Genomic DNA, 41,853 nt, shown 5'->3' with positions numbered 1-41,853 from the left:
CGTAACCGACAGCCAGACTGCCTTGGGTGAGTGGCACGGAAGCTGACGAAGGAACGGGAGTAAATCAGGCGGCGGAACGCATGGCGGCGCGTCTGGCTTTGGCCCAGGCTGCGGGCGTGAGGGATTTCAGGTCGGAGGTCTTCGCCTTGGGCAGGCGCTCAAAGAGGTCGCGGAGATATTCGTCAGGGTTGATCCCATGACGCCGGCAACTGCCGAGCACCGAGTAGATCACCGCGCTGCGCTGCCCGGCTTCAGGATGGCCCACGAACAAAAAGTTTTTCTTCCCGATCGCCGTGGGACGAATGGCGTTCTCACAAAGGTTGTTGTCGATCTCCAGCCGGCCGTCGTCCACGTAGCGGGTCAGCGCTTCCCACCGGGCGAGCGTGTAATCAATGGCCTGCCCCAACAGGCTCTTGGGCAGCACGCGCCGGCGCACTACTTCCATCGCCCGGCGCAGTCGCGCGAGAATGGGCCGGCTTTGCCATGCGCGCAGGGCGGCGCGGAGTTGCGGCCCGGCGCTCTGTTCGCGCAGGGGTTTCTCCACGGCGTAGAGTTTGCCGATCTGGCCCACGAGCCACGCCGCCGACCGGCCTTCGCCCAGGGCTTCATGGAAGCCCCGGCGCGCATGCGCCCAGCAGCCAACCAAAATCAACTCCTGGCCCCGCTCGCGGGACAATGATTCGTAGACTCCGTAACCATCGGTCTGGAGCTGGCCTTTGAACGCTTTGAGGAACTCACGCGGCCCTTCGCGCGAGCGGCTGATGTGCCACTCGAACACCACGTCGCCCCTCGGCTGGCTGTAAGTCCACAACCAGCCGGACTGGCTTTTGCCTTTCACGTCCGGATCCAGGTAACGGATCGGGGTTTCGTCGGCTTGCAAATAATCCTGCGCCACCAAGTGGGCTTTCATCTCCCGGTAAATGGGCGAGAGCCAGTCTGCGGCCACTTCCACCCAGCCGCAGAGCGTCTGGCGCGAGAGGTTCACGCCGTGACGTTCGCGGTAAATCTTCTCCTGCCGGTAGAGCGGCAGGTGGTCCTCATACTTGCCCACGATCACCTGCGTGAGCAGGCCCGCGCCGGGCAGACCCTTCTCGATCAAACGCGCGGGCAGCGGCGCGATGACGATGCGCTCGGCGTTCGCATACTTGGGCCGGATGTAGAGGCGCTTGATGAACTTCGCCGGCTTCCAGTCGAGTTCCTCGGTGACTTCCTCGCCCAGCCGGCGCCAGCCGGTGGGCTGTTGCTGCACTTCCGCCGGTTCGAGCACCACGCGCTCGGTTTCCAGATTGGCAGGCAGGGGCTGGCGCGCGGGACGCGGCGTGACTGCGGCGCGGGGCGCAACGGGTTTTTCCACCGCCGCAGCCGGTGCGCTCAACGCCTCAAGCCCCGCCAGCAACAGTTCGAGTTGTTTGGGATCGAGGCTTTCGTTCTTCGTGCCGCCGAAGTAGCGCGCGAGAAAGAGATCGAGCTTTTGCCGGAGCAGTTTGTTCTCGGCCTGAAGCGACTCGGTGAGTGACTTCGCCGTGTCGAGCGCGCCGCGCAACGTGGACACCAGCTCGCGCAGCGCGCTGAGTTCGTTGGTGAGCGTGGCGTCCATCGTGAGTTGCAGAAAGAGACTCACGCGCCGCGAAAATGTTCAAACACCACGAAGATTTTTTCCGCGCTCCGTCTTCAGTCCTCGCGCTGATACCACGGACGCAGTTTCGCGCCGCGCAAATCCACGCCGTCGGTCAGCAGCGCCAGCGCTTGCGGCGTCAAACTGAGCTTGGTGGTTTGCGGCTCGACGTGCCGGGGCCACGAAAAAGTTCCCTGCTCCAAGCGCTTCGTCAGCACCCACAGACCGGTGCCATCCCAGCAGAGGATTTTGAGGCGCGTGCGCCGCCGGTTGCAGAACACGAAGAGCGCGCCGCCCCTGGGATCTTCCCCGAGGCGCTCGGTCACGGCGGCATAGAGGCCGCTGAAGCCTTTGCGCAGGTCGCAGGCTTCCAGCGCGACGAATACTTTCAGGCTGCCGGAAAAGCTCAGCATGACTGCTCCAGCGCGTGAACCAAGGTCGCCGCCAGCGGGACCTGGCCGGCCTCGCGGATTTCCAGCCGCGCGCCGCCGGGCAGCAGCACCGTCAGCACCGTGGTTGGTGTAGACGGCGTCAGCACCGCTTCCAGGAGACGCACCGGAGCCTTTCGTGCCAAACGTTTCGTCCGGCGGCCACGCTGCACCCAAATGGCGAAGGTGGAATACTTGAGGCCTGTTCGGGTCCACGGTCACGGGCAACTTCGCCGCTGAAGAGGAGGCCAGCGTGGGAACGGAATCAGAACTACTCGGAGTTATCATAGCTCTGATAGCTATGACATTTACGGGAATCCTTGACCAGACGTGCTACGGCTGACGCTTACGTTCCATCGTCTACCCACCCGAAGCAACCTTCGAATAGAATTCCCCCAAACGACGAGCCATGCCGCGAGTCGTAATCGCTGAAAGATCTTGCTTGGCCGCTCTGGACTTTTCCTGAATTGCCAGCTCCAAAATTCCACGGGGGCTCTTGAGAAACTCACGCGTCACCGGGACCACCACTGGCGCGTAGCGGCGCGCAAGGAACCACTGGAACTCAAGCCCCGGAGAAATTATGACCCCCAAGCCCGCGAGCAAATAATCCATTAGGCGAGATGAACCGGCGCCGCGAAGACTATCCAGGGTGACTGAAGTGGGCGTCATTCCGAACACGAGAGGCTCGGACACCGAGAGTCCGAAATCATAACGGCTCAATTCCTCCCAATAGGCTTCTCCAAACACCGGTTTTTCGAAATGAAAATACTGCGACTGCTGGTGAAGCCGCCAGTACGCCTGTATTTCCGGGTCCGTCTTGCGTTGCATGGGATTCACGTACATGTGAACATGAATTCCGTCGGCACAAAGTGCATGAATAGTGCGCAAAATGCTGCTGTCTCCCTTCCCTACCCAACCGACGGAAACGACATGAATCTCTTCGTCTTGCCGCGCCGTGCTCAGACGCGGAGGAACTTCCGGCAATACATCCATGAAGAGCATATTGTGTCGTGGAAGCGGGTAACCGTACAATTCATGCAGGTATTTTACCCTGAGATCACGGTGCGTCATTCCGTCGGTAGCTCTAATCGCATCGCGTTCACACCGTTCCCAGACGCGTGGCAGTGTTTCAAGAGCATGCGATTTACAAGTATCATTCAGGTCCAGGATCAAAGGGCGTATCTTCGCCATGCACAGCAGATACGCTTGCGCCCCGTCGGGAGCAAAGACCTGGATCAGTGGACCTCGGAACAACCAACTGAGCATCAACAATTGCAACATGTCTCCGACTCGGGCGTGAAATTGAAAATACTTGTCCGCGTCGAAGTTCAGGTTCTCGGTGTGAATCAAAAGCGGGTCCCAACCAGCGAGCCGTGCCGCTTCTGCAAACTTTGCCTCGCGTGTATGGGGGCGTAAGGAAAGAAACAAGACGGACCTCGCGAGCCGTTGATCCGGAATCGAATTCAACGCTTCCATCACGGCGCGATATCGAAAGCTCAATGCTTGCGCGAGGCGACGCTTGGCGGAAGGCGACAGGCGCAAAGTTGCCGCAATACATCGCAATGCCCAACCCGCCAGGGCCTTCACCGGTCTTCGGCACATTTTTGGCAGGGTCCAGACTAATCTTTCGTACATAGGGATGAAACAACCACCGCAATCAACACAGGCAATTTCCGCGAGGCATTCAAAACTATCTTGTGAAAATCATATTGGTGGCCGGCAGAATCTCTTCCTTGGTGCGATCGTCGCGCGAAAGCCAGTTGCATCGTTCAGAGGCCAGTTGAAAGCCCTTGCTGGCAAGATTTTCAGGAATGGCCATATCCCGGTTCGATTTCTTGTTGAGCTCAATCAGGATGGTGCGAAGCCGCTTTTGATCCAACAGCGTCTGCCCGCCTTGAATGATCCAGGGCTCAAGCCCATCCACATCAATTTTCAGATGCGTTGGCGCTTCCAGCTTGTGGTGGATCAGGAGGTCGTCCAACGAAATTCCCCATACCATTTGTCGAAGGGATGATTTCTCCGAAGTATTTTTCATTACGGCTTTGATACTTTCCGGCAAATCTTTCTCCTTCGCCAAATCCGAATCCGGCGTGTCGAATAAATTATAGGCTCCACCCTTGGTAACGTAACGCACGCGCAAGTTTCCCAATCCGGTCTTCTCGGAAATCGCGAGACAGGCGGGCTGGCAATTCTCACCGACTTGATTCAGCGCAATGTTTTCGACCAGCAACGCAAAATTTTGTGATTCCGGCTCGAAGGCATACACGCGACATTTTCTGAACCGGGCGGCATAGACTGAGTAAAGGCCCACATTGGCGCCTACGTCCCAAAGACAATCGTCCTGGTTGATCGAGTCCAGCCAGCGAACGGTTTCCGGTTCCTCGGTGTGAAAGGTTTTTGCCCGCCACAGCAACCGTCCATGCCCGCACTTGCAAAGCAGGTCCCCATGCTGCGTCTTGATGGTGGCCACCGGCTGAATGGCTTGAATCAGCTCGGTGTTGAATGAATTAGGGTGGTTCAGCCTGAAGAGCGTCACGATCGCCTTTGATAACTTTCGGCTCCAATACTGGCGATAAGAGCGCGAGACGTCGGAACCTATCGCTCCCGAATCAACAGATGTACTCATAGTTGCGATGATTTCATGATTGACCAACGCCCGCGGGTGCGGTTGAGGAGACAACCGAAGCCGTTTGGTTCACGGAAATGGAAATTGAATATCTCGTCTCAGGATAAAACGGATTCTCGTGAAGGCGGACGCTCCAGCTTTCGGGAAGCAGAACTGCGCACGCAGTGTTATTCACATGATAAAGTCTGCTCCAGATGCTCCTCGGAAGACCATCGAGAATGCCGGCAAACACTGGCCAGTTCACCGTCATCTGATCTCCCAACGCATAATCGTGCCAGACGATCGCAGATTCCCCGGCGCAAACACTCAAGACATTCTTCGTATCGTGCTTGACCATTTCATAGGCGTGGTCGCCATCGACAAAAACCAGATTGCGCGGTGGGGGCGGGAGTTTGGAAAAGTCATATTCCCTTGAGTCCGCGTAGATCACGGAAAGATGCTCGACCTCATTTTCATATAGCAGATTCGTATCGACCACTCCTTTGGGATAGCCCCGCTTGATCATGTCGTCCTTCGAAAGGGAAAGGCTGATGGCGGATTCTACAAAGCCGTTCAGATTTGCCAAAAGCTCCCCCCGCAAGGACCCGATTTCAAGAAAATGGCACGGTTTCAAACGACGGGCCAAACCCTGGATCAGCGCGTGTTCGATCGGTGACGTGCTCCAGGGCGCAAAGGTGTAATGAGAAAGTGTGCAAGGGCCGGGTCCAAGCCATTCATCGCAACGTATGGTCGGCAGCGTATCCCGTCCATAGTCCCGGGCTAGTTGCCTCCGTCGCGAACCGACGCGGAGGTGGCGAATGAGCCGATAGCAGGCCACCCCCGTCTTGCCCGCCGCGGACCCTTGTAGCCGCGATTCGAGATAGCGGATGAATCGATAACCTGGACTGCTCTTGCTCATGATAATTTGTTAGTAAGACCTGCCGATCGAATCCAGAAAGCACTCACCGCGGTGCGGAAATCGACAGAGTTCATTAGTGTTGCGTAAAACTCGTTGCCTGTTCTATACCGGACAATCGTTCAGTGCTGCGACGCTGACGTGCCGAAATGATGTGTTGCACTCTGGAACTTTGATCGCACCACGACAATTGAATTCTCAATTCTTAAGGAACAATGATGGCACGATAAAAGTGCTGAGGCAGATTCGTGGCCGATTCATCTGTGTCCCCGCTAAATGTGGCGAGCGATGCATTGGCCCGCTTGATCCAAGCTTCGATGGTGAAGCCTTGCTGCAAATTCAAGGGATTGCCTACCTGGACCGCGTCACCGCTGCCGTCAGACACAAACCCCTGTCCCCCTCCGGCGCTGAGCGAAGCTTGTGTCGTACTGCTGCGTTTGATCCAGGCATCGATGGTAAAATTTTGAAGCTGCAAACTGGCCGGGTTACCTATTTGCACGGCATCGCCGCTGCCGTCAAAATTAAAAGCCTTCCCAACTTGACCCGGCACATAAGCGGTGTTTCCAAGCAACGTCCCATGATTGGTGCCGTTCGCGTCAAAGGCATTGCCTTCGGCCTGCCACCAACTGACCAGATTGGAAGGAACGGGATCACAGAGTTGACCTTGGATGCAAAACGGCGCGAGGAAGAATACAACACACACACAGAGTGCGCCGTGCTGACAGGTTTTGAGGAGTTTCTTCATTTGCTCATTAATTCATTTCTTGGCATAAAAACAAGCTAAAACCGCAGCTGGGACAGACGACGGCATGAAAGTCCAGTCCAACAAATCCTGCCTCGCCAAAATCGTAATCGGACAGTTTGTCCGCACCAGTCGCCCTGACAATCACTTTGTCGCAGCGCCACACCCGCTTTGTCCGCGCGGACACCTGCCTGGGCCATCTCACGGACGCGCTGCATATGTCGCCGCAAACAGCGGACGAGCTCATGAAAGTCATTCTGGCATACTTGCTCATCGGCAGCTATGCGCTTTTACAGTATCAGTGGCGGAAAGCGCAGGCGGACGTGAAATCGTTTTTACGTGTGTATGAGGCGAACAGCAGGAGGTGACGGCCATCCACGACCTGAGTTGTCAACGCGTGCGGCGATTGCGCTGCCGGCTAGTCAACATTTTCTTTGTGGAAAGTTTCAGTTTGTTGACCGACTGCGTTGGTAGATAGAGGTTGGCGTTTAGCGTTCGCCCCTTCATTCGCGAGACTCTGGCTGAATGATGAGATTTGTTTGAAAAGACAAAAGCCCAGGTTGGGCACAAGAAAGAAACAATGAAACCGCGAGTCTGTAAATCGAAGGTCGGAGCTTTTACGCTTGTTGAACTCCTCGTCGTTATTGCCATTATCGGGATTCTCGCGGCATTGATCATGCCGACCCTTAGCCGGGCGAAGAAGAAGACGAATGAGATCGTCTGTCTGAACAATCTTAAGCAGTTGGGTATTGCCATGACTATGTATCAAGGTGATAACAGCGACAAGCTCCCATACGCTGGAATCAGAATGAAGCTTCCTACGAAGGTTGACTCCCGCCACATGACCTGGGACAGCCTTCTCAACCAATACCTTGGCGGCAAACTAACGGAGGAGCAACTTTGGAATCCAGTTCGCTACATGAATGAATGGAAAGATATACCTGTGCTGAAATGCCCGTCCGACCTTTCACCTCGGCCTGAGGTTCTCCCACCCCCTCTCCCGGTGCATCGTCGGAGTTACTCTATGCCGCGGTACATGGATGCCAGGGGGAAAACCGATGAACCTGGCTCTGTGCCCTGGCCGCCATCGTCGGACAGTCAAACCGGGATTGGTTTAAACTTCTCACCGATCTCGCCGTTTTGGAATAAAGAAGATAACAGTATTGGCGACGGTTCTCCTGCCAACCCACGACCTTCTCATCAAGCGGCCATCAAGGTGAATATAATCATGGCTCCATCGGCAACTAATGAGCTGACAGAACATATCCATGTTAACAACGTGCTTGGGGGCGAAAGACATGACGTCGTAAACGCTGCGGACCAAATGGCCTCGGGGGCAGCACCGGTTTATTCACCTCCCTATTTCTACGCCCCCGGCCGAAAAATTTCATAACGGCAAGTTCAATTACCTGTTTGTCGATAGTCATGTGGAACTCCTCAAGCCCAGCAAGACCACACCCGATCTCGGCCTGCGGAGGGGCATGTGGTCTATAAAGACGGGGGATTAGGTAGCGTCGACCGACTTCGCGAGGCGTCGATGTCCAGTTGGAGTAAGTGCGGCCCGGCATTCACCTAATCCCACAAGCACTCGACTCGCGCCGCTTGTCCCGGTAAAAGAACCTCATGGTATCCGCCATCATCGTTGCCGCGGGCAAGGGCGTCCGCATGGGGTCGAGCACGGACAAACTGTTTCTGGAAGTGGCCGGGCGTCCCGTCGTGGTTCACACCTGGCTATGTTTTGCCGAAGCGAAGTGCATTGATGAAATCGTTCTGGTCGTCCGCGAGGGAATGCAATCAACATTCGCGGGTTTGGCGGCAAAATTTGGTTTGGCAAAACCATACAAGTTCGTTGTCGGAGGCGCGGAACGACAGGACTCGGTCTGGAACGGGTTGCAGGCATTGTCCGCAGCAACGGAAATCGTCGCCATTCAGGATGCGGCGCGTCCCTGTACCGACGAAGCAGTCATCGAAGCGACCATCAAGGCGGCCCGTGAAACCGGTGCCGCGGTGGCGGCCCAACCCGTGACGGACACGATCAAGGAATCCGATGATGGCCGGTCGGTGACGCGCACGCTGGATCGTGCGCGCCTCTGGGCGGTGCAGACGCCGCAGACGTTTCGCGTGGACGTAATCCGTCGGGCGTTGTCGGCCGTGAGGGAAAGAGAATTACGGGTGACAGACGACACCGCGGCGTGTGAGTTGATTGGCCAGCCGGTGAGACTTGTTACCAGTCCGCGTCCCAATCCCAAAGTGACTGTGCCGGAGGATTTGCCCTACATTGAGCTGCTGTTGAAGCGTTCCCACTGACGGCTTCCCAAATCTTCCCGCCCAGAAGCGCAGACCATCCTTGCCAATCGGGGGTTGTGGATTTATGGTCTGCCAGCGGTGAATTCTAACTGATATGAAAAGACGCATTTTATACGGGATGCTGGTCGTTGCGCTCGGCCTGAATCTTCTGGTGGGCGCGCGCATTTATTTTTATTCCGCGCAGGCGGCCGAAAAGGATGTGGCCTATCCGAGCCTGGAGCTTTTTTCCTATGTGATGGAAAAAGTGCGCAAGGACTATGTCGATGGCGGCAAGATCACGTACCAGGACCTGGTTTATGGCGCGTTGAAGGGAATGATCAACACCCTGGATCCGCACAGCGAATTCATGGATCCGGAAAAATACAAGGAGTTGCAGAACGACACGCAAGGCGCGTTCGGCGGCCTGGGCATCGTAATTTCCATGAAGGACAATTTCGTCACCGTCGTCGCGCCCATGGAGGACACGCCCGGTTACAAAGCTGGCATTCTGACCGGCGACCGCATCATCAAGATCGACGGCAAGAGCGCGGAAAAAATGAGTTTGCAGGACGCGGTTAAAACTCTGCGCGGCGAGCCGGACACCCAGGTCACTGTCACAATTCTGCGGCCCTCTTCCGGCTTGGTGAAAGAACTGAAGCTCACGCGGGCGATCATCAAGGTGGACATGGTCAAGGACATCAATGGCAAACGCGACTTCCCCATCGGCGAAAACAAGGTCGGCTATGTCCGCCTGGTCCAGTTCGGGGAAAAAACCGCGGATGATCTCGAAGTCGCCTTGAAAAAACTCCAGTCGCAAGGCATGGAATCTTTGATGCTGGATTTGCGGGGCAATCCCGGCGGCCTGCTGGACCAGGCTGTGGCCGTGTGTGAGAAATTCCTGCCGCGCGGTGAACTCGTGGTGACGACCGAAGGGCGCAATGCCGCCCAGACCTCCAAGCGCCACGCCTCCGGCAAAGGTGATGAGCTCCACAACATGCCAATGGTGATCCTGGTCAATTATGGCAGCGCCAGCGCCTCGGAAATCGTCGCCGGGTGTTTGCAGGATTTGAAACGCGCCGTGGTGCTGGGCGAAAAAACTTTCGGCAAAGGCTCGGTGCAAAGCATTCTGCCGCTGCAGGACGGTTCGGCGTTGCGCCTGACCACCGCAAAATATTACACGCCCGCCCACAAAGTCATTCACGAGCAAGGCATCACACCGGATATCATTGTGCCGATGTCTGATGACGAGGAGCGCGATGCCTCCCTCAAGCGTTCGCCAGGCGGCTTGGAATTTTTGGACGAAAAAGACCGTGAACGGGTCAAGAACGCCCGCGACATTCAGTTTGATCGCGCGATGGATTTGCTCAAGGGCATCACGCTTTACACCCACCGCGCTTCCATCGGGAATGAAGTGACGCAGAAAGCCGCGGAAAAAATCGCGGGCAAGTAGATTTCGAAATCCGGATTCTTCCAGAGCGACTGGGCATTTCCAGTTCGTCAGTCTATATTCATCATTCACTGCCGCCATGACCTTGCTTGCCGTCGAAACTTCCTGCGATGAAACCAGCGTGGCGGTTGTGCGAGATGGGCGGGCTTTGTCCAATCTGGTTTCGTCGCAAATTCAGCTTCACACGGAATACGGCGGGGTCGTGCCGGAGCTGGCCGCGCGCGAACATCTCCGCAATTTGATGCCTGTCAGCCAGGCCGCGTTGCGCGCTGCGCACCTGCTGCCGCATCAACTCGAAGCAGTCGCCGCCACGCAGGGCCCCGGTCTTCCCAGCGCGTTGTTGATTGGGTTCAAGGCGGCGCAAGCGCTGGCCTTCGCGCTGCGTAAACCGTTTCTCGGCATTCACCATCACGAGGCGCATCTGTACTCGCCCTGGATCACTGGTGATCCGCCCACGGCTGACTTTGTATCGTTTCAACCCAATGTTGCGCTCATTGTCAGTGGCGGTCACACGATGCTGGTCCACGTCGAGTCTGAGTTGCAGCATCGGTTGTTGGGTTCGACGATGGACGATGCCGCCGGGGAATGTTTTGACAAAGTTGGCAAGCTCATCGGTCTGCCTTACCCCGGCGGGCCGGAGATCGACCGGTTGGCCGGGCAGGGAAATCCCAAGGTGTTTTTCTTTCCGCGGCCAATGATGAATGACCCGAACGATGACTTCAGTTTCAGCGGATTGAAAACGTCGGTGCGCTATTTCCTGCGCGATCATCCGGAGGTCCTGAAGGACGGACAACGCCTGCGCGACCTTTGCGCCAGTGTTCAAGCCGCCATCGTGGAAGTGCTCGTCACAAAGACCATCGCCGCCGCGCGGCGGCTTGGTGTCGGTTGCGTCACTGCGTCGGGTGGTGTGACGTGCAATCGCGCATTGCGCTTGACGCGGACATTTCTCCCGGCTGGGTGCTCGCATGAAGGCTGGAAGCAGGGTTATTTTCGAAAAACTCAATCCGCAGCGGTCGCTGCCTGACACGAGCACTGTCCAGTTGAGTGTTGGAGGGCGTTCTGAGTTCGCCGTTGCGAGTGCGTTGCACGAGTGAACCAGATGGACGGACGTGGGAGTCGGTCGGCAGGTCCGAGGGGGTTCGACGCGCTCTGGTTTCAAGATCAATGTGGCACGCGTAACTTGACTCATTCCATTCCGATAGGTGAATGAATTTTCTCATGTTGTGGTGCAGAACTGTAGTTCCGCTCCATCGGTCGATGGGTTCATTGGCTGCGCGTGGTGCGGTTTTTTCAGGAGATTGTCTTGGGGTGTGTTTCCTTGGATGGCAGATATCGGAATGCGGCTGGCCGGCCGGTCATCCGGGCAAGTCGGACTTCGCGCGGCTCGGAAAGGAGATCCGCAATGGTCTGGAGTAATTTGGGCAGGTCCAGCGGCTTTTCCATCAATGCGCCGGCACCCGAGGCGAGCGCCGGGAAAAGCTGGTTAGTGCGGGCGGTGATAATTATGATGGGAATCCAGGGATTGTCCGAGGTCAACCGTTCGAATGTGTCCCAGCCGTCGCGAACCGGCATATTCAAGTCGAGCAACGCGAGATCGATCTCCGTCGCCGCCGCGATCTTCAAGGCTTCGCCTCCGTCAGCCGCAGGAAGCACCAGATAGTCCTCTGCCCTCAGAACGCGGGAAAGCATTTCCCGGACGGACGGGTCGTCATCCACCAGCAGGATCTTCTCTTTCATAACGGAGCCACGGCATCAAGTGAAACGCAGGCGACGCTTAAAACCGCGTCACCTGTGGCTGCCAGGAGCAGCAGCCACAGGCGCGGTTTCACAACCGTCCAGGTTCGGGTTGCCTGTCCGGTTTTTGTTTCGCCAGCGGGACTGTGCTTCTTCAGGCGAGTGTTCCGTCCCCCTTCCTCCATAGAAGAACTGATTCGTTCTCCTTGCTTCAGTCTCACCACCGGCAAAGGCTTGTCTGGTCGCGGCCGGCTCGACGGGTTCGCACTTCTCACGCCGGCGCAAAAGCTCCTGAACGCGGGCCACCCACCGGCTGTCGAAAAGTAAACCGACCGGAAACGCGGCGGCAAAACGCACGATTGTGAAAACATATTGGAGCATGACTCAATTTTCATGGTGTTGGCTGACGAACATCGATCAGAACTTAGCTGGACTCGTGCCATCGCTCGGCCAAACCCCCGCCGGGGTCTTTTGCAACGAGTTACGTCACTCAATGCAGTTGCAGCACAGCGTTGATGGATAACCTGCCATACAGGCCTGGCAATTGGCTTACCACTTCATGAACCGGCGCACCTATTTTCGTGTGGGGACTTTTGCGCTGGCGATCGTCCTGGTCGCGCTGCTGATGGGCTGGGCGGCCCACACGACCTGGCGGCAGGTCCAGCTCCTGCGTGAGCGGCTGACCCGGGTGCAGATTGAAAGCTTCCAGATCGCCGACCAATTCCGCGCCAGCCTGAATGAACTGGATTATCGGCTGTTGCGTTATGAAATTCACCGCGACTCGGCTGACCGCGACCAATTCCTGCAGGAATGGAAGAAACTGGACACGTGGATCGACGTCCAACGACCCAACTTGACTTCAACGAGCGAAGGAGAAATTCTCGACCAGATCAATGCCGCCTATGACTATTACTTTTCCGCGGCGACCAATTTGATGCATACCATCGAAACCAAATCCTCGCTCGCGGAGTCCCCTCTGGCGGGTTTTGAGAATGTTGAAGGCAAGTCGCAACGGCTCATCGAACTGGTTTACCAGTTGGCCAACGCGCATGGCGAATCCCTCAACCGCTTCCTCGCCGACTCCCAAAAATCTCTGGCCTACCTGCGGAGTCTGATTTTCAGCGCGTTGTTTCTGCTGCTGCTGCTCGGCGCCTGGCTGGCGACCGTGGTTTACCGGGAAATGATCACCCCGCTCCGCCTCAAGCTGGTGGAAAGCCGCACCATCATAGAGCGCCAGGAAAAGCTCGCGTCGCTGGGGATGTTGGCCGCCGGTGTGGCGCATGAAATCCGCAACCCGCTGACCGCCATCAAAGCCTGCCTCTTCATGCAGCAGAAACAGTTCAAACCCGGCACACCGCAATTTGCAGACGCCGAGCTGATCAGCAAGGAAATCGGGCGACTGGAACGCATCGTCAAAGATTTTCTCCGGTTCGCGCGGCCCTCCGATCCGCAACTGGTGACGCTCGCGGCGGACGAATTGTTGCGCGAAGTTCAGGCCCTCTTGTCGCCTGAACTGGCCAAAGCGAACATTCGCCTGGCCCTGGAGAACTCAGCGTCTGCGCAAGTCCGGGTCGATCCACAGCAAATCAAACAGGTCTTGATCAATCTGGTGCAAAACGCCGCCGACAGTGTCGGCCATAACGGCGGCGTGACCTTGCGGACGCGCTGCGACACCAAGCGACTTGGGGATCGGACGATCGACGCGGTCATCCTTGAAGTGGCTGACACCGGCAAGGGCATTCCTCCCGAAGTGGAGAAACGCCTCTTCGATCCCTTCTTCACCACCAAGGAGGGCGGCACTGGTCTGGGGCTGCCCATTGCCTCCCGCATTGTCGAAAAGCACGGGGGCGCGCTCCAATACCAGACCCAGTTGAACCGCGGAACAACCTTCGGCGTCGTCCTGCCCCGCTACCACGAGTGAACACACCCGCCAAAATCCTGCTCATCGAAGACGACCCCGGTCTTGCCGCCATGCTGCAGCGGGTGCTGGCCGACGAAGGTCATGCAGTGGTTCTGGAATCACGGGGCGACACTGGCCTGGCCGGCGCCGGCCCGGGCACTTTCGAGGTTGTGATCACCGATTTGAAACTGCCCGGACTGGATGGCTTGGAGTTGGTCCGCAAGTTGCACGAAGCGCAACCGCGACTGCCCATCATCTTGATGACGGCGCACGGCACCACCCAAACCGCCATTGAAGCCACCAAGTCCGGCGCGTACGACTACCTGCTCAAACCGTTTGAGATGACGGAATTGCTCGAGTTGGTGGAAAAAGCCGTTGCCAGCAGCCGGCTCATGTCCGCGCCGGTGGAGTTGGGCACTGGCAACCTCACTGGCGATGCCCTCGTCGGCAACAGCCGCGCCATGCAAGGTATTTACAAGGAAATCGGCCGGCTGGCGACCAAGCCCGTGAACGTAATCATTCGCGGCGAAACCGGTACCGGCAAGGAACTGATTGCCCGCGCCATTTACCAACACAGTGATCGCGCCAACGCACCCTTCATCGCCATCAATTGTGCCGCGATTCCCGAAACGCTGCTGGAGAGCGAATTGTTCGGCCACGAGCGCGGCGCCTTCACCGGTGCCGACGCCCGGCGGATCGGCCGGTTTGAACAGGCAGACCACGGCACGATCTTCCTCGATGAAATCGGTGACTTGAGTCTGAGCACCCAGGTGAAATTCCTGCGCGTGTTGCAGGAGAAATGCCTGCAACGACTCAGCGGCCGCGAAACCATTCCCGTGGATGTCCGCGTGATTGCCGCGACGCACCGCGACCTCGAAAGCGCGATCCAGCAAAAGCAATTTCGCGAAGACCTTTACTATCGACTCAATGTCGCGAGTCTCTTTCTGCCGCCGTTGCGCGAGCGCAAGGAGGATATTCCCGACCTCGTCAAATATTTTCTCCACAAGTATGGCGCCGAGCTGGGCGTGGCGTCGCCCTCGATACACCCTGACGCGCTCCAATTCCTCCAATTGCAGGCCTGGCCGGGAAACGTGCGTGAACTGGAAAATGTGGTGCGCAAGGTCCTGTTGCTGGCGCGGGACTACACGATCGATCTCAATCATGTGCGGACCGCAATATCCCGGATTGAAAGCCTGGGCCACGTGACGGAGCTGTCCCTGCGCGAGTACGCCGCCGAATTACTGGCGGCGGCTGAGCGCGGTGAATCGTCCGATGCTCACGCCGATTTATTGAAAGCCGCCGAGCACGAGATTTTCAGTCAAGCCATCCAACTGGCCCGTGGCAATCAAGCCCGGGCAGCGCGCTGGCTGGGCGTTTCCCGCCTCACCGTCCGCGAGAAGCTTATCCAATTCGGCCTTCATCCAAATCAGGAAAACCGGCAATCGTGAACCGCGTTCGCAGGCGCAATGCCGGTTCGCGAGCAACGCTGGAGCTTAAGTCGTTAAGAGGATTGCTCAAAGAATCTTCTCCAAATTTGCCGGCGATGCGTCTAGGCTTGAAAACGTGGCCGTGCGCGACTCCATCTTAAAACTGGCGGCGATCATCGGGGTGCCCATCGTGTTTCTGGGCGTCGTCCAATTCAGCCTAAGGGAAAAGCAGCCAGCCTTTCAAGCCGATGTCAAACCGGTGTTGAGCAAGTACTGCTACGAATGTCATGGCGACAAAAAGAAAAAGGGCGGCCTCTCCTTGCAGGCATTCTCGGACGAAGCCGCGGTTCTGAAAAATCCGAAAGTTTGGGAAACTGTGCTCCACCACGTCCGCACTCATGAAATGCCGCCGGAGAGAAAACCTCAGCCCACCCAGGCACAACGGGATTTAATCGCCCGGTGGATCGAGGCAAAAGTATTCCACTGCGATTGCGATCATCCCGATCCCGGACGCGTCACGCTGCGCCGCCTCAATCGCGTCGAATACAACAACACCATCCGCGACCTGGTCGGCGTCGATTTTCAACCGGCCGATGATTTCCCCGCCGATGACGTGGGTTATGGTTTCGACAATATCGGCGACGTGCTGTCGTTGCCGCCCATTCTGTTGGAGAAATACATGGCGGTGGCGGACAAGATTCTTGGCTCCGCCATCGTAATCAATCCCTCCACCAACGGGCCGGCCATCAAGTTTCCCGCCGGTAAACTGGAATCGACCGCGCCCGGTAGTGAGTATGGGAATGGCGCGCGCATTTTGACCCGCGAAGGGGAGGTGTTCACTCCGTTCCAATTTCCCAAGGACGGCGAATATACGCTGCGCGCGCGGGCCTTTGGGCAGCAAGCCGGACCGGACCCGGCGCGCATGGAGTTCCGTCTCGATGGCAAAGCGGTCAAGGTTTTTGATGTCAAGGCGGTGGAGAACGCACCGGCGATTTATGAAATTCGCGTGCCGATTCAGGCCGGCGAAAAAAAACTCGCCGCCGCTTACATCAACAACTACGTCAACCCCGACGACCCGAATCCCGACAATCGCGACCGCAACCTGATCATCGACTATCTTGAAGTGGTCGGCCCGCCCGGGCCGCCGATGTTGCCGGAAACGCACAAGCGCATTTTCATCCGCCAGCCGACACCGACGACGAAACTGGCCTGCGCCCGCGAGATCATCGGCAATTTTGCCCGACGCGCCTTTCGGCGTCCGGTTTCCACCAACGAGGTGGAGCGACTGGTCAAGTTCGTCGAACTGGCCGACCAGCAGGGCGAGAGTTTTGAAAAAGGAATCAAGCTGGCGCTGCAAGCCGTTTTGGTGTCACCGCACTTTCTGTTTCGTGGCGAACTCCAACCCGAACCGGACAATCCGAAATCCATCCACCTCGTCAATGAATATGCGCTGGCATCGCGGCTCTCTTATTTCCTTTGGAGCACCATGCCAGACGACAAAATCTTCGCACTCGCCGAGCACGGACGGTTGCGGAAGAACCTGGAGTCACAGGTCAAACGGATGTTGAACGATCCCAAGTCCGAAGCGCTGGTGGACAACTTCGCCGGCCAATGGTTGCAAATCCGCAATCTGCAAATGGTCTCGCCCGACCACGGACAATTCCCGGACTTTGACGACGATCTGCGACGCGCGATGGAGAAGGAAACCAAGTCGTTCTTCTCCTACATCATGCGCAAAGACCGCAGCGTGCTCGACTTCCTCGACGCGAATTACACTTTCCTCAACGAACGTCTGGCCCGGCATTACGGCATCGCGGGCGTCAAAGGGGATGAATTTCAGCGCGTCACGTTCGCCGGCAAACAGCGCGGCGGCGTGTTGACGCACGCCGGCATACTGACGATCACTTCGAACCCAACCCGCACCTCGCCAGTCAAACGCGGCAAATGGGTTTTGGAAAACCTGCTCGGCACGCCGCCGCCACCGCCGCCCGGCAACGTGCCGGAATTGAGTGAGGCCAAAGAAGTAGTTCTGTCCGGCACGCTGCGTCAACGCATGGAACAGCATCGCGCCGATCCAAACTGCGCCGGCTGCCACGCGCGCATGGACCCGATTGGTTTTGGCTTCGAAAATTTCGACGCTATCGGCAAGTGGCGCGAAAAGGATGGAAACTTTCCCATCGACGCGTCCGGCGAACTGGTCACCGGTGAATCCTTCAATGGCGTGGCCGAGTTTCGCGACTTGCTCGTGAAAAAGAAAAAGGAGGACTTCATCCGCTGCCTGTCAGAAAAAATGCTGACGTATGCGTTGGGGCGCGGCTTGGAACATTACGACAAGTGCGCCATCGACCAGATTTCAAAGGGACTGGCAAAAAACAATTACAAGTTTTCTGCGCTCGTGCTTGAAGTGGTCAAGAGCACGCCCTTCCAAAAACGTCGCGGCGAGGAACAGCGCACGGCGCAAGCGGGACCATGAACATTTCTGGCGCGCCAGCGTCGTGGACTGCGGCAGTCCTCTGCCGCTTTTGGAAGAAGAACGCCCGACAGAAAGCGCCAGAGGACTGGCGCAGTCCAAAACCTGGCGGCGAATGCATCGGTCCATTGGCGAAGCCGGAGCACGTTGTTGCGTCCACGCGAAAAAATAATTTATGAACAAACATTGCCTCGTTTTTTTGACCACCTTCCTTTGCGCTACCGCTTGCCGCGCCGACGGGCTGTCGGACAATCTGCCGGACAAAGTCCGCCCTGTTCCGCCGCCAGGCGTGGCCATTCCGGAAACTGACCGCGCGGAACTCACGGTAGGTGTGGCCGAACTCGGCAGGGAGATTGATTCGCTCCGCGCGGAATTGTCGAAGCCCGCACTGCTGGAGTTGCTGCCGGACGTTCAGATTTTCCACAACGCCGTCCGTTACGCGCTGGCCTATAACGAATTTTACCGAACGAACCAGACCCAAATCGCCCGCGACTTTCTGAAGCAAGGTCACGAACGCGCCCAGTCGTTGCGCGAGGGCAAGGCGCCCTGGACGACTGCCACCGGCTTGATCGTCCGCGGTTATGTTTCCAAAATCGACGGCTCGGTGCAGCCCTACGGTTTGGTTGTGCCGCCCACCTATCAAGCCGGTTCGGGCCGCGCGCATCGGCTGGATCTCTGGTTTCACGGACGCGGCGAGACGCTGACGGAATTGGATTTCATCAATGGCCGGCAAAGGTCGCCGGGCGAATTCACACCGCCCGATACGTTCGTGCTGCATCTCTATGGACGTTACTGCAACGGGAACAAGTTCGCGGGCGAAGTCGATGTGTTTGAAGCGTTGGACAACGTGCGCAAACATTATCCGATTGACGAAAACCGGCTTGTCGTGCGCGGCTTTTCTCTCGGTGGCGCGGCGTGCTGGCATATCGCCGTTCATTACGCAGGGCTGTGGGCGGCGGCGGCGCCGGGCGCCGGGTTTTCCGAGACGCCGGAGTTCCTGAAGGTCTTTCAAAAGGAAACGCTCGCGCCGACGTGGTACGAGAAAAAACTCTGGCACCTTTACGATTGCACCGATTACGCCGTCAACCTCTTCAACTGTCCCACCGTCGCCTACAGCGGCGAAATCGACAGCCAGAAGCAGGCCGCCGACATCATGGGCAAGGCGCTGGCCGCCGAAGGAATCGAGATGGTCCACATCATCGGGCCGAAAACCGCTCACAGCTATCACCGGGATTCCAAGACGGAAATCAACCGCCGCATCGACAGCATCGCGGGGCGCGGACGCAATCCCGTTCCCGATCACATTCGCTTCACGACCTGGACGCTCCGTTACAACCAGATGAACTGGGTGACGGTGGATGGCCTGGAGCAACATTGGGAACGCGCACGCGTCGATGCCGTGCTTGATGACGACAACAACAGCGTGAAGCTGACGACGAAAAATGTTTCGCCGCTGACGCTGGACTTCGCGCCGGGGCTGTGTCCGCTCGACAACACGCGCCCACCGAGAGTTGAAATTGACGGACGCAAGCTGACAGCGCCACGCGTGCTATCCGATCGCTCATGGACAGCGCATTTCCGGAAGAATGGCAAACGTTGGGAAACCGCGACCTCCTCCGACGATGGAACGTTGCGCAAGCAACACGGTCTCCAAGGCCCGATTGACGACGCGTTCATGGATTCGTTCATCATGGTGCGTCCCACCGGCAAACCGATGAACGAAAAAGTCGGCGCATGGGCGGCGGCGGAAATGGCGCACGCCATCGAACAATGGAAGTTGCAGTTTCGCGGCGAACCCCGCGTGAAGGACGACACCGAGATCACCGATGCCGACATCGCTGCGAGCAACCTGGTGCTCTGGGGCGATCCGGCGAGCAACCAACTGCTGGCCAGAGTGGCGGACAAGCTGCCGATCAAATGGAGCGCGTCGGAACTGCGCGTGGGCACCCGGACTTATGCGCCCGACCATCACGTGCCCGTGCTGATTTATCCCAATCCGCTGAATCCGAAACGTTACGTTGTGCTAAACAGCGGCTTCACGTTCCGCGAATATGATCAGTTGAACAACGCGCGGCAGGTGCCCAAGTTGCCGGACTTTGCCATCGTGGATGTGAACGTGCCGGTTTCCTCCCGCGCACCCGGCGGCATCGCCGACGCCGGTTTCTTCGGCGAACATTGGGAATTGCCGAAGCAGTCCAGGTTATTTCATTCATTTTGACAGTCCACGAAAATTTTGCTTAAACTGGTGCTCGGTTGGTCAATGAGGGAGTGAATTTATTCCGCTCTCAACTCTTATGATACTTTCCAAATCGACTCGCTCTCTTTCGCAAAACCAGTTCAACATTCGCGCGGGTTGCTCGGCGGCCCTTGTCCTTGGGACGATGATCGTTTGTTCGGCTGCATCACAGACCGCACGGGCTGAGTATGCGTTCCAATCGTTTTACGAATTTCCGTCATCGGGGACGGGTCCGAAATATCCTTTTTGTCGGTTGGTACAGGGCAACGATGGTAATTTCTACGGTACGAGCAGGTTTGGCGGATCGAATGGGCTGGGCTGCGTCTTCAAGATCAAAGCTGCTGGTGTAGTGACTCCGTTGGTTTCGTTCAATGGGACAAATGGCAATAATCCCTTTGGTGGATTGATGCTTGCAACCGACGGCATGTTATACGGCACGACGCAACAAGGGGGAACGAACAGTGGAATGTTTGGTGGCAACGGCACAGTGTTTAGGATCACAACAAACGGCGTGTTAACCACGCTGTTTTCTTTCAACGGTACAAACGGCAGCGGGCCCAATGGCCCTCTGGCGCAAGGAAGCGACGAGAGCTTATATGGTACTACGCCGGAGGGAACGAACGGCTTGGGTACAATTTTCAGGATTAGCCTTGGCGGATCGCTGATATGGTCGCTTTCTTTCAACGGAACGAACGGAAGCAACCCTCTTTTCGGCTTGGCTCAAGGAACCGATGGAGATTTCTATGGCACTACAGGATATGGAGGCAGCAATTTTGCTGGCGCATACACCGGCAATGGCACGGTGTTCAAAGTCACGACAAATGGTCTGCTGACTACGCTCGTCTGGTTCAACGGCGCAAATGGCTCAAGGCCCTATGCCGGCTTGGCACTGGGAAGTGATGGCAACTTTTACGGAACGACCCCGACAGGCGGGACGTTTAGCAATGGCACAGTGTTCAAGATGACGCCGGACGGCACCTTGAACACGCTGGCGTCTTTCGACGGAACAAACGGCAAAAGGCCTTTTTCAGGAGTGGCGCAAGGGGCTGATGGCAAATTCTATGGCGTCACTTCGCATGGCACACTAAACACAAATTCGGCTTTTGGGGAAGTTGGCACTATTTACAGCGTGACCACAAACGGCGTGCTGATCGTCGTCGCGCGATTCGATGGCACGAATGCTCAGAATCCATTCGCAGAACTCACGCTAGCGCACGATGGAAATCTTTACGCTGTCACGGGAGATGTAGCGCGTAACCCGTCGCTCGATGGAAACGTCGGCCTTTTTTTCCGATTGGCTCAAGTGCCGCAGATCACTTCCCTCACCCAGTCCAATGGCAACATTGGATTGAGCTGGTCTTCATTCACGAACGGAACGTATCGGGTGGAACATACATCCTCGCTGTCTGCCGCAAACTGGACGCCCCTCCTCCCAGATTTCACGGCGACAAACAACACCAGTTCCTACATAGACAGTCCCGTCGGCGACGCGGAACGTTATTACCGTGTGCGGTTGCTCCCTTGAATCGGGATGTACTGGGCATGGTGGTGGCATCGCTGACGCGGGATTCTGAGTGCCCATTTTCATCCTCCTCGAAATCGTCTCCCACTCCATTCAATCAATCACTGGCCAAGCCCACTGCTCTTTGCTAGGATTTTATTGCCAATGAATTTCTTCGCCAACAAGTGGATCGCGGAGTGGTTGCAAGGTCTGGGGCGCATCACCTTGCTGTGCCAGGAGGCCGTCCATTCGCTGTTTACCCGCAAAGTCATTTGGCGTGACCTGGCCTATCAGCTTCATTTCATCGGCGTGAAATCCCAATCCGTCGTGCTGATCACCGGCGCGTTCACCGGCATGGTGCTGTGCGCACAAACTTATTTTCAATTTCACAAGGTCAGGATGGACACCGCCACGCTGGCGGTCGTGAGTGTTTCGATGGCGAGCGAGCTTGGCCCGGTGCTGACGGCGCTTATGGTGGCGGGACGCGTCGGCGCGGCGATGGCCGCCGAACTGGGCACGATGAAGGTGACGGAGCAGATCGATGCGTTGCGCACGCTGGCCACGCATCCGGTCGATTATCTGGTGGTGCCGCGCTTGTTGTCGGCCATCATTGCGGTGCCGTTGTTGAACGCAGAAGCGATCGCGGTGGGCATCGGGGCGGGTTACATGCTGGGCATTTTTTTGTTGGGCATTGATCCGACCTATTTGTGGCAAAACATGCTGAAGTACACCTCGACAGGCGTGGGCCGCGCAACGACCGAAGCGGTGGTGTATTCCTCGATCACCATTCTGATCTCCAACTTCTTTCTGACGATCTCCCTGAGCGAACTGTTGAGTTACTTATGATTGAGGTCCGCGATCTGAAAAAGAGTTTCGGCCCGCAGCGCGTGCTGGATGGCGTGAGCTTTCGGATTGAAACGGGCGAATCGGTCGTCATCATCGGGCGCAGCGGCTGCGGCAAGAGCATTTTGCTGAAACATTTGATCGGGCTTTTGATTTCGGACGCAGGCGAAGTGCTGGTGGACGGTGAAAACATTGGCCGGATGAATGAACGCCAGTTGCTCCGGGTGCGTCACAAGTTCGGCATGTTGTTTCAAGGCGCGGCGTTGTTCGACTCCTTGACGGTGGCGGAAAATGTCGGGTTCGCCTTGCGCCGGCTGGGGAAATTGACGGAAACGGAGATTGCAAAAAAGGTCGGGGAAGCCCTGGAGATGGTGGAGTTGCCGGGCGTGGAAGAAAAGAAACCGTCGGAGTTGTCCGGCGGCATGCGCAAGCGCGTGGGCCTGGCGCGGGCGATTGTCTATCAACCGGAGATCGTGCTCTATGACGAGCCGACCACCGGGCTGGACCCGATCGTGGCGGACAGCATCGACCAGCTCCTCTTGCGCGTGTGGGAGCGATTGAAGGTGACGACGGTGGTGGTGACGCACGACATGCGTAGCGCGCGGCGGATCGGCCAGCGCATCATGATGTTGCACGACGGAAAAATTTATGTGACCGGGACGCCGGACGAAATTTTTCAATCGCCCGACCCGGTGGTGAACCGTTTCGTCAACGGGATTTCCGATCCGAAAGAACATTATTTTTGACATGGCCAAGTCGAACCTGGAAAAAAAAGTCGGTCTGTTTGTCGCCCTCGGACTGTTGCTGCTGGCGGGGCTGCTGTTGCAATTCAGCAAGGGGACAACCTTTTTCCGCTCGACTTACGAACTGAAACTCAAGACTGCCAATGTGGCCGGCATCAAGGCTCGGTCCAGCGTCCTGATGTCCGGCGTGCCCGTGGGCACGGTGTCGCGCATCGAGCTTTCGCCCAACGGCAAACACGTGACGATCTATCTCAAGATTTATAAAGACTTCAAAGTGCACCGCGATGCGCGGTTCGTGATCGAGCAATCCGGCTTTCTGGGCGACCAATACGTGGGGATCATTGTGGGTGATAATTCCGGGGAGCTTCTCAACGACGGTGATGAAGTGGAATCGCCCGAGCCGTTCAACATTCAGGAGGTGGCCCGTTCCGCCGCCGGCTTCATCCAGCGCATTGACGAAACGGCGAAGAAACTCGATGACGCGATCAGCCGCATTGACCGGCTGGTGCTCAACGAACAGACCTTGACGAATCTTTCTGCGACCGCCGGAAATTTCCGGTTGGTATCCGAGCGCGCGTTGAACACGGTGGACGGCATCAACACGATGATCGAGACCAACCGCGCGGCCATCGACGCCTCGGTCAGCAACGTGTACCGCTTCTCCGGTCAGCTTAATGCGGTGGGGGACGACCTCCAAGTCGTCGTGAAAACCAACAGCGCCCAGATTTCCATCGCCGTGAATAACATTGAATCCTCGACCGTGATATTGAAGAATCTGCTGGACGACTTGCAGGCCGGCCACGGACTGGCGGGCGGCCTGTTGAAAGACGAACAATTAAAAAACCACGTCTCCCTGCTGGCCAGCAACCTGGCGGTCACCAGCAGCAATTTGAACCGGCTGGGACTTTGGGGCATCTTGTGGAAATCGAAACCGCCCAGAACCGAGTCGCAAACAAATCAGGTGTTGTATCCGCCAAAAAACCCATTCAATTAACCTATGGCACTCTGGTCCATTCGCGTATTGTTTCTGGCTTTGTGCACAGTCGGTGGCTTTGCCATCACACAAGTGCGCCCGGAGATGATCGGCAATGGCTTGATCGGCATGATCATCGGATTCTGCTTCGGGATGCTGCTCATCGCCATCGACGAAATGTTGAAGGGGTTTTCGCTGCGGGCTTTTTCGGCCACGTCTTTCGGATTGCTGCTGGGCATGGTGATCGCGCTGGTGATTGACCGATCCGGCCTGTTTGAATACGTGGAGGGGAAATCCCGCTGGCTGATCCGGCTCGGGACTTTCCTCGGCTTCAGTTATATTGGCATGGTGCTGGCCATGCGCAGCAACAAGGAGGATTTCTCGCTCATCATTCCCTATGTCCGCTTCGCGCCGCAGAACAAGCCGGACAACCTTTTGCTGCTCGACACCAGCGTGATCATCGATGGACGGATCGCCGACCTGATCGAGGCCAATTTCCTCGAAGGCCTGATCGTCGTCCCGCGCTTTGTTTTGAGGGAACTGCAGCAGATCGCGGATTCCGACGACCCGATCCGGCGCGCGCGCGGGCGGCGCGGACTGGAAATGCTCAATCGCATCCAACGCAACACCAACAACGAGGTGAAGATTCACGATGGAGATTTTCCTGAAGAACCGGAGGTCGATGCCAAGCTGGTTCGGCTCGCCCGCAACTTGAAGGCCAAACTGTTCACCAACGATTTCAACCTCGGCAAAGTTGCTGAGTTGCAGTCGGTCAACTACGTCAACCTGCACGAGTTGTCCAAAGCACTCAAGTCGGTGCTGCTGCCCGGCGAAATGCTCTCGCTGCGCATTGTGCGCGAAGGCAAAGACAAAGGTCAGGGCGTCGGTTACCTCAGCGACGGCACGATGGTCGTCGTCAATCAGGCGCAAAACCTCATCGGCCAGCAGGTGCAGGTGCAGGTGCAAAGTTTGTTGCAGACTGGCGCCGGTGTCATCGTGTTCGCCGACCTCAAGACACCGCTCGCCACTTGAACTGGAGTTTTCAATGTCACTCGTAACCATTTTCAAAGCGTTCAATCCGGCCGATGCGCAACTGGTCCGCGCCCGGCTCGATGCCGCGGGCTTCCAAGCGATCGTAGCGGATGAACTCGCCGCGTTGAGCATGGATGGCTACGCGATGGCCATCGGCGGCATCCGCGTTCAAGTTCCAAGCGAGGAGGCCGAGGAGGCCAAGGCGTTTCTCGCTGCGGACGATGCGCCTCCGGCATGAAATCTTCCCGGCTTAAAGCGCTCTCCCGGCTGCAAAAACTTCTGCCCGCTGGCGAAATTCGTCTCGACCAATGCGCCTGCAGGCAATATGCCGGCGACAAATGGTTCGCCTCGCAAGACCCTGACGCTGTCGCAATCCCACGCAGCACAAAGTCCGTAGCCACGCTGCTTCGTTTTGCCAATGAACACAGAATTCCCGTGACCGCGCGCGGCGCCGGTTTCGGTTACGTCGGCGGCTGCGTGCCGACGCGCGGTGGCATCGCGCTGTCGCTGGCCCGCATGAATCGCCTCAAGGAAATTCACGCGGACGATTTCGTCGCCGTCGTCCAGCCCGGCGTCATCACTCAGGATTTGCAGGAGGAAGTTGAGAAGATTGGACTGTTTTATCCACCCGACCCGGCCAGCCGCGCCGATTGCACGCTGGGCGGGAACATTGCCACCAATGCCGGCGGGCCGCGCTGTTTGAAGTACGGCGTCACGCGCGATTACGTGCTTGGACTGGAAGTGGTGCTGGCCGACGGCTCGGCGGTCAGGCTCGGCAGCCGGACGCATAAAAACAAGACCGGCTTCGAACTACATCGCTTGTTCGTCGGTTCGGAAGGATTGCTCGGTGTGGTGACGGAGGCCACGTTGAAACTGCTGCCGCGCCCGCCGTTCCGCGCCTGTCTGGCGATTGGATTTGGCGCCATGAAAGATGCCGCGAAAACCATCCGCGCCATTTTCCGCGCCGGGCTTCTGCCCTGCGCGCTGGAGATTGCCGATGAATTCACGCTGGCGGCGGCCCGCCAGCGCACCGGCAGCCGACGACTCGACGGGTGCCAGGCGCACTTGATCGTGGAACTCGACGGCCAGGAAAATTCCGTGCGAACCGAAATCCGGGAATTGGAGAAGATCGTCCGCCGTCAACGACCGCGCTTCGTTCAACGCGGGTTCGGGAATAAAGCGTGCGAAAACCTCTGGCAGTTGCGCCGCGAATTTTCCTACGCCCTGCGCGACACCGGCCTGACCAAATTGAACGAGGACATCGTGGTGCCGCGCGGTCGCTTGGAAGACCTCTTTCACTTCACCGCCCGGTTGCAGAAGAAGCACAAACTGCCGGTCGCGTGTTTCGGTCACGCCGGCGACGGCAACATTCACGTCAACGTCATGGTGGATCTAACGCAGCCGGGTGCGCGGTCGCGTTCCGACGCCGCGCTGGATGATTTGTTCCGACAGGTGCTCGCTTGGAACGGCGTCATCACCGGCGAACACGGCATCGGCCTGGCCAAGAAACCGTGGTGGCCGCTCGCGGCTTCGCCGGAGTTGCGCTCGTTGCATCGAGTCGTTAAGATGGCCCTTGATCCGCACGGTATCCTGAATCCCGGCAAGTTCGTGTAGATCAAATTTGCGTTGAAACCGCGTATGTATTCCGGCGGCGTGATTAATCAAGTGCGACGACGCTGTCGCCTGTCTCGAGGATCACCGCAATAGAATTAAGGGTATGAAGTCAGAGACTGAGTCCGCCCTCACCCCAACCCTCTCCCCCAGGAGAGGGGGAAACTTTGTCTGTTTTCAGTCCATCTTGGCGGCTTGCTGCAATCACCGCTCGGCATGGTTCAAACGCGATCCAGCAGGAACTCCCTCTCCTGGGGGAGAGGGCCGGGGTGAGGGCGAGCGTTTGTCTCTAACCAATGGTCGATGGTTGCCAGGGAGAGTGTTCATCCTGATGCTGATTTTAGCTGGCGCATCCAATTTGCGGTCAGCCGCTCCGACACTCGGCGACGCATCCAAACTGCCGCCGCCTTCCAGCAAGGCCGTTGATTTCGTCAAAGACATCCGCCCCATCTTCGAAGCCAGTTGCTACAAGTGCCACGGCCCGGAAAAACAAAAGTCCGAATTTCGCCTCGATGTCAAAGCCGCCGCATTGAAAGGCGGCGAACATGGACAGGACATCGTGTTCGGCAAAAGCGCCGAAAGTCCTTTGATTCATTTTGTCGCCGGGCTAGTCGAAGACATGCAGATGCCGCAGAAAGGCGAGCGGCTGACGGCGGAACAAATCGGTTTGCTGCGGGCGTGGATCGATCAAGGCGCCAAGTGGCCCGAGGGCATCGACGCGAAAACGGTCAAATCAAAAAGCGATTACTGGGTCTTTCAACCTGCCAGCCGTCCGGCCATTCCAAAAGTCCAAAACAAGAGATGGGCGCGCAATCCCATCGACTTCTTCGTGCTCGCCCGGCTTGAAAAAGAAAAGTTGAAGCCGTCGCCTGAAGCAGATCGTCGGACTCTGATTCGCCGCCTCAGTTTTGATCTGACCGGATTACCGCCGACGCCAGAGGAAGTCGCCGCATTCATCGCTGACCGCCGGTCGGATGGTTACGAACGGCTGGTGGATCGCCTGCTAGCTTCAGCGCGTTACGGCGAACGTTGGGGACGCCACTGGCTCGATGTCGTTCACTACGGCGAATCGCACGGCTACGACAAGGACAAGCCGCGCCTCAACGCCTGGCCGTATCGCGATTATGTCATCCAATCCTTCAACGACGACACGCCGTACTCGCGATTCGTCCAGGAACAACTGGCGGGCGATGTGTTGTTCCCCAATCATCCGGAGAAAATTCCGGCGCTCGGTTTCATCTCCGCCGGCCCGTGGGATTTTGTCGGTCACGTCGAACTGCCGATCACCAAGACTGATGGTTTAATCGCGCGTTACAACGACCGCGACGACATGGTGATGACGACGATGTCCACATTTCAAAGCCTCACCGTGCATTGCGCGCGATGTCACGACCACAAGTTCGATCCCATCAGGCAGGAGGATTATTACAGTTTGCAGGCGGTGTTCGCCGGAGTCGATCGCGCCAACCGCCAGTTCGACATGGACAAAGAGATTTATGCGAAACGGAAAACGTTGAACGCGGAAAAGAAATCGCTCGAAGCAAAACTGAAATCGTTGAACGAAGCGGTGGCCAAGCTCACCAGCCCGGAACTTGAAAAACTTGATGCGCGGCTCAAGGAACAAAAGGACAAACTCGCTGCACTGCCCAAACCCACCAAGACCAGCCACAGCAACGGCTATCACAGCGGCATCGAATCCTCGCCCGACGTTGAGAAGTGGGTGCAGGTTGATCTGGGGAAAAGCCTGCCGCTCGACGAGGTCCGCCTGCACCCGGCGCGGCCCACGGATTTTGCGGACACGCCCGGCTTCGGTTTTCCCGTGCGCTTCCGGTTGGACATTTCGGACGAAGCGAACTTCAGCAAGCGAACCACGCTTGAAGATCACACTGCTGCTGACTTCACGAATCCGTTGGCCAAGCCGGTCGTCATTTCCGCGACCAATCGCACCGCGCGGTTCGTCCGTGTGACGGCCACCAAACTTTGGGAGCGGACGAAGGATTATGTTTTCGCGTTGAGCGAGCTTCAGATTTTTTCCGGCGGCACGAACGTCGCGCTGGGCGCGAACGTGACCGCGCTCGATTCCATTGAAAGCGGACGCTGGGCCAAGGCGTATCTGGTGGACGATTGCAACAGTCGCAACCGGCTCGGCGAAGTCAATGAATCCGAAGATCAAAAGGCCAGACGGCAGGAAGCCGAGGACGCCGTGAAGCAATCTGAGGAGCAGCGAAAAGCCTTGGTCGAATCATTGCTGGACGAGCCAACGAGGAACCAGCTTCGCGAAACGAATGACCGGTTGACGGAAGTGAAGAGTCAACTCGCCGCTTTGCCAACACCGAAAATCGTTTATGCCGCCGCCAATGATTTCTCCGCTGAAGGCAGTTTTCATCCCGCCGGAAATCCGCGACCGGTGAATCTGCTTTCGCGCGGCGACGTCAAGCGCCCCGGCAAATTGATGTCGCCGGGTGCGCTGAGCTGTCTGCCCGGCCTGGACAGCCACTTGGACATCGCTGATCCCGACGACGAAGGCAGCCGGCGCGCGGCGTTGGCGAAATGGATCACCGACCCGAAGAATCTTCTGACGCGCCGCTCCATCGTCAACCGCGTCTGGCAATATCATTTCGGGCGTGGCCTCATTGATACGCCGAACGACTTTGGTCACATGGGCGCGTTGCCGACGCATCCCGAATTGCTGGACTGGCTGGCCTGCTGGTTTCTCGACAACGGCGAATCGCTGAAACAACTCCACAAACTCCTCGTCACCAGCTCGACCTACCGCCAGTCGTCCTCGAACAATCCGCAATCCGCGCACCTTGATGGCGACAACCGTTTCCTCTGGCGCATGAACCGTCAACGCCTCGACGCCGAGGAGGTGCGCGACTCCATTCTGTTTGTCAATGGCAAGCTCGATCCGACGATGGGTGGGCCGTCCGTTCAACAGTTCTATTTCAAGGACGACCACTCCCCGGTCTATGACTACGGGCGCTTTGACGTGGACAGTGCCGGAAGCTACCGACGCAGCATTTATCGGTTCATCGTGCGCAGCGTGCCCGATCCGTTCATGGATTGCCTGGACAGCGCTGATCCTTCATTGCTCACGGCCAAACGCAACACGACCATCACCGCGCTCCAGGCGCTCGCGCTGCTGAACGATCCGTTCGTGCTCAAGCAATGCGAGCATTTCGCCGAACGCATCAACAGCATGAGTCCTGACCCGTCGAAGCAGATCGAAGCGGCTTATCAACTGGCGTTGAACCGGTCGCCGCGGCCTGACGAATCAAAACTCCTGATCGCTTACGCGAAGAAATTTGGGTTGCCCAACCTTTGCCGCGTAATTTTCAACAGCAATGAATTCTTGTTTGTGGATTGAACCATTTCTATGAGAACCAAGCATCCTGTCACCCCAGCGCTTTCCTCAAATAGTAGCCGCCGACGTGAGTCGGCGCCGACTTCTCCCAAACTGGAAATGCGCGGACTGACGTCCACGGCTACAAGATCCACCGAAAGTTTTGACGATCGCAAGTTCATGTTCCCGATTTGTGTCCGTCAACCGGCCGCGAGCAGGTTCTTCTCCCTCTCCTCCGTAAAGTGCAGGAGAGGGCCGGGGAGAGGAGGCGTTTTTTTCTGGCTGGCCCCTCTCTCCGACTCTCTCCCCGCTCGTTCCTCTCGGAGCGAGAGAGACAGACCGAGCACGTTCAACTGCCCAACTTCAGCCCAGGAGACGACCCGGTTATGAACCGTCACATTTGTGACTCAAAAGAGAATCCTATGTCATTGGGCGCAGAGGACGCGAGTCTCATCGACCGCCGCGAGTTTCTCTGGCGGTTCGGCGGCGGGTTGGGAGGGATCGCGCTCACGCATCTGCTGGCGACGGAAGGATTGTTGGCTGCGGAACCCGATTCTTCCCGTGCTCTCACGAGCGCGACTACGACCGGTGTGTTGAAGGGCCTGCACCATCCCGCCAAGGCCAAGCGCGTCGTGCAGCTTTTCATGTCCGGTGCCGCCAGCCAGTGCGACACGTTTGACTACAAGCCGGCGCTGATCAAACGCCACGGGGAGAAATTTGATCCGGGCGAAAAAGTGGAACTGTTTCAAAGCGATCCGGGCAATTGCATGAAAAGTCCGTGGGGCTGGAAGCAGTACGGTCAGTCCGGCAAATGGATCAATGACCTCGTGCCGCACATCGGCTCGTGTGCCGACGACATCGCGTTCATCCATTCCATGATCAGCAAGTCAAACGTCCACGGCCCGGCAACCTACATGCAGAACACCGGCTTCGTGCTGCCCGGTTTTCCGCACATGGGCGCGTGGATTTCCTACGGCCTCGGCAGCCTGAACAACAACCTGCCGACGTTCGTTGTGTTGCCCGATCCGCGCGGCTTTGCGCCGGGCGGCCCGGCCAACTGGAGTTCTGGTTTTCTGCCCGCCGCGCATCAAGGCACGATGATCCGCGTCGGCAAACCCAATCCGATTTTTGATCTGTTCCCGCCGGACTCGGCCAAATTCATCACGCCGGAAAGCGAGAAGGAAGGACTGGCGTTGCTGCAAAAATTGAATCAGCAACATCTCGCGACTCGCGACGGTGATTCGCGGCTCGACGCCCGCATCGCTTCCTTCGAACTCGCCGCGAAGCTGCAACTCAGCGCGCCGGAGGTGATGGACCTGTCCGGCGAGTCCGACGCCACGAAAAAACTTTACGGTCTCGATGAACAAATCACCGGAGACTTTGGACGGAGTTGTCTGATCGCCCGACGGCTGCTCGAACGCGGCGTTCGCTTTGTGCAACTTTGGAGCGGCGCGGACAACGGTTTTCCCCGCCGCAACTGGGACAGCCACGAAGACCTGGCCCGCGACCATCTCGACATGGCCACCAGCATGGACAAACCGACCGGCGCTCTCATCAAAGACCTCAAAGCGCGCGGCCTGCTCGACGACACCATCGTGCTGTGGACGACGGAGTTCGGCCGGATGCCGTGCAGCCAGGGCGCGAAAGGGCGCGACCACAATCCATTTACGTTCACCAACTGGCTGGCCGGCGGCGGCGTGAAAGGCGGCGTGAGCTACGGCGAAAGTGACGAATGGTCTTACAAGGCCGTCGTGAACCCGACCTATTGCTACGACGTTCACGCCACGATTTTGCATCTGCTCGGGATCGACCACACGAAGCTGACATTCCGCCACAACGGCATCGACCGCCGACTCACAGACGTTCACGGGCATGTGATCGGGGAATTGATCGCGACTTGAGTATGCTCCGCTCCCTCGCTCACTTCGGAAAACTGCAATGGCACCTCGGGGAATCGCTTGGGCTGAATTCGAGCTTGGATTCTCCAAGCAATTACTTAGGATACCTGCTCTATGAACATGAACGAATTACTCAGTCTGCCCGCGGCGAAGTTGAAACGCATTCTCGCCTTGAAGACAGAAATCGAGCGTCTTGAAGCAAAGCTCGCGAGCATCACCACAGCGGGGCTGCGCGGACCGGGTACCAACCCGGCTCGCAAGAGGCGGAAAATGAGCCCGGCTGCACGCAAGCGGATCTCTTTGGCGGCCAAGGCGCGTTGGGCGAAAGTCCGGGCCGCCAAAGCAAAGTAATCTTCTGATTCGGCTGGGACGACGGCGTCAGTCGTGGATCATGACGTGGGCGCGACGAGTACCACAAACTCGCCTTTGAGCGAGCGCTTTTTGACGATGGCCAACAGCTCCGGCGGAGTGCCGCGCAAGAATTCCTCAAACTTCTTGGTCAACTCACGCGCCAAAACTACCGTTCGCTCCGGAAAGATTCCCGCCAGTTCACCCAACAGCTTTTCAATCCGGTAAGGCGATTCGTAGAGCACCAGCGTTCCCGCAAACGATTTCAACGCTTCCAGTTGCTTGCGGCGTTGACCGGATTTGTGCGGGAGAAAACCGATGAAATGAAATTCATCCGTCGGCAGGCCGCTGGCCGTCAATGCCGCCACCAGCGCACACGCACCGGGCACCGCCTCGACCCGCAGACCCGCCGCCCGCGCCGCGCGCACGACCCGTTCGCCGGGATCGCTGATGCCCGGACTGCCCGCATCGGTCACCAGCGCCACCTTCTCGCCGCGCTGCAAGCGAGCGATGATTTCTTCGCTGCGCCGGGCTTCGTTGAACTGAAAGTAGCTGAGCAGCGGTTTGGAAATGCCGTAATGCTTCAGCAGTTGTCCGGTGCGCCGCGTGTCCTCGGCCGCGACGACGTCGCACTCCTTCAACGTCCGCAACGCGCGCAGCGTGATGTCTTCGAGATTTCCAATGGGCGTGGCGACGAGGTAGAGCGTGCCGGGTGTGAGCGGTGGCAGGACTTTGTCCATGGTCATCAGTAAGCCAGAAATTCCAGCGGGAAGAAATAGAGTTTTTCGACGCGTGTTCAACGTGCAGCCCGATTCGGCTCGCGAGCAAAGGGGTTGGAGGTTTGGAGTCCCGCCTTCAGGCGGTCCGATGCATCACTCTTGGCCTGGCCGCCTGAAGGCGGAACTCCAAACGGTGACTTTGTCCAGATGCTACTTTTGAACGCGCTCCAACGCTTGAAAGATTGCCAACTCGCCGCGTCTTCCTCATGCTGTGGTGGATCATCGAGCATGACATTCCTACCGATAGTGGCGCGTGAACTGCGCGTGGCGGCCCGGCGGCGTGGTACTTACTGGACGCGCGTGATCGCGGCGCTGATTTCCATCTGCGCGGCCGGTTGGATGCTGACGTTCTCGCAATTTGGCCGGCAGCCCTCCCCCTCCGAATTAAGCCGGAACATTTTCATGACGCTCTCGACGTTCGCATTCATCTACTGTCTGGTGGCCGGGGCGCGCAACACGGCGGATTGTCTCAGCGAAGAAAAACGCGAGGGCACGCTGGGGTTGTTGTTCCTCACCGACCTGAAAGGTTATGACGTGGTGCTGGGCAAACTGGCGGCCACTTCCTTAAATTCGTTTTACGGACTGTTGGGAATCTTTCCCGTGCTGGCAATTCCGTTGTTGCTGGGCGGTGTGGCCGGCGTCCAATTCTGGCGCATGGTGCTGGTGCTGGCGAACACGCTATTTCTTTCGCTCGCGGCGGGTATGTGGGTCTCCTCCCTGGTGCGCAACGAGCGGAATGCGGTTGGCAACACCGTCATCTTGATTCTGTTCATCACCGGCGGAATTCCATTGGGTGGAGCGCTCTTTGACCAGTATGTCCTGAAATGGCAGGGCGAACCGGTTTATGCCTTGTTGCCCAGCCCGGCTTACGCCTTCTACCTGGCTTCGGCTGCGTCGTTTCTCCCTTCGCTCGATCCCAATTTCTGGTGGTCGTTGCTGGCGACACATTCGTTGAGCTGGGGTTTGCTGGCGCTGGCGAGCGCGCGGCTGCCGCACGCCTGGCAGGACAATCCGGCAACTGTTGCCAGACTGCGCTGGCGGGAACGCTGGAAGCAGTGGAGTTACGGCGGACCCGCCGAACGGAAAGCGTTTCGGGAACGCTTGATGAACGTGAACCCTTTTTTCTGGCTCGCGGGTCGCGACCGTCTGAAGCCAACGTATGTATGGGCCTTTTTGGGACTGTCGGCGGTCGTCTGGTTGTGGGGACTGGCCGAACTGAAAAATGACTGGCTCGAAGAAGTGACCTATGTGATGACGGCGTTGTTCTTGCACTCGGTGTTGAAAATCTGGGTCGCCACGGAAGCCTGCCAACGCCTCAACCACGATCGTCAGAGCGGCGCGCTGGAATTGTTGTTGTCCACTCCGCTGAGCGTGTCCGAAATTCTGCGCGGACAATTGCTGGCTTTGCGAAGACAATTCCTCGGTCCGATCTTGATCGTGCTGCTGGCGGACTTTCTGTTCCTCATAAACTTGAAATATGAAAGCACCCGGACGCTGGTGTTCCTCGCTGGCATGGGAATGCTGGTGGCCGATGTTTACACGTTGAGTTGGGTGGGGATGTGGCTGGGGTTGAAGGCCAAGGACGCCAACCGCGCCACCGGCTCGGCCGTCGCGCGCATTCTGATTCTGCCCTGGGTGTTGTTTTACGTTGGCGGGATGTTTCTGGAGGCGCTCCAGTTTAGTACTCGTCGATTCAACATCCAAACTGAAACGACCATCCTTGTTTGGTTTGCCTTGGGGATTTTCATCAACTTGATATTTTTCACGCGGGCCAATCAAGGATTGCGCCGACATCTTCGCTCGCTCGCCACGGAACGATTCGAGCCGGCTCAACGGCATGTCCGCTGGTGGAAGTTCCGGTCACGCAGAAATGTTTCGCCCGCGCCGCCGGTGATAACGTCATGACAGAATCACGTCACTTGCTGATACCGCGCCCGCTGGCCCGGACAAACTGGACGAGGTGCTGCACTTCCGGCAATTGAGGCAACTCGGCTTCAATCCGCGCCAGCGCGTTGGGAATCGTCAGGCCTTCCCGAAACAAAATTTTGTAGGCCTGACGCAAGGCTGCCTGCGCTTCCTCCGAAACTCCGTTGCGTTCCAGGCCGATTTTGTTGATGGTGCGCGTCTCGGCTGGGTTGCCGTCGGCCAGCATGAAGGGCGGCACGTCCTGCACGACCTTGGAGCAGCCGCCGATGATGGCCATTTTCCCGATGCGACAAAACTGGTGAATGGCTGCGAGGCCGCCGACCACGGCGTAATCCTCCACCGTGACATGTCCCGCGAGCGTGGCCACGTTCGACATGATGACGTGACTGCCGAGCGTCACGTTGTGCGCAATGTGCGAGTACGCGAGGATGTGGTTGTGCGAACCAACGGTGGTTGCTTCGCCGTCGCCGGTGGCGCTGTTGATGGTGACGTATTCACGAAAGGTGTTGTGGTCGCCGATCTCCGTTCTGGTGATGCCGCCCTTCCATTTCAAATCCTGCGTCTGCAGACCGATGCTCGCGAACGGAAAAACTTCGTTCCCTTTTCCCAACCGCGTGTGACCATCGATCACCACGTGAGAATGCAAGCGGCAACCCTCACCAAGCTCAACAGTCTCCCCAATGACGCAATACGGCCCGATCTCGCAACTGGTGCCAATCTGCGCTTGCGGATGGATGGCGGCGGTTGGATGGGTCATACAGAGATGAATCGCAGATCGCGAAAGCAACATTACCTCAGCCGTCCATCAGCATGAACGTCACCTCGGCTTCGCTCACTTCGTCGCCATCGACGTAGCAAACGCCCTTGGCCTTGCCGATCTTGCCGCGCGATTTGGTCAGTTCGACACTGATGGTGAGCGTCTCGCCGGGCCGCACCGGTTTGCGCCACTTCACATTCTCTGCCGACATGAAATAGGCGAGCTTGCCCGCATTTTCGGCCTGCTTGAGCATGAGAATGCCCGCCGCTTGCGCGACCGCTTCCAGTTGCAAAACGCCGGGCATGATCGGGTGATTGGGGAAGTGCCCCTGAAAATACGGCTCGTTGACGCTGACGTTTTTCAACGCGGTGATCTTGTTGCCCTCGATCTTCGTCACCTTGTCAATCATCAAGAAGGGGTAACGGTGCGGCAGAATCTTCAACACTTGGGCGATGTCAAGCATGCGGCCGTCCTGGATCGGGTTGTCAATCGACGAAAGCTCTGTCGTCGCTGAATTTCTTTGCGCGACGGGCGGCGGCGCGAACGTCTGCGCGGCGACGAGCGGCTTGCGCATCTGGGCGCTGATCTGCCGCGTCAGTTCACAATTCGCGGTGTGACTCGGCTTCACCGCGATCAGATGACCGCACAGCGGACGACCCAGCAGCGAAAGATCGCCCACGATGTCGAGGATCTTGTGGCGGACAAATTCTTCGGGATACCGCAGCGGCTCGTTGGTCAGCACGGCGTCCTCGCGGATGACGACGGCGTTTTCGAGACTGCCGCCTTTGATCAAGCCGTTCTTGATCAGGAACTCGATTTCCTCGTAAAAGCAAAACGTGCGGGCGTGGGCCAGTTCGCGCTCCCAGGTTTTTGGGGACAGTTCCACACTGTAAAACTGCGTGAACCGTCCCTGTTTGTCCGCGCTCGTGCAGGTGATCTTGAACGTGTCGTTCGGGAAAATGGACATCACCGTTTCTCCCATCTGCAACTCGATGGGCGCCGTCACCGTGTACGGTTCGCGCCGGTCCGCCTGCGGCACGAGGCCCGCCGATTCGATCATCCGGCAATATTCGCGCGCGCTGCCATCGCCGACCGGCGGCTCGTTGGCGTCCAGTTCCACGACGGCATTGTCGATGCCGCAACCCGCCAAGGCCGCCAGCACGTGTTCGACCGTGTGGATCTTGATATTGCCTTTGGAAAGCGTCGTGGAGCGGGTGGTTTCGCTTACGTTCTCCACGCGCGCTTCGATCTCCGGGTTGCCCTCCAGATCAACCCTTCGAAAACGAATTCCCGAATTGGGCGCGCCCGGCAGGAACGACATCGCCACCCGATTCCCGCTGTGCAAGCCGATCCCGGAGTAGGAGACGGGCTTGCCAATCGTTTGTTGTTGCAGCACCCCGGCATTAAACAAATCGCCGCCGCCCTTGGCAAGCGGCTAGATGGGACCAAATGGAGTGGTGGAGCGCTGGAGTGTTGGAGTGGTCGCGCACGGAGAACGCATACGGAAATGCGATGACCGGCGGATTCCACTGTTTGGTGTCCACGCTTTAGCGTGTGCAGGTCGTGCTGGCCGGCTAAAGCCGGGACACCAAACGGTGTTTCCGTACCCGGTCAGAGAGCTAAACAATTCAAGTCCCATCACTCCATTACTCCAGCACTCCAACACCCGCCCTCTCCACCACTCCGCTGGATTCAGCGCCTGCCATCATACCAAGGATGACAGGCCGCGCGATCCTTCAAAGTGTGCTTCGGACGAAAAACCATGTTCGCCGAAAAACGTAAAACCTCGCGGGCCGAGTAAAGTTTCAGTTTGCGGTCCGAAGTCATCAGCGGATGCCGGCGCAAAATGACCATCTGTTTTCCGGTCTCCTGCGCCAATTGCTTCAGTCGTTTGCTCAGATCAATCTCCTCGGTCACGAACAAGTCGAGATTGAAACCGCCGATGCGTCGGAACGCCGACGCCTCGCAGAAAATGAACGAGCCCGCCGCCCAGCGCGTGAGACGGCTGATCACATTCCAGACCTGCACGAACAACTGCGTGGGGAAATTCCAGCCGTCGGGCCGCACCAGACAACCGCCGGCCACACAGCGCCCGGTTTGAATCGCCGCCGCCACCTCGCCAAACAGCTCCGCCGATGGATACGAATCCGCGTCGATGAACACCAGCCAGTCGCCGGTCGCCGCCGCGGCGCCGCGATTGCGTGCGCGAGAGATTTGATTAACCGGCTCAAAGACCACCGTCGCTCCGGCCGACCGCGCCAGTTCGGCCGTCCGGTCCGTCGAATTGTTGTCGCACACGATTAGTTCATGTTCCCAAGCCAGGCGATCAAACGCGCCAAACGCGGTCTGGATACAGCCGGCGGATTTGGCGAGGAGCTTCTCCTCGTTGTAAGCCGGGACAATGACAGAGATTTTCACGCCGCAGACTTTGGTTCAAACCGCATTGGCGTTTCAACTGCCAAATCTACGCAATTATCCGATGTTCGCCCCGCTCGTGTGAGCGGGGCAATCCTGTTGTTTCGCTTTGTCGGCGTTCGATTGTTGCGTTTCAATCCGCGCCGCGCTCACGTGAGCGCGGCGACTGCGGCCCTCCCAACTGACCGAGCCGCAGGAGCTTTGTAGCAGGTTTTCGCCAACCCGCCAACTCTCCGCGCACTTGCGAGCATTGAATTGTCAAAGAACAAGGGAAAGTGTCCGTCAGCATTGCGGTTCTGCCGCGCCGCGAAACCCCGGCCCTTTGCCCGTCACTCATGGTTCGCGGAAGCATCGTCATAAAATCAGCGGCTCCGTCAAATCCACCGGCTTGTCAACGCCGTGATGTTCGGTGCGTTGAACGGCTTTTTCGTCGAGAAAGTAAAAGCGGAGTGAGTCTTCCTCCGCGTTGATCTCTCGGAGCAGCCGGTCGCGCAACGACGCCCATTCCTTCTGGCCAACCTGACATTCGAACACCGACTTCTGCACGCGCGTTCCGTAGTCCTCACAAGCCTGCGCCACGCGCCGCAGCCGACGCCGGCCAGCGGCTTCCACGGTCGAAACGTCGTAGGTGACCAGGATGAGCACGAGTTGAGAGTTGAGTGTTGAAAGTTGAGAGTCAAGTTCACTTGGGAACGAGCGGAATGTAATCCGTCAAGTCGCCGCGCAGATGACGGGCCAGAACGCGCGCCTGCACGAAAGGGATCTGCGCTAGACGAAACTCCTGATCGAGCAGCGGGTGCGTGAGTTTCTCCTGCTTGCGTTCCTGATAGGCTTTGATGACGCGCTTGCGGCCGGCATCCGTGAACTCCACCGCGCCGCCTTCACGCATTTTGAAATCTTCCGTCCCGACTTGCTGCCGGTTGACGAGCGTGACCGCCAGCCGGTCGGCCAGCCAAGGGCGAAATTCTTCCATCAAATCCAGCGCCAGCGCCGGACGGTTCGGGCGTTCGGCGTGCAGGAAACCAACGAACGGATCAAGGCCGATGCTCGTGAGTCCGGCGATACAATCGTGCCGCACCAGTGCGTAAAGGAATGAGAGAAGGCAATTGATACGGTCGCGGGGCGGACGCCGCGTGCGCGTGGTGAACGTGAATTCATCGCGCTGTTGTTTGAGCAATAGGGTGAAGACGCTGAAGTAAGTCTGCGCGCCCATGCCTTCCGCGCCGCGCAGAGCGTCGAGCGCGCCAGGTTCGCGAAGTCGCTCCGTCGTCCAGCGGCCCAGTTCTTGAATCTGTCGGGCGAGAGCGTCGGTGGCCTCAGCGATCTGAGATTTGTGATCGGAGATTTCAGTTTCGCGAGCGGCGCGCAAGAGAGAGTTGCGGCTGTTTTGAAGTTTGCCGGCGATGATCTGCCGCGCGATGCCGGCGCATTTGGCCGAATCATCGGCGGCCCGGAATTGTGCGCGGCGGAGAGTGACGCTGGTGTCGGCGACACCCGTCATCCGCGCTTGCAGGTATTCCACGTCTTTGAGAACGAGGCTGTGGCGTTGGGCGCGGATGCGGTCGGCATTGATGTCATAACCGGTGGCGTTCTCCGGTTTCTGATGCGCGCCGTATCCGAGTTCATTGCGAAGAATCGAGAACATCGTCCCCTTGTTGATGATGCCCAAACGGGTGATGACCCAGCGGAAGCCGACCTTGTTGTGGCGATTGCCGGATTCGGGCTTTTCGATGGGCTTCATGAGGATGGCCTCCAGAATGCCACGGGCGGCGGACGGCGTGATGAGGGGGTATCAGCTTTTTTGCCCGCTATCCGGTCTTGGAACTCCTTCTCGGCCTTGCCCAAGTCGTGGAGCAGCCCCGCCAACTCAGCGTGATTCTCCCCTTGGAAGCGAGCGGCGAACTCTTTTGCACGGCGGGCCACACCCAAGAGATGTTTAACGAGCGATTGGTCCGGGTGGGCCAAGAGTTGAGTGGCGTTCATGGCTACATCAAATCTTGGATAAATCGTGCAACAATCCGACTCGTTCGGCTTCGGCGGCGAGGCCAAGCGGGCCAGCAAATTTCTTCGCCGAGTCCGCGACGCTGCAGAGGTGAACGGACAGAGGTTGCCAGTCCTCACCCCCAACCCCTCTCCCATCCGATGGGCGAGGGTGGTTATCGGCGGCGGTGTGCGCGTAGTAGTTCATCTCCGGTAGTCGAAAACCATTCCAAGTGGAATCGCTTGTTCGTATCATCCACACCAAATCACGACAAGGTTTTAGTTTCATGCGTTCCAATCTAGCCGATGGGGTTGGACAAATACCGGGTAACCCCTCAGAAAGTTATTCACAGGTTGATTACAAACGCCATTGTCTCAGATCAATTGCCTGTGATGTTCGGCAAAAGCAGTTACCCCTCACCCCGTCCCTCTCGATGAACCCTGTAGCGCAGTCCGTCCCGGCTGCGAGTTGCAGCAGCGTCCCGCTGCCAGCGCGAACGCCCGGCGGGACGCCTGGCCAACTCGCAGGCGAAGACGCCCGCGCTACGTCGTCGCCCGTCGGGTTCTGGGGTTTGATGCGCGAAATTTCCTTTCGGGGAATTCTCCCCCCATCGGATGGGGAGCGGGTGGGCGGCAGGCCGGGTGCGGGGAATTTGTGCGTTCGACGATTGGGATGGTGGTGTCACGTTGCGCTGGCGGCGCATCCCACTCAAAACCTCTTTGACCGGTCGCCGCGAAGAATTTACTTTCGTTCCGTGCAAAAAGCCGCTGCCAGCGTCGCTGCTCTGCCGCCGGAACATTCCGTTGCCCGACTGCCCCGCGCTTATTTTGCTTTTGTGGGGCGAAAGATTTTGCGGCTCATCGAAACCATCCAAGGTCTCGGCGCGTTTGCTTTGATTACGCTGGTCGTCACCTTCACGAAATTCAACGTGGCCGCGCGCGTGGTGCATCCGCTGATTCGCATTCAAATCACCCGGGCGGGTGTGCGGCTGATACCGATGGTTGCCTTTCTGGCCGCGGCGTTGGGGCTGGTCATCGTCGGGCAAACCGTGCTGCTGCTGGCGCGCGTGGGCGTGGAGCAATTGCTGGGCACGATCATGGTCACGGTGGTGGTGCGGGAACTGGGGCCGATCGTCGCCGCGCTGCTCGTCATGGCGCGGATGGGAACGGCCACGGTGATCGAACTGGGCACGACGCGCGCGTTGGGTGAAGTGGAGGCGCTGGAGGCGCTGGGCATTGATCCGATTCATTTCCTCGTCGTGCCGCGCGTCCTCGGAATGGGCTTCGCGATTTTTTCGCTGACGGTTTATCTGATTATTGGCGCGTTGTTCAGCGGCTATGTGTTCGCCTTCCTCCAGGACGCGAATCTGTCGCCGGCTGAGTATTGCCGTTTGCTCGCGTCGGCGTTGAACTGGTGGGATTTCATTTTACTCGCGCTGAAGACCTTCAGCTTTGGTGTGATCATTGCCATCGTGACGTGCTATCACGGGCTGGCGCAGCCGTTGCGCCTGGAGGAGGTCTCCAATGCCACGGTCAGCGCGGTGGCGCAATGCGTCATCGCCTGCGTTCTGTTGGATGCGCTGTTCATCATTGTTTATCTGCTGGTGTGAAACCGTGACTGCCAAAGCTCCAACTTCACCGATGATCCTTGAAATGATCGACGCCGCCGTGGTTTTCGCGCAAACACCGGGAAGGCGCGCGGTTGAGGGCATCACCTGGCAAGTCTCCGCTGGCGACTACTGGGTGGTGGGCGGATTGCCTGGTTCGGGCAAGAGCGATTTGCTTGCGACGGCAGCCGGTTTGCAACGGCCATGGTCAGGCCGGCATCTGCTTTTCGGACGCGACCTGACAGAGTTGCATGAAGATGAATTGTTGGCCGATCGTTTGCGCATCGGCCT

The 41,853-nt window shown here is 57.9% G+C and carries 39 protein-coding genes (1 of these 39 only partly in view); 23 read left to right on the top strand and 16 right to left on the bottom strand.

Features of this window, described 5'->3' with window-relative positions; genetic code table 11:
- Window positions 1-64: 64 nt before the first annotated feature.
- The 7 genes from HY298_05265 to HY298_05235 form a co-directional block, all read right to left on the bottom strand.
- The gene (locus HY298_05265; protein ID MBI3849686.1) at window positions 65-1,555 is read right to left on the bottom strand and encodes an IS66 family transposase; all 1,491 of its coding nucleotides are present in this window, start codon (window positions 1,553-1,555) and stop codon (window positions 65-67) included.
- A 116-nt stretch (window positions 1,556-1,671) separates the two neighbouring features.
- A complete protein-coding gene (tnpB, locus tag HY298_05260) occupies window positions 1,672-2,028 on the bottom strand; it encodes an IS66 family insertion sequence element accessory protein TnpB (GenBank protein MBI3849685.1) in 357 nt (118 codons plus the stop codon).
- A complete protein-coding gene (locus tag HY298_05255; GenBank protein ID MBI3849684.1) occupies window positions 2,022-2,171 on the bottom strand; it encodes a hypothetical protein in 150 nt (49 codons plus the stop codon). Before HY298_05255 ends, tnpB begins: the two co-directional genes overlap by 7 nt.
- Window positions 2,172-2,403: 232 nt before the next feature.
- A complete protein-coding gene (locus HY298_05250; protein MBI3849683.1) occupies window positions 2,404-3,678 on the bottom strand; it encodes a hypothetical protein in 1,275 nt (424 codons plus the stop codon).
- Window positions 3,679-3,733: 55 nt separating this feature from the next.
- Window positions 3,734-4,669, bottom strand: coding sequence for an FkbM family methyltransferase (locus HY298_05245; protein MBI3849682.1), 936 nt, complete (start codon window positions 4,667-4,669; stop codon window positions 3,734-3,736).
- 13 nt (window positions 4,670-4,682) lie between these two features.
- A complete protein-coding gene (locus HY298_05240; protein MBI3849681.1) occupies window positions 4,683-5,567 on the bottom strand; it encodes a class I SAM-dependent methyltransferase in 885 nt (294 codons plus the stop codon).
- A gap of 202 nt (window positions 5,568-5,769) precedes the next feature.
- Window positions 5,770-6,309 carry a hypothetical protein gene (locus HY298_05235; protein MBI3849680.1) on the bottom strand — a complete coding sequence of 180 codons (540 nt, stop codon included), beginning with the start codon at window positions 6,307-6,309 and terminating at the stop codon, window positions 5,770-5,772.
- A 116-nt stretch (window positions 6,310-6,425) separates the two neighbouring features.
- On the opposite strand from HY298_05235, the gene HY298_05230 reads away from it, so the two are divergent.
- From HY298_05230 to tsaD, 6 genes are all read left to right on the top strand, one after another.
- The gene (locus HY298_05230; GenBank protein MBI3849679.1) at window positions 6,426-6,674 is read left to right on the top strand and encodes a hypothetical protein; all 249 of its coding nucleotides are present in this window, start codon (window positions 6,426-6,428) and stop codon (window positions 6,672-6,674) included.
- A gap of 212 nt (window positions 6,675-6,886) precedes the next feature.
- Window positions 6,887-7,699, top strand: a complete 813-nt coding sequence (locus tag HY298_05225) for a prepilin-type N-terminal cleavage/methylation domain-containing protein (protein MBI3849678.1) — start codon at window positions 6,887-6,889, stop codon at window positions 7,697-7,699.
- Window positions 7,620-7,814: a hypothetical protein gene (locus HY298_05220; protein ID MBI3849677.1), complete on the top strand. Its 195-nt coding sequence runs from the start codon at window positions 7,620-7,622 to the stop codon at window positions 7,812-7,814. The genes HY298_05225 and HY298_05220 overlap by 80 nt, the downstream gene beginning before the upstream one ends.
- 115 nt (window positions 7,815-7,929) lie before the next feature.
- Window positions 7,930-8,613 (top strand): 2-C-methyl-D-erythritol 4-phosphate cytidylyltransferase, encoded by a 684-nt coding sequence (ispD, locus tag HY298_05215; protein MBI3849676.1) that lies wholly within the window; start codon window positions 7,930-7,932, stop codon window positions 8,611-8,613.
- A gap of 94 nt (window positions 8,614-8,707) precedes the next feature.
- A complete protein-coding gene (locus HY298_05210; protein MBI3849675.1) occupies window positions 8,708-10,042 on the top strand; it encodes a S41 family peptidase in 1,335 nt (444 codons plus the stop codon).
- A 76-nt stretch (window positions 10,043-10,118) separates the two neighbouring features.
- The gene (gene tsaD, locus HY298_05205; GenBank protein ID MBI3849674.1) at window positions 10,119-11,063 is read left to right on the top strand and encodes a tRNA (adenosine(37)-N6)-threonylcarbamoyltransferase complex transferase subunit TsaD; all 945 of its coding nucleotides are present in this window, start codon (window positions 10,119-10,121) and stop codon (window positions 11,061-11,063) included.
- A 266-nt stretch (window positions 11,064-11,329) separates the two neighbouring features.
- On the opposite strand, the gene HY298_05200 is transcribed toward tsaD, so the two are convergent.
- On the bottom strand, window positions 11,330-11,776 hold the full coding sequence (locus HY298_05200) for a response regulator (protein MBI3849673.1): 447 nt from the start codon (window positions 11,774-11,776) through the stop codon (window positions 11,330-11,332).
- 556 nt (window positions 11,777-12,332) lie between these two features.
- Here HY298_05200 and HY298_05195 point away from each other — a divergent pair.
- The 14 genes from HY298_05195 to HY298_05130 all read left to right on the top strand — a co-directional run bounded on the left by HY298_05195 (window position 12,333) and on the right by HY298_05130 (window position 32,101).
- On the top strand, window positions 12,333-13,694 hold the full coding sequence (locus HY298_05195; protein MBI3849672.1) for a hypothetical protein: 1,362 nt from the start codon (window positions 12,333-12,335) through the stop codon (window positions 13,692-13,694).
- Between the two features lie 50 nt (window positions 13,695-13,744).
- Window positions 13,745-15,121, top strand: coding sequence for a sigma-54-dependent Fis family transcriptional regulator (locus HY298_05190; protein MBI3849671.1), 1,377 nt, complete (start codon window positions 13,745-13,747; stop codon window positions 15,119-15,121).
- Window positions 15,122-15,242: 121 nt separating this feature from the next.
- On the top strand, window positions 15,243-17,573 hold the full coding sequence (locus HY298_05185; GenBank protein MBI3849670.1) for a DUF1592 domain-containing protein: 2,331 nt from the start codon (window positions 15,243-15,245) through the stop codon (window positions 17,571-17,573).
- Between the two features lie 172 nt (window positions 17,574-17,745).
- On the top strand, window positions 17,746-19,788 hold the full coding sequence (locus HY298_05180) for a prolyl oligopeptidase family serine peptidase (protein ID MBI3849669.1): 2,043 nt from the start codon (window positions 17,746-17,748) through the stop codon (window positions 19,786-19,788).
- A 76-nt stretch (window positions 19,789-19,864) separates the two neighbouring features.
- Window positions 19,865-21,331, top strand: coding sequence for a hypothetical protein (locus HY298_05175; GenBank protein MBI3849668.1), 1,467 nt, complete (start codon window positions 19,865-19,867; stop codon window positions 21,329-21,331).
- Window positions 21,332-21,472: 141 nt separating this feature from the next.
- Window positions 21,473-22,153 (top strand): ABC transporter permease, encoded by a 681-nt coding sequence (locus tag HY298_05170; protein ID MBI3849667.1) that lies wholly within the window; start codon window positions 21,473-21,475, stop codon window positions 22,151-22,153.
- Complete coding sequence (locus HY298_05165; protein MBI3849666.1) at window positions 22,150-22,896, top strand: ABC transporter ATP-binding protein; 747 nt, start codon at window positions 22,150-22,152, stop codon at window positions 22,894-22,896. The genes HY298_05170 and HY298_05165 overlap by 4 nt, the downstream gene beginning before the upstream one ends.
- 1 nt (window position 22,897) lies before the next feature.
- Window positions 22,898-23,887 (top strand): MCE family protein, encoded by a 990-nt coding sequence (locus HY298_05160; GenBank protein ID MBI3849665.1) that lies wholly within the window; start codon window positions 22,898-22,900, stop codon window positions 23,885-23,887.
- A 3-nt stretch (window positions 23,888-23,890) separates the two neighbouring features.
- Window positions 23,891-24,898, top strand: a complete 1,008-nt coding sequence (locus HY298_05155) for a TRAM domain-containing protein (GenBank protein ID MBI3849664.1) — start codon at window positions 23,891-23,893, stop codon at window positions 24,896-24,898.
- 13 nt (window positions 24,899-24,911) lie between these two features.
- Window positions 24,912-25,136 (top strand): DUF2007 domain-containing protein, encoded by a 225-nt coding sequence (locus HY298_05150; GenBank protein ID MBI3849663.1) that lies wholly within the window; start codon window positions 24,912-24,914, stop codon window positions 25,134-25,136.
- Window positions 25,133-26,512 (top strand): FAD-binding protein, encoded by a 1,380-nt coding sequence (locus tag HY298_05145; GenBank protein MBI3849662.1) that lies wholly within the window; start codon window positions 25,133-25,135, stop codon window positions 26,510-26,512. The genes HY298_05150 and HY298_05145 overlap by 4 nt, the downstream gene beginning before the upstream one ends.
- 328 nt (window positions 26,513-26,840) lie before the next feature.
- On the top strand, window positions 26,841-29,876 hold the full coding sequence (locus HY298_05140; protein MBI3849661.1) for a DUF1553 domain-containing protein: 3,036 nt from the start codon (window positions 26,841-26,843) through the stop codon (window positions 29,874-29,876).
- A gap of 398 nt (window positions 29,877-30,274) precedes the next feature.
- A complete protein-coding gene (locus tag HY298_05135) occupies window positions 30,275-31,753 on the top strand; it encodes a DUF1501 domain-containing protein (GenBank protein MBI3849660.1) in 1,479 nt (492 codons plus the stop codon).
- 117 nt (window positions 31,754-31,870) lie between these two features.
- A complete protein-coding gene (locus HY298_05130; GenBank protein MBI3849659.1) occupies window positions 31,871-32,101 on the top strand; it encodes a hypothetical protein in 231 nt (76 codons plus the stop codon).
- A 38-nt stretch (window positions 32,102-32,139) separates the two neighbouring features.
- Here the strand turns inward: HY298_05130 and rsmI are convergent, their stop codons facing one another.
- Window positions 32,140-32,844: a 16S rRNA (cytidine(1402)-2'-O)-methyltransferase gene (gene rsmI, locus HY298_05125; GenBank protein MBI3849658.1), complete on the bottom strand. Its 705-nt coding sequence runs from the start codon at window positions 32,842-32,844 to the stop codon at window positions 32,140-32,142.
- A gap of 261 nt (window positions 32,845-33,105) precedes the next feature.
- Here rsmI and HY298_05120 point away from each other — a divergent pair, with 261 nt between their 5' ends.
- Window positions 33,106-34,782 carry an ABC transporter permease subunit gene (locus tag HY298_05120; GenBank protein MBI3849657.1) on the top strand — a complete coding sequence of 559 codons (1,677 nt, stop codon included), beginning with the start codon at window positions 33,106-33,108 and terminating at the stop codon, window positions 34,780-34,782.
- A 10-nt stretch (window positions 34,783-34,792) separates the two neighbouring features.
- On the opposite strand, the gene lpxA is transcribed toward HY298_05120, so the two are convergent.
- The 7 genes from lpxA to HY298_05085 all read right to left on the bottom strand — a co-directional run bounded on the left by lpxA (window position 34,793) and on the right by HY298_05085 (window position 40,244).
- Entirely contained in the window at window positions 34,793-35,560 is a 768-nt protein-coding gene (gene lpxA, locus HY298_05115; GenBank protein MBI3849656.1) for an acyl-ACP--UDP-N-acetylglucosamine O-acyltransferase, read from the bottom strand.
- Window positions 35,561-35,597: 37 nt separating this feature from the next.
- Window positions 35,598-36,956, bottom strand: coding sequence for a bifunctional UDP-3-O-[3-hydroxymyristoyl] N-acetylglucosamine deacetylase/3-hydroxyacyl-ACP dehydratase (locus HY298_05110; GenBank protein MBI3849655.1), 1,359 nt, complete (start codon window positions 36,954-36,956; stop codon window positions 35,598-35,600).
- Between the two features lie 296 nt (window positions 36,957-37,252).
- Window positions 37,253-37,978 (bottom strand): glycosyltransferase, encoded by a 726-nt coding sequence (locus HY298_05105; protein MBI3849654.1) that lies wholly within the window; start codon window positions 37,976-37,978, stop codon window positions 37,253-37,255.
- 351 nt (window positions 37,979-38,329) lie between these two features.
- The gene (gene cas2 / locus HY298_05100; protein MBI3849653.1) at window positions 38,330-38,620 is read right to left on the bottom strand and encodes a CRISPR-associated endonuclease Cas2; all 291 of its coding nucleotides are present in this window, start codon (window positions 38,618-38,620) and stop codon (window positions 38,330-38,332) included.
- A gap of 37 nt (window positions 38,621-38,657) precedes the next feature.
- Entirely contained in the window at window positions 38,658-39,716 is a 1,059-nt protein-coding gene (cas1, locus tag HY298_05095; protein ID MBI3849652.1) for a CRISPR-associated endonuclease Cas1, read from the bottom strand.
- Complete coding sequence (locus HY298_05090; GenBank protein MBI3849651.1) at window positions 39,713-39,958, bottom strand: CRISPR-associated endonuclease Cas3''; 246 nt, start codon at window positions 39,956-39,958, stop codon at window positions 39,713-39,715. The genes cas1 and HY298_05090 overlap by 4 nt, the downstream gene beginning before the upstream one ends.
- A 7-nt stretch (window positions 39,959-39,965) precedes the next feature.
- A complete protein-coding gene (locus tag HY298_05085; protein MBI3849650.1) occupies window positions 39,966-40,244 on the bottom strand; it encodes a hypothetical protein in 279 nt (92 codons plus the stop codon).
- A 145-nt stretch (window positions 40,245-40,389) separates the two neighbouring features.
- On the opposite strand from HY298_05085, the gene HY298_05080 reads away from it, so the two are divergent.
- A complete protein-coding gene (locus HY298_05080) occupies window positions 40,390-41,565 on the top strand; it encodes an ABC transporter permease (protein ID MBI3849649.1) in 1,176 nt (391 codons plus the stop codon).
- A gap of 4 nt (window positions 41,566-41,569) precedes the next feature.
- A protein-coding gene (locus tag HY298_05075) for an ATP-binding cassette domain-containing protein (protein MBI3849648.1) crosses the window boundary here: on the top strand, window positions 41,570-41,853 show its 5' end (the start). Its footprint extends 517 nt past the window's final position; the window shows 284 of its 801 coding nt (coding positions 1-284); it begins with the start codon at window positions 41,570-41,572; the stop codon falls past the right edge of the window.

This window comes from Verrucomicrobiota bacterium (assembly GCA_016200005.1).
In the GTDB taxonomy this organism is placed as follows: Bacteria; Verrucomicrobiota; Verrucomicrobiia; order Limisphaerales; family PALSA-1396; genus PALSA-1396.
Note: the sequence above shows the minus strand (reverse complement) of the source record. Positions and strands in the feature narration are given on the sequence as shown.

What these genes read in the sequence shown, in the direction of transcription:
- tnpB (MBI3849685.1), bottom strand. Translation starts at nt 2,028, where the DNA reads ATGCTGAGCTTTTCCGGCAGCCTGAAAGTATTCGTCGCGCTGGAAGCC.
- HY298_05250 (MBI3849683.1), bottom strand. Translation starts at nt 3,678, where the DNA reads ATGTACGAAAGATTAGTCTGGACCCTGCCAAAAATGTGCCGAAGACCG.
- HY298_05245 (MBI3849682.1), bottom strand. Translation starts at nt 4,669, where the DNA reads ATGAGTACATCTGTTGATTCGGGAGCGATAGGTTCCGACGTCTCGCGC.
- HY298_05240 (MBI3849681.1), bottom strand. Translation starts at nt 5,567, where the DNA reads ATGAGCAAGAGCAGTCCAGGTTATCGATTCATCCGCTATCTCGAATCG.
- HY298_05235 (MBI3849680.1), bottom strand. Translation starts at nt 6,309, where the DNA reads ATGAAGAAACTCCTCAAAACCTGTCAGCACGGCGCACTCTGTGTGTGT.
- HY298_05225 (MBI3849678.1), top strand. Translation starts at nt 6,887, where the DNA reads ATGAAACCGCGAGTCTGTAAATCGAAGGTCGGAGCTTTTACGCTTGTT.
- ispD (MBI3849676.1), top strand. Translation starts at nt 7,930, where the DNA reads ATGGTATCCGCCATCATCGTTGCCGCGGGCAAGGGCGTCCGCATGGGG.
- HY298_05210 (MBI3849675.1), top strand. Translation starts at nt 8,708, where the DNA reads ATGAAAAGACGCATTTTATACGGGATGCTGGTCGTTGCGCTCGGCCTG.
- tsaD (MBI3849674.1), top strand. Translation starts at nt 10,119, where the DNA reads ATGACCTTGCTTGCCGTCGAAACTTCCTGCGATGAAACCAGCGTGGCG.
- HY298_05200 (MBI3849673.1), bottom strand. Translation starts at nt 11,776, where the DNA reads ATGAAAGAGAAGATCCTGCTGGTGGATGACGACCCGTCCGTCCGGGAA.
- HY298_05195 (MBI3849672.1), top strand. Translation starts at nt 12,333, where the DNA reads ATGAACCGGCGCACCTATTTTCGTGTGGGGACTTTTGCGCTGGCGATC.
- HY298_05190 (MBI3849671.1), top strand. Translation starts at nt 13,745, where the DNA reads ATGCTGCAGCGGGTGCTGGCCGACGAAGGTCATGCAGTGGTTCTGGAA.
- HY298_05180 (MBI3849669.1), top strand. Translation starts at nt 17,746, where the DNA reads ATGAACAAACATTGCCTCGTTTTTTTGACCACCTTCCTTTGCGCTACC.
- HY298_05175 (MBI3849668.1), top strand. Translation starts at nt 19,865, where the DNA reads ATGATACTTTCCAAATCGACTCGCTCTCTTTCGCAAAACCAGTTCAAC.
- HY298_05170 (MBI3849667.1), top strand. Translation starts at nt 21,473, where the DNA reads ATGAATTTCTTCGCCAACAAGTGGATCGCGGAGTGGTTGCAAGGTCTG.
- HY298_05165 (MBI3849666.1), top strand. Translation starts at nt 22,150, where the DNA reads ATGATTGAGGTCCGCGATCTGAAAAAGAGTTTCGGCCCGCAGCGCGTG.
- HY298_05160 (MBI3849665.1), top strand. Translation starts at nt 22,898, where the DNA reads ATGGCCAAGTCGAACCTGGAAAAAAAAGTCGGTCTGTTTGTCGCCCTC.
- HY298_05155 (MBI3849664.1), top strand. Translation starts at nt 23,891, where the DNA reads ATGGCACTCTGGTCCATTCGCGTATTGTTTCTGGCTTTGTGCACAGTC.
- HY298_05150 (MBI3849663.1), top strand. Translation starts at nt 24,912, where the DNA reads ATGTCACTCGTAACCATTTTCAAAGCGTTCAATCCGGCCGATGCGCAA.
- HY298_05145 (MBI3849662.1), top strand. Translation starts at nt 25,133, where the DNA reads ATGAAATCTTCCCGGCTTAAAGCGCTCTCCCGGCTGCAAAAACTTCTG.
- HY298_05140 (MBI3849661.1), top strand. Translation starts at nt 26,841, where the DNA reads ATGCTGATTTTAGCTGGCGCATCCAATTTGCGGTCAGCCGCTCCGACA.
- HY298_05135 (MBI3849660.1), top strand. Translation starts at nt 30,275, where the DNA reads ATGTCATTGGGCGCAGAGGACGCGAGTCTCATCGACCGCCGCGAGTTT.
- HY298_05130 (MBI3849659.1), top strand. Translation starts at nt 31,871, where the DNA reads ATGAACGAATTACTCAGTCTGCCCGCGGCGAAGTTGAAACGCATTCTC.
- rsmI (MBI3849658.1), bottom strand. Translation starts at nt 32,844, where the DNA reads ATGACCATGGACAAAGTCCTGCCACCGCTCACACCCGGCACGCTCTAC.
- HY298_05120 (MBI3849657.1), top strand. Translation starts at nt 33,106, where the DNA reads ATGACATTCCTACCGATAGTGGCGCGTGAACTGCGCGTGGCGGCCCGG.
- lpxA (MBI3849656.1), bottom strand. Translation starts at nt 35,560, where the DNA reads ATGACCCATCCAACCGCCGCCATCCATCCGCAAGCGCAGATTGGCACC.
- cas1 (MBI3849652.1), bottom strand. Translation starts at nt 39,716, where the DNA reads ATGAAGCCCATCGAAAAGCCCGAATCCGGCAATCGCCACAACAAGGTC.
- HY298_05090 (MBI3849651.1), bottom strand. Translation starts at nt 39,958, where the DNA reads ATGAACGCCACTCAACTCTTGGCCCACCCGGACCAATCGCTCGTTAAA.
- HY298_05085 (MBI3849650.1), bottom strand. Translation starts at nt 40,244, where the DNA reads ATGAAACTAAAACCTTGTCGTGATTTGGTGTGGATGATACGAACAAGC.
- HY298_05080 (MBI3849649.1), top strand. Translation starts at nt 40,390, where the DNA reads ATGAACCCTGTAGCGCAGTCCGTCCCGGCTGCGAGTTGCAGCAGCGTC.